This window comes from Oceanotoga sp. (assembly GCF_030445905.1).
GTDB classification, from domain to species: domain Bacteria; phylum Thermotogota; class Thermotogae; order Petrotogales; family Petrotogaceae; genus Oceanotoga; species Oceanotoga teriensis.
The window spans coordinates 1-45818 of the sequence record NZ_JASUSU010000020.1; the positions used below are offsets into that span (position 1 = coordinate 1).

The 45818-nt window shown below is 24.7% G+C and carries 40 protein-coding genes, 1 pseudogene and 1 CRISPR repeat array; of the genes and pseudogenes, 26 read left to right on the top strand and 15 right to left on the bottom strand.

The genetic code is table 11. The annotated features are described in order from the left end of the window. Nucleotides 1-3 precede the first annotated feature (3 nt). A CRISPR array of direct repeats spans nt 4-623; the repeat unit is 29 nt; unit sequence ATAATAATCAAACCATATTGGAATATAAA. A 28-nt stretch (nt 624-651) separates the two neighbouring features. Both PWP28_RS07340 and PWP28_RS07345 read left to right on the top strand, forming a co-directional pair. Continuing rightward, the gene (locus tag PWP28_RS07340; RefSeq protein ID WP_308644483.1) at nt 652-1497 is read left to right on the top strand and encodes an alpha/beta hydrolase; all 846 of its coding nucleotides are present in this window, start codon (nt 652-654) and stop codon (nt 1495-1497) included. Between the two features lie 152 nt (nt 1498-1649). Then, entirely contained in the window at nt 1650-2981 is a 1332-nt protein-coding gene (locus PWP28_RS07345) for an MATE family efflux transporter (protein ID WP_308644484.1), read from the top strand. Nucleotides 2982-3009: 28 nt separating this feature from the next. Here the strand turns inward: PWP28_RS07345 and PWP28_RS07350 are convergent, their stop codons facing one another. Further along, a complete protein-coding gene (locus PWP28_RS07350; protein WP_308644485.1) occupies nt 3010-3882 on the bottom strand; it encodes an aminoglycoside 6-adenylyltransferase in 873 nt (290 codons plus the stop codon). 163 nt (nt 3883-4045) lie between these two features. Here PWP28_RS07350 and PWP28_RS07355 point away from each other — a divergent pair, with 163 nt between their 5' ends. Together PWP28_RS07355 and PWP28_RS07360 are read left to right on the top strand one after the other, a co-directional pair. Beyond that, the gene (locus PWP28_RS07355; protein ID WP_308644486.1) at nt 4046-6772 is read left to right on the top strand and encodes a pullulanase; all 2727 of its coding nucleotides are present in this window, start codon (nt 4046-4048) and stop codon (nt 6770-6772) included. 89 nt (nt 6773-6861) lie between these two features. Then, nucleotides 6862-7245, top strand: a complete 384-nt coding sequence (locus PWP28_RS07360; RefSeq protein ID WP_308644487.1) for a nitroreductase family protein — start codon at nt 6862-6864, stop codon at nt 7243-7245. Between the two features lie 113 nt (nt 7246-7358). Here the strand turns inward: PWP28_RS07360 and PWP28_RS07365 are convergent, their stop codons facing one another. Further along, a complete protein-coding gene (locus PWP28_RS07365; protein WP_308644488.1) occupies nt 7359-7970 on the bottom strand; it encodes a class I SAM-dependent methyltransferase in 612 nt (203 codons plus the stop codon). Between the two features lie 195 nt (nt 7971-8165). On the opposite strand from PWP28_RS07365, the gene PWP28_RS07370 reads away from it, so the two are divergent. The 8 genes and pseudogenes from PWP28_RS07370 to PWP28_RS07405 all read left to right on the top strand — a co-directional run bounded on the left by PWP28_RS07370 (nt 8166) and on the right by PWP28_RS07405 (nt 13720). Next, nucleotides 8166-8585, top strand: coding sequence for a DUF3795 domain-containing protein (locus PWP28_RS07370; RefSeq protein ID WP_308644489.1), 420 nt, complete (start codon nt 8166-8168; stop codon nt 8583-8585). A 15-nt stretch (nt 8586-8600) separates the two neighbouring features. Then, the gene (locus PWP28_RS13825) at nt 8601-8750 is read left to right on the top strand and encodes a sugar-binding domain-containing protein (RefSeq protein WP_374045486.1); all 150 of its coding nucleotides are present in this window, start codon (nt 8601-8603) and stop codon (nt 8748-8750) included. A 92-nt stretch (nt 8751-8842) separates the two neighbouring features. After that, complete coding sequence (locus tag PWP28_RS07375; RefSeq protein ID WP_109604822.1) at nt 8843-9340, top strand: GyrI-like domain-containing protein; 498 nt, start codon at nt 8843-8845, stop codon at nt 9338-9340. A gap of 109 nt (nt 9341-9449) precedes the next feature. Continuing rightward, nucleotides 9450-10478 (top strand): ABC transporter substrate-binding protein, encoded by a 1029-nt coding sequence (locus PWP28_RS07380; RefSeq protein ID WP_264150743.1) that lies wholly within the window; start codon nt 9450-9452, stop codon nt 10476-10478. A gap of 75 nt (nt 10479-10553) precedes the next feature. Further along, a pseudogene (locus PWP28_RS07385) lies at nt 10554-11484 on the top strand (FecCD family ABC transporter permease). Further along, entirely contained in the window at nt 11481-12245 is a 765-nt protein-coding gene (locus PWP28_RS07395) for an ABC transporter ATP-binding protein (RefSeq protein WP_308644492.1), read from the top strand. The pseudogene PWP28_RS07385 and the gene PWP28_RS07395 overlap by 4 nt, the downstream one beginning before the upstream one ends. A 4-nt stretch (nt 12246-12249) precedes the next feature. Beyond that, nucleotides 12250-13233 (top strand): class I SAM-dependent methyltransferase, encoded by a 984-nt coding sequence (locus PWP28_RS07400; RefSeq protein ID WP_308644493.1) that lies wholly within the window; start codon nt 12250-12252, stop codon nt 13231-13233. 73 nt (nt 13234-13306) lie between these two features. Further along, nucleotides 13307-13720, top strand: a complete 414-nt coding sequence (locus tag PWP28_RS07405; RefSeq protein ID WP_264150740.1) for a MarR family winged helix-turn-helix transcriptional regulator — start codon at nt 13307-13309, stop codon at nt 13718-13720. A gap of 36 nt (nt 13721-13756) precedes the next feature. Here the strand turns inward: PWP28_RS07405 and PWP28_RS07410 are convergent, their stop codons facing one another. Together PWP28_RS07410 and PWP28_RS07415 are read right to left on the bottom strand one after the other, a co-directional pair. Next, nucleotides 13757-14956, bottom strand: coding sequence for a hypothetical protein (locus PWP28_RS07410; protein ID WP_308644494.1), 1200 nt, complete (start codon nt 14954-14956; stop codon nt 13757-13759). 237 nt (nt 14957-15193) lie between these two features. Next, nucleotides 15194-16942 carry an HD-GYP domain-containing protein gene (locus PWP28_RS07415; protein ID WP_305081602.1) on the bottom strand — a complete coding sequence of 583 codons (1749 nt, stop codon included), beginning with the start codon at nt 16940-16942 and terminating at the stop codon, nt 15194-15196. Between the two features lie 389 nt (nt 16943-17331). Here PWP28_RS07415 and PWP28_RS07420 point away from each other — a divergent pair, with 389 nt between their 5' ends. From PWP28_RS07420 to menA, 5 genes are all read left to right on the top strand, one after another. Next, complete coding sequence (locus PWP28_RS07420) at nt 17332-19050, top strand: flavocytochrome c (protein WP_308644495.1); 1719 nt, start codon at nt 17332-17334, stop codon at nt 19048-19050. 7 nt (nt 19051-19057) lie between these two features. After that, entirely contained in the window at nt 19058-19399 is a 342-nt protein-coding gene (locus PWP28_RS07425; RefSeq protein ID WP_109604814.1) for a NusG domain II-containing protein, read from the top strand. Between the two features lie 578 nt (nt 19400-19977). Continuing rightward, nucleotides 19978-21861: an NAD(P)/FAD-dependent oxidoreductase gene (locus PWP28_RS07430; RefSeq protein ID WP_109604813.1), complete on the top strand. Its 1884-nt coding sequence runs from the start codon at nt 19978-19980 to the stop codon at nt 21859-21861. Between the two features lie 47 nt (nt 21862-21908). After that, nucleotides 21909-22937 (top strand): polyprenyl synthetase family protein, encoded by a 1029-nt coding sequence (locus PWP28_RS07435; protein WP_308644496.1) that lies wholly within the window; start codon nt 21909-21911, stop codon nt 22935-22937. Between the two features lie 63 nt (nt 22938-23000). Next, on the top strand, nt 23001-23954 hold the full coding sequence (menA, locus tag PWP28_RS07440; RefSeq protein WP_308644497.1) for a 1,4-dihydroxy-2-naphthoate polyprenyltransferase: 954 nt from the start codon (nt 23001-23003) through the stop codon (nt 23952-23954). Nucleotides 23955-23985: 31 nt separating this feature from the next. Here menA and PWP28_RS07445 read toward each other — a convergent pair whose 3' ends face one another. Further along, entirely contained in the window at nt 23986-24744 is a 759-nt protein-coding gene (locus PWP28_RS07445; RefSeq protein WP_109604810.1) for an N-acetyltransferase, read from the bottom strand. 190 nt (nt 24745-24934) lie between these two features. Here PWP28_RS07445 and PWP28_RS07450 point away from each other — a divergent pair, with 190 nt between their 5' ends. Further along, nucleotides 24935-26953, top strand: coding sequence for a methyl-accepting chemotaxis protein (locus tag PWP28_RS07450; protein ID WP_308644498.1), 2019 nt, complete (start codon nt 24935-24937; stop codon nt 26951-26953). A gap of 24 nt (nt 26954-26977) precedes the next feature. Here the strand turns inward: PWP28_RS07450 and PWP28_RS07455 are convergent, their stop codons facing one another. Continuing rightward, nucleotides 26978-27505: a hypothetical protein gene (locus PWP28_RS07455; RefSeq protein ID WP_305081579.1), complete on the bottom strand. Its 528-nt coding sequence runs from the start codon at nt 27503-27505 to the stop codon at nt 26978-26980. 135 nt (nt 27506-27640) lie between these two features. Between PWP28_RS07455 and PWP28_RS07460 the strand changes: the two genes are divergently transcribed. The 5 genes from PWP28_RS07460 to PWP28_RS07480 are packed head-to-tail and all read left to right on the top strand — an operon-like array spanning nt 27641 to nt 31805. Next, complete coding sequence (locus PWP28_RS07460) at nt 27641-29278, top strand: homocysteine S-methyltransferase family protein (protein WP_308644499.1); 1638 nt, start codon at nt 27641-27643, stop codon at nt 29276-29278. A 4-nt stretch (nt 29279-29282) separates the two neighbouring features. Beyond that, a complete protein-coding gene (locus PWP28_RS07465) occupies nt 29283-30245 on the top strand; it encodes a hypothetical protein (RefSeq protein ID WP_308644500.1) in 963 nt (320 codons plus the stop codon). Between the two features lie 55 nt (nt 30246-30300). Next, nucleotides 30301-30822 carry a hypothetical protein gene (locus tag PWP28_RS07470; protein ID WP_308644501.1) on the top strand — a complete coding sequence of 174 codons (522 nt, stop codon included), beginning with the start codon at nt 30301-30303 and terminating at the stop codon, nt 30820-30822. Further along, nucleotides 30819-31616, top strand: a complete 798-nt coding sequence (locus PWP28_RS07475) for an ABC transporter permease (protein WP_308644502.1) — start codon at nt 30819-30821, stop codon at nt 31614-31616. The genes PWP28_RS07470 and PWP28_RS07475 overlap by 4 nt, the downstream gene beginning before the upstream one ends. 18 nt (nt 31617-31634) lie before the next feature. Beyond that, nucleotides 31635-31805, top strand: a complete 171-nt coding sequence (locus PWP28_RS07480) for a hypothetical protein (protein ID WP_308644503.1) — start codon at nt 31635-31637, stop codon at nt 31803-31805. Nucleotides 31806-31832: 27 nt separating this feature from the next. On the opposite strand, the gene PWP28_RS07485 is transcribed toward PWP28_RS07480, so the two are convergent. Then, on the bottom strand, nt 31833-33434 hold the full coding sequence (locus PWP28_RS07485; protein WP_308644504.1) for a hypothetical protein: 1602 nt from the start codon (nt 33432-33434) through the stop codon (nt 31833-31835). A 283-nt stretch (nt 33435-33717) separates the two neighbouring features. Between PWP28_RS07485 and PWP28_RS07490 the strand changes: the two genes are divergently transcribed. Genes PWP28_RS07490 through PWP28_RS07500 form a run of 3 tightly spaced genes read left to right on the top strand, consistent with a single transcriptional unit; the run spans nt 33718 to nt 37294 of the window. Then, the gene (locus PWP28_RS07490; RefSeq protein WP_308644505.1) at nt 33718-34827 is read left to right on the top strand and encodes a hypothetical protein; all 1110 of its coding nucleotides are present in this window, start codon (nt 33718-33720) and stop codon (nt 34825-34827) included. Nucleotides 34828-34854: 27 nt separating this feature from the next. Further along, the gene (locus tag PWP28_RS07495; RefSeq protein WP_109604800.1) at nt 34855-35757 is read left to right on the top strand and encodes an ATP-binding cassette domain-containing protein; all 903 of its coding nucleotides are present in this window, start codon (nt 34855-34857) and stop codon (nt 35755-35757) included. A 1-nt stretch (nt 35758) separates the two neighbouring features. After that, nucleotides 35759-37294: a hypothetical protein gene (locus PWP28_RS07500; RefSeq protein ID WP_308644506.1), complete on the top strand. Its 1536-nt coding sequence runs from the start codon at nt 35759-35761 to the stop codon at nt 37292-37294. 58 nt (nt 37295-37352) lie between these two features. Here PWP28_RS07500 and cmr6 read toward each other — a convergent pair whose 3' ends face one another. The 8 genes from cmr6 to cas2 all read right to left on the bottom strand — a co-directional run bounded on the left by cmr6 (nt 37353) and on the right by cas2 (nt 45517). After that, on the bottom strand, nt 37353-38360 hold the full coding sequence (gene cmr6, locus PWP28_RS07505) for a type III-B CRISPR module RAMP protein Cmr6 (protein ID WP_308644507.1): 1008 nt from the start codon (nt 38358-38360) through the stop codon (nt 37353-37355). Nucleotides 38361-38366: 6 nt separating this feature from the next. Next, complete coding sequence (gene cmr5 / locus PWP28_RS07510; RefSeq protein WP_308644508.1) at nt 38367-38753, bottom strand: type III-B CRISPR module-associated protein Cmr5; 387 nt, start codon at nt 38751-38753, stop codon at nt 38367-38369. Between the two features lie 13 nt (nt 38754-38766). Further along, nucleotides 38767-39606, bottom strand: a complete 840-nt coding sequence (gene cmr4 / locus PWP28_RS07515; RefSeq protein WP_308644509.1) for a type III-B CRISPR module RAMP protein Cmr4 — start codon at nt 39604-39606, stop codon at nt 38767-38769. A 13-nt stretch (nt 39607-39619) separates the two neighbouring features. Continuing rightward, complete coding sequence (gene cmr3 / locus PWP28_RS07520) at nt 39620-40651, bottom strand: type III-B CRISPR module-associated protein Cmr3 (protein ID WP_308644510.1); 1032 nt, start codon at nt 40649-40651, stop codon at nt 39620-39622. Next, a complete protein-coding gene (cas10, locus tag PWP28_RS07525) occupies nt 40652-43057 on the bottom strand; it encodes a type III-B CRISPR-associated protein Cas10/Cmr2 (protein WP_308644511.1) in 2406 nt (801 codons plus the stop codon). Next, the gene (gene cmr1, locus PWP28_RS07530; RefSeq protein ID WP_308644512.1) at nt 43057-44406 is read right to left on the bottom strand and encodes a type III-B CRISPR module RAMP protein Cmr1; all 1350 of its coding nucleotides are present in this window, start codon (nt 44404-44406) and stop codon (nt 43057-43059) included. Before cmr1 ends, cas10 begins: the two co-directional genes overlap by 1 nt. 18 nt (nt 44407-44424) lie before the next feature. Then, nucleotides 44425-45141, bottom strand: a complete 717-nt coding sequence (gene cas6, locus PWP28_RS07535; protein ID WP_308644513.1) for a CRISPR-associated endoribonuclease Cas6 — start codon at nt 45139-45141, stop codon at nt 44425-44427. Nucleotides 45142-45253: 112 nt separating this feature from the next. Then, the gene (cas2, locus tag PWP28_RS07540) at nt 45254-45517 is read right to left on the bottom strand and encodes a CRISPR-associated endonuclease Cas2 (protein ID WP_308644514.1); all 264 of its coding nucleotides are present in this window, start codon (nt 45515-45517) and stop codon (nt 45254-45256) included. Nucleotides 45518-45818: the final 301 nt, after the last annotated feature.

Below are 45818 nucleotides of genomic sequence, written 5' to 3' on the forward strand. Positions count from 1 at the left end.
AAAATAATAATCAAACCATATTGGAATATAAAGTAGAACAATTAAAAAATATATTGATCAGTTAGTAAAATAATAATCAAACCATATTGGAATATAAAGAATGAAATTAATAATTCTTTTTATTCTACAAGAAATATAATAATCAAACCATATTGGAATATAAAGTGTCATATTTCTTATAATAAGAATCTCTATATAAAATAATAATCAAACCATATTGGAATATAAAGATACTAGTACCGAGCGAGTGGTTTGCCGCTCATAAATAATAATCAAACCATATTGGAATATAAATTTTCTTGCTTCATATCTATAATTAAGAGTTTCATAAATAATAATCAATCCATATTGGAATATAAATACATCTTTTAAAAGCGTTTTTAAAGCGTCTGCTTTATAATAATCAATCCATATTGGAATATAAATACATTCATAAGAGTATAACCTAAAGCGTTTGATATAATAATAATCAATCCATATTGGAATATAAATCTTGTATTATATAGTTTTGCAAATACTTTTGGGTTTATAATAATCAAACCATATTGGAATATAAATCAAGAAAATATTGAAAAATTGAAAAATGAAAAAAAAATAATAATCAATCCATATTGGAATATATTTTAAAAATTAAAAGGGGAGACTTTTCTTATGGATTTCGTTACAAGTGATGGTATAAAATTATATTATGAAAGAAAAGGCAATGGAATTCCATGCCTTTATCTTCATGGCGGACCAGGTTATTGGAGTAAATCATTTCAATATTATGCAGGTAAATATTTAGAGAAAAATTTTGATATGATATATTTAGATCAAAGAGGTTGTGGGCGTTCGGAATATAGTTTAAGTAAAGAATATTCTTTAGAGAAAATTATCAATGATATTGAAGAGTTAAGAATATTTTTAGGAATTAAAGAATGGTATATAATTGGCCATTCATTTGGAGGCATACTTGCGGTAAATTATGCTTATTATTTTCCAAACAGGACTATAGGATTAATATTATCTAATGTTACATTATGTATGTACTATTCTTTTATGCATCAGATAAATAAAGGTTCAGAAATTTTAGGAATTGAAAAACCAGTAATAAAGAAAGATGATTTCAAGTCATTTGTTGATACATTTTATTTTATTCTTAAAGAATTACTAATAAAAGGGGATTATTTCAAATTACAATTTTTAGAAAAAGAAAATAAAAAACAATTAGATTTAATAGATCAGTCATTACAATCTGATCCGAATTTTCAACAATATGTATTTTCATCTAAAGAATATTTTCAGGATTTTACACTATTAACAAAAAATATAAAAAAGCCAGTATTAGTTATTACAGGTGAATTTGATGATGCTATTGGGCCGGAACATTATCTTTCATTTAAGTTTGAAAATATTGTTATTCATAAAATAAAAAGTAGTCATCATCCTTATATAGAAAATCAAATAGAATTTAAAAATATTATAGAAGATTTTATTCATAAAGATTATCAAAAATAAAAATATATAGATATTATCTCCAAAGTAATTTTATAATTAATGAAATTTATAAAATTATTTTGGAGATATTTTTGTATTAGATCTGAAATTTTAAAAATAAATGGTATATAATATTATGGTATATAAACGAATACATAAAAGGAAGTGTTAAAGTGGGGAAACAATTGGATGTGACTAAAGACAATGTTGTTAAAGTTTTTTTTAAGTATACAATCCCTACGATGTTGGGAATGTGGTCTATTTCATTAGCTTCTATAGTGGATGGGATATTTGTTGGAAAATTTATAGACTCTAATGCACTTGCAGTTATAAATTTAGTTGTTCCATATGTTTCATTATTATTGGGATTAATAACGATGCTCGGAGCTGGAGGTTGTGTTTTAAGCGGAAAATTATTAGGTGAAAATAAAAAATTTCAAGCTTCATCTATTTTTTCGAGAGTAATTCAAATAATGTTTGGAATAGGTGTTATATTTTCTATTTTGGTTATAATATTTCCAGAAAATGCTGCTAGATTATTAGGTGCAAATCAAGTCATTTTAGAATATACGGTAACATATATAAAAATTTATTCGTATTTTTTACCCATACAATTATTAGGAATAGGAATAAGTTTTTTTGCAAGAGTAAATGGTAAACCAGGATTAACTTCTTTTGCTTTATTATTTAGTGCTATTATGAATGTATTTCTTGATTGGGTATTTGTTGTTATTATGAATAAAGGAATGGCAGGAGCTTCTTTAGCAACAGGAATTTCTCAATCTATGACATTTTTTATTTTACTACCATCATTTTTTTCTAAAAATAGTAATTTAAGATTTGTGATTCCTAAAGGAATAAAAAAAGAGATATTTTATTCCATGTATAATGGACTATCTGAATTATTAAATGAAACATCAAGTGGTATAGTTGCTTTTGTATTTAATCATGTTTTGATTCAACAATCTGGAGTAAAAGGTGTTGCTGCATTTACAATAGTCAATTATTTTTTATACAGTGGAGGACTTATTGCCTATAGTGTTGTTGCAGCTATTCATGGGCCGGTGAGTATTAATTATGGAGCAAAAAATACTAAACGTATGCATGATTTTTTAAAAGTTTCTATATTATTTAATATAGTGTTAGGTTCTTTAATAGCTTTTATTTTGAAAGGCTTTGATATACATTTGGTAAATTTCTTTTTAAAGTCAAGTGGAGTTGAAGTATCAAAAATGGCCACAATATATATAAGTATTATTTGGTATACTTTTTTTATAAATGGTATTAATATTGTAGTTTCAGGTTATTTTACAAGTATACATAAACCCATATCTTCATTTGCTTTTTCAGCTTTGAGATCTCTTATACTTCCAGTTAGTCTAATATTGATTTTTAATACTATTTTTAAAAATGAATATATATTTTATGCAGTTCCTTTATCTGAATTATTAACTTTAATAGGAATCATTATATATACAAGATTTGGAAAAAAGAATTTGGGATAATAAATAAACCGGCATTTATATGCCGGTTTTAATATATTTCATTTGCATCTTTAGGTAACTTATATACATCTTTTAAGAATTTAAGACTATTTTTTGCTTCTAATTTATTATAATTCATATTAAGTCCTTTCGATAATTCTAAAGCAACTTTATCAAATAAATCACACATTATAAAAACAGAATGCCAAATGTCTTCTGATTTTGCATTTGAATAAGTTTTTAGAAGACTTTCCCACATATTATTATTTAAATATTTTTTAATAAATTTTCCTGATTTTCCACAAGAAACTTTGAAATCATTTTCAAAACCTATTTTCCATTCTAATAATTTTATCAATTGTGGCCTTATAACATTATTTATCATATTTAAAGTATATATAGTTTCTTCACGCCATAATCCTTTAGCAACATTATTTAAACACCACCAAAATTCATTACAAGTATCAATAAACTCTTTTTCAACAGGTTTTTTTACCCAATATTTACTATCTGAAGATTTTTCAATATTTGGAAGAACATTATTTTTATCTAAAAGTATTTTGCAAAGAGTTTCATTTTTAATATCTTTCAAGGCATAAGATAAAGTGACTACATGTAAATCTAATCGATTACCATCTTTAAATTGAATAAGCCAACCGTAGCATTCTTCAATATTATTTTCATAATAGTAAGAATCTTCTGGATATTGCATATAAAGTCTTTCTCCAAATAAGTCTATCCAATTTTTATCTGTAATAAAAGAATCTGTCTCATTTACAACATAGATAATGTCATAATCTTGAAAAATATCCTTTTTTATATTTGGATTAGTTCTCGATCCAGTCATATAAACAGCTTTTATTCTATCATCTACTTTGGCAATATTTAATATTAAATCAAACATTTCAGATTCAGACCTCATAAAATCCCCCCCTTGTTTATTAAATTATACATAAAATAATATAAATTAAATAGTATAAATTAATAAAATAACATGATATAATATATGAAAAAGCTTCATTTAATATGAAGTATTTTTATTAGCTTTTCAGAAAACGTTTTCAAAAAAGTGAAGGGGGAGAATTATGGTTCATTTAAAAAACATCAAAAGTATTTTATTGGTTCTTTTAATCGGGATATTTTCAATAAGCTTATTTGCTTCTGAAATTCCTGAAAACGTTTTACGTATTCATTATCAAAGAACAGATGAAAATTATGATAATATTGTATTATGGATATGGAATGATACTACATGGACATCTCCATCAGGATGGCCAGATGGACTGATTCAATCAGGGAAAGATGATTTTGGTGTTTATTGGGATGTACCATTAAAAGAAAGTGCTAACAATCTTGGTTTTCTTATGGTTAATAAAGAAACACAAGAAAAAGATGGAGGAGACAAAGGATTTACCATGTTAAATGATTATAATGAAGTTTATACATTTATGGGAGAGGATAAAGTGTATGTAAACAAAGATAAATCCGTGCCTCATGCTATACTAAAGGGTGAAATTTTATCTGATGAAAAAATACTTTTAAATTTCACTAAAATCATTGGGGTGAGAAAATCACAGATAAAACTTGAAGATAAAGATGGAAATGAAATTCCTATAAAAACTACAAAACCATTGAGTAAAACATCTTTAGAATTAAATGCTGACTTAGATTTAGAAAAAGCTCCATTTAAAATAACATTTAATAATAAAACAATACAAGCAAAAGCTGGTTGGAGACTTATAGATTCTTTATATTCATATGATGGAAATGACCTTGGGGTTACATATAAGGATGGAGCAGCGACTTTTAAAATATGGAGTCCTAAAGCTTCAAAAGTATCCATTTATATATACGATAAAAACAATCAAAGTGTTGAGATAGCTAAAAAGAATTTGAATTTAAATGAAGAAAATGGAGTTTGGACTATTCATATAAACCCAGAAGAAATAAATGTAAAAGATTTAAAAGGTTATTATTATCAATATGAAATAATCAATGATGGAGTTTCAAAAAGAGTCTTAGATCCATATGCAAAATCTATGGCTGCTTTTAAGGTAAAAACTGGTGGTTCAGGTGGAGATAAATATACAGTAAATTCTGAAGAAACTGAAGATAAAGTGGGAAAAGGTGCGATTTTAAACCCATCTGAAATAGGTCCAAATTTAGATTATGCCAAAATAGATAATTTTGAAAAAAGAGAAGATGCAATAATATGGGAAATTCATATAAGAGATTTTACATCTGATCCATCGATAGAAAAAGATTTAAATTCAAGATGGGGAACATATAAAGCATTTATAGATAAATTAGATTATATTAAAAGCCTTGGAGTAACACATGTACAATTATTACCTGTAATGGCTTGGTATTATGGTGATGAAACGAGTATGGAAAAAAGAGAATTAAACTATTCATCACAAAATAATTCATATAATTGGGGATATGATCCTCATAACTATTTTTCACCAGATGGAGCATATTCTATGAATGCAGAAGATCCTCAATTAAGGATAAATGAATTAAAAGAATTGATAAAAGCAATACATGATGCTGGAATGGGTGTAATATTAGATGTTGTTTATACTCATATGGCACAAGCAAGTTTATTAAATGATATAGTTCCAGATTATTATTTCTTCATGGATGATAATGGTAATTTTGTTGGAGGTTTTGGAAATAATCTCGCAACATCTCATAAAATGGCTGAAAAACTCATGGTAGATTCAGTAAAATATTGGTTTGATGAATATAAAATAGATGGTATGAGATGGGATATGATGGGAGATGCAACTGCTGACTCAGTACAAAAAGCTTATGATGAAGCAAAAAAATTAAATCCTAATGCTCTTTTTATAGGAGAGGGTTGGAGAACTTTTAGCGGTAAAGTAGAAGATCCATCATTAGTACCAGCAGATCAAGATTGGATGATGAATACAGATGATGTAGCAGTATTTTCAGATGAAATAAGAAATGAATTAAAATCAGGATTTGGAAGTGAAGGGCAACCAAGATTCATAACTGGTGGACCAAGAGATATAAAAACTATATTCTCAAATATAATAGGAAAGCCTTCAAATGTAAAATCAGATGATCCTGGAGATATAGTACAATATATTGCTGCACATGATAACTTGCCATTACATGATGTAATAGCTCAATCAATAAAAAAAGATCCTGCAACAGATGAAGAAGAAATTCAAAAAAGAATAAGGCTTGGAAATACTATAATACTTACAAGTCAAGGTATATCTTTTTTACATGCAGGTCAAGAATATGGAAGAACAAAGCAATGGAAATCAGATCAAAAACCAGAACAAAAATATCATTATTTGACAGATGAAAAAGGAAATCCATTTAAAAATCCTTATTTTATACATGATTCATATGATTCATCTGATGCAATAAACATGTTTGAATGGAATAAAGTTATGAATGATGGTGTTTATAAAACTACTGTAGATTATACTAAGGGACTTATAGCTTTGAGAAAATCTACAGATGCATTTAGATTGGGAGATCATCAAAAAATAGAAAAAAATGTAAAACTGTTAAATAGCAAAGATATAAAAGATGTAGATCTTGTAATAGCATTCACAGCTGAATCAACAGATGGAGAAATTTATTATGTTATTATAAATGCTGATTCTAAAGTCAGAAAAATTCAATTGAATGGAGATATAAAAAATGCAAAAATTCTTGTGGATGCTGAAAAAGCTGGAATTGATGAAATAAAAGATCCTATTGGAGTTCAAATAGGTGAAAATTCAATAATATTAAATCCTCTTACAGCAACTGTATTAAAATTAAAATGATATAAATTAAATACTAATAAATACTTGATTTCTTGAACATGAAGAAATCAAGTATTTTTTTGGTATTATTTAAATAAGGGGGGATTATCATGGAATTAATTGAAGTCATGAAAAATCGTCGTTCTGTGCGAAAATTTAAAGATCAGAAAATAGATGAAAAAATTATACAAAAAATATTAGAAAGTGCAAAACTTGCACCAGAGACCGATACATGTAATTATTATTTTGGAGTTATAAAAAATGAAGAAATAAAAAAAGGAATAGGAAAGGAAACTTTATTTGCAAATTGGGTTGAAAAAGCACCTGTAATATTTGTATGTTGTTGTGATATAAGTTGGGATATAGCTGAACAAAAAGAAGATGATTATGGAGTTATTGGAAATAAAATGAGATATGGAGAAAATAAACAAAATTTTAAATTTACCAGAAAATATAACTTGCCAATTACTTTTACCAATTGGATATCCAGATGAAATACCTCAAGTAAAAAAAGAAAAAAATTTTAAAGAAAAAGTATTTTATGAAAAATGGGAAAATTAAAAAATATCTGGCAATGAACTACACCATGCCAGGTATTTTTTATTATTTATTTTTTAGCGATTAACATGAACAACTTATAAGGGACCTCTTTAGTTTCTGGATTTTTATAACTTTCAAATATAATTTTATAATCAATATTTTTAAATCCAGACTTTTTAACCCATTCTTTCATAACTTCAGGATCAAATCCATTATGTCCTTTAAAATTTGGAAAAGATTTGTGAAAATCTCCATTCTCTTCACAAAGCTCAATTATACATAATTTACCATTATCTTTTAGAACTTTATGCAATTCTTTTAAAGTTTTTTTAACATCAATAATATGATGTAAAGCCATGGAAGTATATATCAAATCGAAATTCATGTTTTTTAATCCTTCTGCATTAATATCAGTTTTAAATGCTTTCATATTATTTGTATTGTAAACTGATATCTTCTCATTTACTTTATCTATCATTCCTTGAGAGAGATCTACAAGAGTTATAGATTTAAAATAATCTTTTAAATTAAAGCTTATGAGACCTGTACCGCATCCAAAATCTAAAACTTCAAAATCTTTATTTGTTTCAATAGAACTTATTAATTCATCAGATATAATTTTTGCTCTTTCTATATTATATTCAGTATCCCATTTATCAGCTTTAGAATCAAAACTCATAATATATACACCTCCAAAAATATAAATGTAACTTAAAAAAATTATAGCATATAATTTTAAAATAGATAAAAAAAATCATATTTGCACAAAAAAATAAAAAAAAGAAGTTAAATAGAATTATGAATTAAATACTGGGATAATAGTATCAAAATATTGATCATTGGACTATAATATATCTAAGGGAGGTAAAGTCTAATGAAAATGCCTATGAAAATTGAAACGAAAATGTTTGCACCATGTGGGATGAATTGCATGGTATGCTATAAACATTGTCATACTAAGAAAATAAAACAGCATTGTGGTGGTTGCATGGTAGAGAGTAAAGGAAAACTAGAGCATTGTCGTAAATGCAAAATTAAAGATTGTGTTCAATCAAAAGGATTGACCTATTGCTATGAATGTATTGATTTTCCTTGCAAGCTAATAAAGAATCTTGAAAAACGTTATAATAAACGTTATAATGAAAGCCTTATTGAAAATAGCAGAATTGTAATGCAAAAGGGAATACCTCATATTATGAAAGCTCATATTCAGAAGTATACTTGCCTACAATGTGGGGGTATAGTTTCCTTACATGATAAAGTTTGTACTGAATGTGGAAAAGAAACAAATTAAAATAAAATTCCAAATATAATACTTGTTGCTGGAGGAGAAGAAAAAGCTCTTGCCTTACTTGCAATGTTAAAAGGAGGATATATAAATACCCTCATATCTGATCAAAAAACTTTAGAATTGATACTAAACTCAAAAAATATTTATACTTTGTTCAATAATAATTAATAATATTGAATAAAATTTAAAAAAAGTATATAATTAATGTATATAAAGGTATAACAAAAAAGATATATAACAATATCGGGAGGTATTAAAAAATGGGGGATATTTATAGCGAAATTAAAATAGTTACTATTCCAAAGATGAAGGTTGCAAGGTATGTTATAATAAGTCCAAATCCTGAGAGAGATGTTATGAATTATATGAATAAATGGGCTAAAGAAAGCGGATTATTAGATATAAAAGATTTTTCTCCGAGAAAAATAGGCTGGGATTTTCCTTTTGTAACCAAAGAACAATCCGAAAAATTTGGATTGAGAGGATATGTTTTTGCCTATTCTATACCAGAAAATTTTGAACCTAAAATAAATGGAGCACAATTAGATTATATAGAACAAGATACTTACGCAACCCTTAGAGTAACTGACCCTCATAGCAATTCATTTAAAAATATTCCAGAAGGGTATCATAGATTATTTAATTTTGTAAATTCTGGAGAATATAAAACTCTAACTTGGGAAAACAGAATAGCTTTTGAAGAAGAATTTGATATCGATGGAATTCATTATATGGATATATATATTCCCGTAAAATAATTAGGCTTTACAAACTTTTTTAAATATGATAAAATTTTAAAGGTGATATGAAATATCACCTTTATTTTTTATTTATATTGTATGCTTGGCATACAAAAAGGAGGGAAATATGAAAAAAATTTATTTATGTATTATTTTTTTAATTTTATTTGTAATGGGTTTTGCTTCTAATTCTGGTAAACAAATAATTGATTGTAGTGGTAATAAGGTGAAAATTCCGGAATCAAAAGATATAAAAAGAATAGTAGTAGTTTCTCCACCTATATTTCCAATGATTCTTTCTATGGTAGATGACTATGAAAAAGTTGTTGCTGTACACCCTTTAGGATTAAAAAATGCAAATGAAGAAATTTTAATCAAAAGATATCCAAAAATAAAAAAAATGAATACAACATTTGTAAAAGGATTCAATGTTAATGTTGAAAGTGTTTTAGCTTTAAATCCAGATATAATATTTTGTTATGGTGTTCAACAGAAAAAAAATCTTGATGGATTAAATATTCCAATTGTAGATTTTTTAATACCTGAAAATAATGATCCTATTTATACATTAAATAAATGGACAGATTTATTGAATGAAATTTTTGATTTAAAAAAATCATCTTTTATAATGGAAGAGCTGAAAAAAATTAAAAAGATTGAAACTGAAAATAATAATAAAACAAAAGTTCTCGTAATAATAAATAATGTTAATAATAAAATAACTATTTCAGCTTCTAATTCCTATGAAGATTATTGGTTGAATTATGCTGGGATGGAAAATGTTGCAGGTAATAGAGGTGGATGGCAAGGTTGGCAAGAAGTGAATATAGAAGAAATTTATAATTGGCAACCAGATAAAATTTTGATTTTTATGGGCCCTAAAGCTGAAGAGTATTTAAATGGGAATATGGGAAAAGAATGGGAAAGATTAAAAGCAATTAAAAATAAAGAAGTATATAATATTCCAAAAGGTTATTTTAATTGGAATGTACCTAATCCAGATAGTCCATTGATGTATAGTTGGTTGATATCACTTATGAGGAATGATCAAAAATCTTTTTATGAAGAAATTAAAAGATATTATGAAAAAAATTATGATATAAAACTTGATGAAAAGGATATCGATTCAATATTGAATCCAAAAGAAGGTAAGTAGTAAATGTTCAAAATTAATTTAAAATTTTATATATTATCTTTTATTAGTTTAGTTTTTTTAATAATCATATCTTTAATGATAGGTAGATACAATATAAGTTTTTTAGATATAAAAGATAGTTTTATGTATATTTTCAATAAGAATATAAAAATGACAAATGCAATGTTTATAATACTCGAAATAAGACTTCCTAGAATATTGATGGCTTTGTTGGTTGGTAGCAGTCTTGCAGTTTCAGGTACATGTATACAAGCTGTTTTTAAAAATCCACTTACAAGTCCTAAAATACTTGGAGTATCTTCAGGTGCAGCATTTGGAGTAGCTTTTGGAATAATGTTTTTTAAAAATTATATTATGGTTTATATAACTTCATTTTTATTTGGAATATTTGCAGTTTTTCTAACTTATTTATTTGCTAAGAAGAATGGAAAAACTACAATACTATCATTGATCTTATCTGGAATTATAGTAGATTCTCTTTTTACATCTTTTTTAACGATAATACAGTTTAATGCAGATGTTGAATCTGAACTGCCTTCAATAATATATTGGCTTATGGGGAGTTTATCAGCAGTTAGAATGAAAGATTTAAAAACTGTTTTTTTTCCGATTATTCTATGTATAATATTAATTTTTATGCTTAGATGGAAATTAAATATATTATCCTTATCTGATGAAGAAGCTGAATCACTTGGATTTAATGTAAAAATATATAAAATCATTATCTTATTTCTTGTAACTATATTATCCGCTATAACAGTTTCTATATGTGGCATTATAGGATGGATAGGATTGGTTACACCGCATTTTGTAAGATTGTTTTATGGGACATCATATTAATTTAATACCAGGAACTATTTTTTTTGGAGGATTTTATTTATTAATAATAGATAATTTAAGTAGATCTATAACGGGATCAGAAATTCCACTCTCAATAATGACGGCAATAATAGGTGCTCCTTTACTTGGATTTTTTATAAAGAAAAAAGGAATGATTAACTTATGAACATAAAAGTTAAAAAAGCTACATTTTTTTACGGGAAAAGATGTATATTTAATAATATAAATTTTGAATTAAATGAAGGTGAAATGTTAACCATACTCGGACCAAATGGAGTTGGAAAAACAACACTTATAAAATGTTTGTTGGGTTTTAGTCAATTAAATCAAGGAAATATTTTTTTTGATAATAAATTATACAAAGATATAAATAAAAAAATATTTTGGAAAAAGATTAGCTATGTACCTCAAATAAAAGAGTTTAATTTCTCGTATGATGTAAAATCTATGATAATGCTTGGTAGAAATCCTTATATAGGGTTTATGAAAATGCCTGAAAAAAATGATTATTATGAAGTGGAGAAAATAATAGAACTATTTAATTTGGAAAAAATAAAAAATAAATCTATGAATAATTTAAGTGGTGGAGAAAAACAAATGGTATTAATAGCCAGAGCTATGGTTTCTAATCCAGAAATGATGATAATAGATGAACCAGAACTCAATCTTGATATATCTAATCAAGATAAAATATTTAAGATTTTAAATAAATTGATAAAAAATAAAAAAGTGAGCTGTATAATAAACACTCATAATCCCATCAATGTAATAAAATATAGTGATCTTTCTATTCTAATGAAAAAAGATTTAAGTTATTATTATGGAAAAACAAATGAAGTTTTAAATATAGATAATATAACAGATGTTTTTGAATTATCAAAAGATTATTTTAAAAAAATAAAAGATAAAATATTTTTGGAGGTTTAAAGATATGAAAGAATATATGAAATTAATTTTAGATTATAATAGAAGCAAGATTTTCATAACAGCTTTAAAATTAGACATTTTTTCTCATTTAGAAGATGAAATAGATTCAGATTATATAGCAGATAAATTATCTTTAGATAGAAGAAACACAAAATTCTTTTTAAATGCACTTTCCTCGAGTGAATTTATAATTAAAAAAAATAATAAATATAAAAACACATATAAATCGGATAAATATTTAAATAAATCAAAAAAAGATTATATGGGAGACTATATATTATTTAGAGAACAAATGTCATCATTAGAATCATTAGATAAAAAACTTTTAAAAAAACAATACAAAAAAATAAATGATGGTTGTGATATGTATGATTTTTATGAATTAGCTAAAGTTACAAGAAAAGAAATGTTTTTTGGAAAAGTTCAAAATATTTTAAATTTAATAGGAAAAATTTTTAATAAAGATCAAAAATTCAAAGTTTTAGATCTCGGTGGAGGATCGGGAACATTTGCAATAGAGATCGCAAAAAAATATAAAAATTCTCAAACGTTTATATTTGAAAGAGATAATGTAACTCCAATTGCAAAAGAAATAATAAAAAATGAAAATGATTCAGATTTAGAAAAAAGGACTCATATTCTCGAGGGTGATTTCAATTCAGATGAAATAGGAAAAAACTATGATTTTATAATAGCTTCGGGAATAATGGACTTTGCAGGTGAAAATATTCAAAACTTATCAGACAAAATATATAATTCTATGAATAAAAAATCATATGTTTATCTTGTAACTCATGGTGTGAATGAAAACTATACAAAACCAGAACCAGCAATAATTGGTTGGTTATCCGGTCAAATAAATGGTCTTGATATATTAACTTGTGAAAGAAAAATTATAGATAGCTTTTTTGAAGCTGGATTTAATAAAATAGAAAAACTCGATGAAAAAGAGGGATTCTTAAACTCTTATCTGATACACAAAGATTAAATATTGAAAAAACTTTATTTTATTATATAATAAAAATATGAGAAAAAAAATATTTGAAACTATGAGTTTATTCATGAAATTAGTAGAAAATGCCGCTAATGGTAAGAAAAAAATCTTAGACTTCGGCGATGATATGAAATTTTACAGAGGAGAAATACATCTAATAAAAGTTATAGGTGAAAATCCAGGAATGTATATTTCACAAGTTGCGAGATATCTCAAAGTTACAAGAGCTGTAGTATCAAAAACACTTTTAAAACTTGAGAAAGATGGATTTATAATCAAGGAGGAAGATGAAGAAAATAAAAAAAAATTACGTCTTTTCCTTACGAAAAAAGGAAATCTTGCATATGTAAACCATCAAAAATATCATCTTGAAAATGATAAAGAAGTTTATGATTACTTAAATGAGCTCGATGATGAACAAATAAAAATTATAGAACAATTCCTAAAAAAAGCAGGAAAAATGCTTGAAAATCATTATTAAAAAGGAGTGAAGCTGTATAAGCTCACTCCTTTAAATTTAAATATCTTTTATTTCAGTATATGTATTTAAACCATAAGAACCAACAAAATCACCTTTTAATCTAACAAAAACAGCATTTTTTTCCTTATGACCTGAATCTATTTCAGCAGTAGAACCGCTATTCTTAAGTATATCAATCAATTCTTCTGTGCTCAATTGTTTTGTTCCTTGATAACCAGTTACTTTTGTTAAAAGATAAAAAGGTATTCTAAAATCATCGATTATATCGATATACCAAAATGCTTGTATGGATGTTTCAGGATTCACAGTTATATCTTGACTGAACAAATATTCTTCAGTTACTGTTTTAGACCATTTCTGTTGACTTTCTAATGTTAAATCAATAGATAATGATGATTCTGTAGATCCAAGAAGTGGAATACTTGCTTTAAAAGTACTTGTCATACCAGTATGAAGAGTTTCTGTCAATGTAAATTCAAAAGTATTAGAAAGAGAAATCTTTTTTTCTATATGATGAGTTATTTGAGTGTTACTAGGGTTTTTAATAGTTTGTGTACCAACTAAATCTTTATTTGCACCAGATTCAGGATAAGTAACTTCATCAAAAATACAATCTAATACAGTAGAAGACAAAAGTGCAAAAAATGTACATGAATAAAAAAGTCCTGTATTATTTTCTGATTTATGAGTTTGCACAATATAATCATTATTACAACATATAGAAGGATCTACACCATTTTCAAACTTATATGAAGGACCAAAATCGATTTCTTTTGAATAATCATCTAAACTACCAATATGATACCAAAGAATATCATGATTATTTGATTTATGAAATTCCACAACAGAATTCAATTCATTAATAGAGATATCAGGTTCTGAACCAGTATCATAATTATAACTCTTACTCCAATCAACTGTTTTAGAAGATTTATTTAAAGTTCCAATATGATACCATAAATTCCCACTACTTTGAGACTGATGAACTTCAACTATGAAATTAGAGTTCATTGATACTTTTGGCAATTTACCAGTATCATATTTATGACTTTCACCCCAATCAATAGTTTTATTATTAACATTAACAGTTCCTACATGATACCATAAATCTTCCATATTCGATGAATTATGTACTTCAACAACAGAGTTTTCAAAAATAGCTATGGAAGGTTCTTTTCCAGTGTCATACTTAACACTCTTTTTAAGTTTTAACTGAGTACTTTCATTTACCAACATTTTGATTCCTCCTTTTTTTATAAAAGTTAAAATGCAGGAATCATACATTTTTATATTTAAAGATATACAATAAAATAAAAAAGTTAAAATCTTAATATAAAAATGAAATGTTTTTAGTATTTTTAAATAAATGTATGAACTTATATTTTACATAATATAAATCTTTTATTATTATTATATAATTAAAAATTATAAAAATCAAGCATTTTATGTTAAGAAATAAAAAAATATATAAATTTAAGATAATTTTTTAAAAATATAATCAATTTCTTCATAATTTTCTTTAAAAACTTCTAAAATGATAGGATTGAAATGCTCAGGCTTAACTCTATCATCACCTTTAACTATAATTTTATAAGTTTCTTGAAGCGAAAATCCTTTTTTATAAGAACGAGGAGATCTCAAAGCATCAAAAATATCAGCGAGTTGAACTATTTGAGCCTCTAAAGGAATATTATCTCCTTTAATACCATATGGATAACCAGAACCATCCCATTTTTCATGATGATATAAAGCTATATTTTGAGCCATATGAAAAAATTCTTCATCGAGTAGTTCTTTTGCACTAATTGTATGATTTTTCATAATTTTCCACTCATTTTCTGTAAGACTACCCTTTTTATTTATTATTTCAGTTGGAACAAATATTTTACCTATATCATGTAAAGGAGCAAATTTTTTAATATCTTCAACAAAACCCTTATCCATACCGAGTTTATCGGCAATTAAAGCTGAAATTTCTCCAACTCTATAAACATGTTGGCCAGTATTTTCATCATGACCTTCTGCAATTATGGAGAGTTTATGAGCAAAATTGAGATAAGCTTTTCTCAATTCTTGATTTTTTTCCTCTATTGTTCCATAGGCGTTTTCAAGCTCATCATAACTTTCTTTAAGATCTTTAAAATAATTTTTTAATGAAATCTGAAAATTCAAAGTTTTATTCTTCAATATATTTATTTCTTCAATTTTATACATATCTTTTATAGATAATAAAGCGGATTTTTCAGGATTATTAATATCGAATTGATTATAATTTGATATTATCTTTTCTAGAGGAGAAACTAAAAGTATTTTGGATTTTTTATTTATAGCTTTTATAAAGCCGAAAAATACTATCATAAAAACTATAAAAAATACTATTGAAAATAAAATGTTTTTTAAAGTATATATATTATCTACAGAAATTTCTAATACATATCTAATTGGTTTAAAACCAGTATCTTTTAACTTATATATATAATATAATTTTCTATTATAAAAATTATTATATGTGATATGATCATCTTTTGTATGAAAAATATCATCTATTATTGTGCTTATAAAATCTGTAGGCTCATTGTTTAAATTATTATCAGATTGAATCATCTTTATATTTTTATCAGAATCAATTATATATAAATTACTGAACTTAATATCTGCAGAATCTGAAATTAAAGAGGTTGAAATTCTTTGAAAAATATTATTTATGAAATTTTCTGATATTATTAATTCTAATATTATAAAATAATTTTCATTTTTTGTTATGAAAAATTTTTTTAAATTATTATTTTTGAAATCAAGCACAAAATCACTTATAAGAGATTCATCGAAAAATAAATTTCCAGAATTAAATATAAAATTATTCTTATAATAATTACCTTTTAAGTCCTCAATATTAGAATCTATTATATACCCCTTTTTAGTTGTCTTATAATAATTTATAGAATAGATATAGTTTTTAAAAGTTTTTGGGGGCATTTTTAATTCATCTTCAGTTCTTAACATATTAAAATAATCATTTAAAATATTGTTGAAATCTTCATTTATCATCGCCAAATTATCTTCAAAAGTGTGAAGTGTTTCATTAAATATTTTAGTTATTATAGATATTTTTTCTTGTTCTTGCTGAGTATTTTCATATATATTTATAGAAAAAATAACAAAAAAAGATATACTCACAAAAGTAAATATTTTAAATATAATTTCTCTTTGAATAAACCTCACTAATTTCAATTAGATCACCAACCAAAATTTTTTTTATTTATATATAGATTAACAGAAATTCTTTAAAAATTTGTACTTTATATAGTTTTGATTGTAAATAATTATTTTAACATTTTACATATTAATTCGATAAAATTAAACTAAAGAAATAATAAAATCTGAATTATAGAGATTTAACAAAATTATAATTAAAAAATTTATTGTAAAGAATATTAAAAAAATATTTACCATTAGAAATTCTAAATTTGACTTTTTAAAGGTATTATATAATTAGTTTCAATATAATTAAACGGTTGATAAGTAAAAATGTTAATCAATTAATAATTAATTATGTATTTATAGTTTTATAGTTAAAATTTTCACTTATGTGATTTTTGTAGGAGGCAAGTATGAAGATTTTTAAGCAGGTAGTTGTATTTTTATTATTAACTTTTTTAATGATTTCATTAGTTTCATGTAAAGACTCAAAAGATTCAAATGTATTTACAGGTGAAGGAAAAGGTAAAAATGGTACTATAAAGGTTGAAGTTACTATTGAAAATAACGAAATAAAAAAGATCGATGTAGTTGAAAATCATGAATCTGAATTTACAAAAGATGTATTTACAAAAGTTATTAATTCTATAGTTGCTCAAAACAACCCAGATATAGATGTATTATCAGGTGCAACATGGACTTCAGAAGGAATAATAACAGCAGTAAAAAATGCTGTAGATAAATCAGGCATAAAATTAACACCTAAAGTAGTTGCAGATGATGCTAAGTTTGAAGATGTAACAACAGATATTGTAGTAGTTGGTGCAGGTGGAGCTGGATTATCAGCTTCTATAGCTGCAAAAAATTCTGGTGTCAATGTTATATTAGTAGAAAAAACAGCTGTTGTAGGTGGAAACACAAATTATGCAACAGGTGGATTAAATGCTGCAGAAACAAAAATTCAAAAAGAAAAAGGTATAGAAGATAGTGTAGAACTTTTTGTTGAAGATACTATGAAAGGTGGAAAATACCTTAATAATGAAGAATTAGTAAAAGTATTGGCAGAAAAATCGGCAGAAACTGTAGATTGGTTAATAGAAATGGGTGCTGATTTGACAGATGTGGGAAGACTCGGTGGTGCAAGTGTTGATAGAGCACATAGACCTACAGGTGGAGCTGCAGTAGGATCAAATGTTGCAAAAGCATTAGAAAAAAAAGCGAGAGAAGTTGGAGTAGATATAAGAGTAGATAATAAAGCGGTAGAATTATTAAAAAATGATGATAGAATCACTGGTATAAAAGTTAGAGATTCAAAAGGTCATGAATATAGTATAAATGCTAAAGTTGTTATATTAACAACAGGTGGTTTTGGTGCAAATCAAGATTTAGTTGTTAAATATAAACCTGAATTAAAAGGATTTGGTACAACTAATCAACCAGGGGCAACAGGAGATGCAATTGGTTTAGGCGAATCTGTAAATGCAGATTTTGTTGATTTAGAACAAATTCAAATCCATCCTACAGCATCAAGTGTTAATGGAGAACTCATAACAGAAGCAGTAAGAGGTAATGGAGCAATATTAGTTAATATAAATGGTGAAAGATTCATAAATGAACTACAGACAAGAGATGTAGTATCAGCTGCTGAATTAAAACAACCAGAAGAAAGAGTTTATCTTGTTTTCGACCAAAATGTAAGAGATAGTTTAAAAGCTATTGAAAAATATTCAAAAGCAGGATTATTAATAGAAAGTGAAACATTAGAAGATTTGGCAAAAAAAATAAATGTTAATGAAGAAAATCTTGTAAAAACAGTTGCAAAATATAATGGATTTGTTTCAAATAAAAATGATGTTGATTTTGGTAGAACATCTATGACAACAGAATTAAATAAAGCACCTTATTATGCTTTAGGTGTATGGCCAGCAGTTCACCATACAATGGGTGGAATAAAAATAAATACAAATGCACAAGTTATAAATAAAGATGGAAATGTTATAAAAGGTCTTTATGCTGCTGGAGAAGTAACTGGTGGAGTTCATGGTGCTAATAGACTTGGTGGAAATGCCATGGCAGATATAACTATATTTGGTAGAATTGCAGGATTAAACGCTGCGAAAGAAGTAAAATAATTAATTAATGAAAAAAAGTGATATTACTATAATAATATTAATAGTTTTAACGGCAATAGTATTTATAGCATATCAAAAATTAAATTCTCAAAAAGAAGGCAAACTTATTGCTGAAATATATGTTGCAGATGAATTATTTGGTACTTATGAGCTCACTGATGAAGAACAAAAAATCTTAATAGATACAATTTATGGTACGAATATTCTTATAATACATAATAAAACCATAGAAATGTATGAATCTGATTGTGATAACCAATTATGTGTACATATGGGAGCTAAAAGTAAAAATGGTGAGATGATTGTCTGCCTCCCAAATAAAGTCTTTGTTGAGATAAAAACAAAATAATTTCATATCCTCCTATTTAAAATAGGAGGATATTTTGAATAATATTAAAATTTAAAAATATGGATAAGTAAATTTTTGGTAAATAAATTTTTTTATGTTAGAAAATATTTTTTAAGAATGAATCTCTTTAAAATACTTATTAAGAGTGCATAATAACTAAGATTTATATCTAATGATATATATATTTAATTGATATATACGATAAATTAATATATTAATCACAAAACATTTATAAATGCAGGTTTTAGAATTTTTATATAAAAATACTATTTTTTTCAGATTGAAATAAAGTTTAAAGTATTAAAATAAATGATTTGAAAAATTCAACTATACGTTTGATTAATTAGTGATTTTTCTGATATAATAAAATATGTAAGGTTTGCACACCTAATAAATTCTCTATACTTTTAAAGTATCTTTTTTCACAAGGTGATTATTTTTTGTTTTTAAATTCAGATAATATTTATCTAAATTTAAAGAAAAAATACATATTTTTAACTATTTTTATTTTTGAGGAATTTTTCCATCAAAAGCCATTTGGCTAGGGTAAGAAATATTTTTATATGAAAGGTGATATTATGAGTGATGTAAAGAAAATTGTTTTACTTGGTGCAGGGTATGGCGGAGTTTTAACAGCCAAAAAACTGGCAAAAAAATTTAAAAAAAGAGACGATGTTACAATAACTCTCATAGATAAAAATCCGTATCATACAATGCTTACAGAACTTCATGAAGTTGCGGCAAATCGTGTACCAGAAGATGCGGTAAGGATAAGTCTTGAGAAGATTTTCGCTGGAAGAAAAGTTAATATTGTTTTAGATTATATTCAAGAAATTGATTTTGAAGGTAAAAAACTTGTAGGTGATGTGAACACTTATGATTATGATTATTTAGTTCTTGGTTCAGGATCTAAACCAGCTTTCTTTGGATGTAAAGGTGCTCAAGAAAATGCATTCACATTATGGTCATTTGAAGATGCTTTAAGAATAAAGCAACATATAATGGATAATTTTACGAAAGCAGTTTCAGAAAGAGATGCAAAGAAAAGACAAAAACTATTAACTTTTGTAACTATTGGTTGTGGATTTACAGGAGTTGAAATGGCTGGCGAACTTGGAGAATGGGTTAAAAGACTATGTCAAGATTTTGATATAGACAGAAGTGAAGTTAAACTTTATATAATGGATTTACTTCCTAAACTTTTACCTATGCTCGATGATAAACTCATCAAAAAAACAGAAAATCGCTTGAATAAATTAGGTGTTGAAATACTTTTAAATTCTAATATAACTGAAGTTAAAAAAGATGGTGTAATAATAAATAATGAAAGATTTATAGAATCTGAAACAGTTATATGGGCAGCAGGTATTGAAGGCAGTGATATAGCTTCAAAACTGGATATAGAAAAGATAGGAAGGAATCGTGTTCAAACAGATGAAAATTTGAGAGCAAAAGGAAAAGAAAATGTATTTGTTGTTGGAGATAATATCTTTTTTATACCAGAAGGAGAAGAAAGACCAGTACCTCAAATGGTTGAAAATGCAGAACACTCTTCAGCTCTTGTTGCAAAAAATATAGTTGCCACAATAAACGGTGGAGAATTACTTAAATATAAACCGAAATTTCATGGTATGATGGTTTCAATCGGTGGACAATATGCGGTTGCACAGGTTGGAAGTGCTCAAAAACCTATGAAATTCACTGGCTGGATTGCAATGTTTATAAAACATTTTATAAATGTAATTTATTTCTTACAAGTAGCAGGATTTCATAAAGTATGGAATTATGTTATACATGAATTTTTCTCAGTTCCAGATAGACGTAGCTTTCTTGGAGGATATTTTGCTAAAAGATCGCCTAATTTTTGGTTATTCCCATTAAGGTTATTTGTTGGATATAAATGGCTTGAAGAAGGGATAGCAAAATTACCAAGAGTTCTTGAAAATCCAAGCGATATATTCCTCATACCTGCAAAAGTTGCGGCTACTTCAGGTGCTTCATGGGCAGATACGGCTACAGCAGCTTCACAAGTAGCAGAAGCGGCTACTTCAGGTGGAGCAGAAGCAGCAACATCAGCATGGGGAGCGGCATTACCAGTTCCAGAATGGATTCAAGGTATAGTTGATTGGTCTATGAATTTGATATTTTATTCCTCAGATGGAAGTTTTACATTTATGGCAACATTTTTCCAGACCGCTATGGTTTTTGCAGAAATAGTCTTTGGTATATTACTTATTGCAGGATTATTTACAGCAATTTCTTCACTTGCGACAGTTGCAATGGGAATTATGATATGGTCATCTGGAATGGCTCCATTTGAAATGTTATGGTATATATTCGGTGCTATAGCGCTTGTTGGTGGATCAGGAAGTACTTTTGGCCTTGATTATTATGTGTTACCTTGGTTAAAGAAAAAATGGAAAAAAGTTAAATGGGCTAAAAAATGGTATTTGTATACCTGATTTAGATAAAATAATAAAAGCGTGTTCATTATTAAAAGCACAAGAAAGTGAACACGCTTGTTTTTAATTCAAAAGATATAGAAATTGGTGATGAGATGAGTAAATTTTGGAAGGATTACCCTGATATTGAAAGGGAATTAGAATATGTTAAAGAAACTATGCTAAAAGTCAGTAAAAGTAGTGAACAATATCTAAACAATTCTTTTGATTATCTGTATTCAACAGGTGGAAAAATGTTGAGACCAGCTTTTTTAATAATTGGAAGCTTGTTTGGAACTAAAAATGTTGAAAATGCAGAAAATATACGTCAACTTGCAGCGGCTATAGAAATGTTACATTCAGCAACATTGGTACATGATGACATAATAGATGAATCATATCTTAGACGTGGTAAGGAATCCATACACTCTAAATATTCTAAAGAATATGCAGTATATATGGGAGACTATCTTTTCAGTCAATGCTTTTTAATGCTTTCAGAATTTGATATATCTCACACTTTACTAAAAGAACTTGCTAAAGGGATTTCAATGATTTGTAAGGGTGAAATGATACAAAATCAATATAGATACAATTTAGATATATCTGTTAGAAAGTATTTAAAAATAATTAGTGGCAAAACTGCTGCTTTATTTGCAGCAAGTCTTTCAGCTGGGGCAAATGAAACAGATTTAGATTCAAAACAAATAAAAAAAATTGCAAAAGCTGGACATCATATTGGAATGGCTTTTCAACTTACAGATGATCTTTTAGATTATAAGAGTGATGAAAAAACTCTTGGAAAAGAAGTACAATCGGATATTTTGAGAGGATATTATACTTTACCCATAATACTTTCATTGAATTCAGAGTATTCATCGGATATAAAAAAAATATTATTAAAAGATACTTTAAAAAAAGAAGATATTTCGCTTTTAATTGAATTAACTCAAAAAAGTGGTGCTATAGACAAAACAGAAGAAATGGCTGAAAGATATACTAAAAAAGCTATAGAGGATATACAAGGACTTCCAGATTCGAAAGGGAAAAATATTCTTCTTGAAATAATTCCAAAACTATTAAAAAGAAACTATTAAAATTGGTGATACCATTAAGGTATTACCTTTTTTAATATAATAAATCTTATGAGGTGTTTTTAAATGACTATAGAATCATTTTTTAAGGTTGTAGAAATACAGACAAAACTTGCAAGTGTTTTTCCTTTTATAATAGGAATATTATATTCTTATTATATGTATGGAATTGTAAAACCATTGAATATAATTATTATGTTTATATCTTTGATATGTTTTGATATGGCAACTACAGCAATAAATAATTATATGGATTACAAAAAAGCAATAAAAAAAGAAGGATATGGATTTGAACATCATAATGGTATAGTGAAATATAATCTAAAAAAAAGTGAAGTAATTACAACTATACTTGTTTTAATTATAATAGCTGTTTGTGCTGGAATATACTTAACCTATCTCACGGGTTGGATAACTTTATTCATAGGTGTAATATCTTTTATAACGGGAATATTATACTCTTTTGGGCCTATTCCAATATCAAGAATGCCTTTAGGAGAGATTTTTTCTGGATTTTTTATGGGATTTATAATATTATTTTTATCTGTGTATATAAACATCTATGATATGAGTCATATAAGTATGAGGATAGAAAACTGGAATATAGTTTTAAACTTAAATATTATAGAAATAATAAAAATTTTTTTAATATCTATGCCACTATTTTTTTCTATATCAAATATAATGCTTGCAAATAACATATCAGATCTAGAAGAAGATATAGCTAATAAAAGATATACACTTCCGTATTACTTAGGAAAGAAAAATGCTTTAAATTTATGGAGAAATCTTTATTATATATCCTATGCAGATCTTTTAATATTAATGATTTTAGGATGGATGCCTTGGACTACAGTCATAGGACTTGCAACCATAATACCTGTAACCAAACATATAGGATATTTTATGAAAAAACAAACTAAAAAAGATACATTTATATATGCAGTCAAAAACCTTGGATTAATAAGTATATCTTATATAATAAGTTTAATACTTGGAATATTTTTCAAATCAATATAAAAAGACGACTGAGATAGGATAAAATCCAATCTCAGTCATTTTTTACCATATAATAATAATTATAAACAGTTTTATAACCAAGTTTTTCATATAGTTTAAAAGCCGATTCATTATCAGATAAAACTTGCAGATAACTCTTTCTATAACCTCTTTCTGAAGAATAATTGAGAATGAAATTCATAATATATTCTCCATGTCCCAATCTTCTAAAATCTTCATTTATAATTAAATCAAAAACACCAACAAATTCGCTTTCAAATACAGCCATTGCAATTCCAATGATATTTTCATTTCTTTTCAATATTATATATAATGATTCATTCAGCATTTTTTCAAACATTTTCTTTGCAGTAGATCTTTGCTCTAAATTTAAATTTTTCATATTGCAGAAGATTTCAAACCATTCTTCATTAAACTCTTCAAAATAAACAAGTTCAGAATCACTTTTTTCTTCAAAAGAAATATCATCATGACTTATATGAAGCAACTGTACATCTGACTTTCCAATAGGAGTATAATCATGAGATTCAAGAAATTCTTTTATATAATGAGTGCTGTCTGTCAATTTGAATATAGGTCTTAGATTCATTTTTTCATAAATACCTTCGCATTTTTTTAATTTATACTCTAAGTCATCGTTGCTATCATATAGAATATTTACTGAGTTTGCTCTTTTTGTAAAACCATTGGAAAATCTAAGAAGCCATCCATCCATATAGTACTCATTCAATGCCGGCCAGGCATTAAGTGTTACCTGCTCAAACTGTTGAATAAAGTTTTCTTTTAACATAAATCCTCCTTAGAATAATCATTAATATACATAAACAATTATAACACTATTAACATAGATTTTAATTCTCAAAAATAATTAATAAACCTTGAGTATACATAAATACAAAAAGAAATTAATGATTTATATCTTTTTAAGTAATTTATAGTATAATATATTTAAATTATATTTGGATGGGGAGGAATATAAAATGGGTATAAACTTTAAAACACTCAATAAAAGAATCCTTTTTTTAATACTTGTTTCAGTAATTTCATCATTCGCTATTTTGGGGATCGAAATATCTATAAATGCTAAAAGAGAACTGACTCCATTGATAGAGGGATTTGTGAGTGAAGTTGTAAATGCAAGAGAAGATGAACTTGAGAACTTTGTATTGGCAAGAGTAGATGATTTAAAACTTCTTGCAAATTCAGATGAATTTATTTTAGAAGATAAACTTGGTATGATTAAAGAAATGAACAATTTAAATAAATACAGAGATAATATATACAATGATTTATTTTTTGTGAATAAAAATGGTAGGGGATTTACTGCAACGAATAAAGATATAAACTTAAGCAATATGAATTCATATACAACATATATGAAAAGCAAAAAAATGAATATAAGTAATGCTTATAAATCTTCATTCAACTCAAAAAATGTATTTGCAATTTTTCAAGAAGTAAGAAATGAAGATGGTGAAATTGCTGGTACATTGGGAGTAGAAATATCACTTGAAAAATTAAAAGATTTTACGCAAGGAATAAAATTAGGCGATGCAGGATTTCCTATGATTATAGATGGAACGGGAAAAGTTATGTATCATAAAGAAGAAAAATACATAATGAGCTTAAATTTAATGCAATCTCAAGAAAAAGGATTTTCTGGTTTGGAATCCATAGTATCAGATGTAATAAGTAAAAATTCTGGACTTAATTTATTTGAAGATGAAAATGGAAATAAATACTTTGCTGCTTATAAAAAAGTAGATAATACTCCTAATTGGGTTTTTGCATTTTATATGCCAATAAGCCAGTTCAATGAAGTTGTCAGAGAATTATATAAAGGAAATACCTTTATAACTCTCATAATACTTGGTATTATAGTAGGAGTTTCATTCATAATAAGTAATTCAGTTTCAAAACCAATAAAAAAATTATCAAATATAGTTGATAATCTATCCGAAAAAAACTTCAAAGAAATAAATAAAACAGAAATAGATGAATATTTAAAGAGAAGAGATGAAATAGGATCTATATCAAAATCAGTAAATAAATTGGTTGATACTTACACAAATTTAATAAATGAATTAAGAGACTCTGCAATGACATTAAATGATTCATCTAAGAGCTTAAAAAAGAGTTCAGATATAAATCTAAACATGTCTAAAAAATCACTTGAAAAATCAGAACATATAAATGATAATATAGAAAATTCTTCATCTTCAATAGAAGAAGTTAGTTCAAGTGTTGAAGAAGTTGCAGCTTCAGCACAAACCGTGTCTTTATCGGCTCAAGATTTGAGCGATTATTCAAAAGATGTATATGAATCCACAAAAAATGGTGAAATAAGCATAAAAGAAATAGTTAAATTCATAAGAGATGCAGATAATCAATCAAAAGATACATCAAATATAGTAAATATAGTCTGGGAAAAATCACAAAATATAGGTGAAATAGTTGAAAAGATAGACAGTATAGCCGATCAAACCAACCTTTTGGCTTTGAATGCTGCAATAGAAGCAGCTCGTGCAGGTGAAGCTGGTAAAGGATTCTCAGTTGTTGCAGAAGAAATAAGAAAACTTGCAGAAGAAAGTAGTAAAACTACAGTTGAAATAGAAGGTATATTAAAAGATATAAAAGATGGAGTAAAATCTGCAGATGTTGCAACACAAAAAACTGTTGGAATAGTTGAAAATATATCAGAAAAAGCAGATTCAGTGGAATCACAATTTGCTTTAATAAGAGAAAAAATAATGCAAATAGATAATATGATAGAAAATCTCACAGCAACCAGTGAAGAACAAAGTGCAAGTACTGAAGAAATTTCAAGTGCAGTTGACACATCTTCAAAATCTATATACAGCATAAAAGAAGATATGGCAGAACTTCTAAAAACAATAGAAGAATCAGCTGAATCATCTGATGAACTCGAACAAAACAGCTCATATCTAAAAGAAATATCTGAAAAATTAAAAAACATAGTCGACACATTTAAAATATAAAAAAGAGGCTTAAAGCCTCTTTTTTTAATGTAATAAAGCTTTTATGACAATAATTCCAGAACCAATTGCAATATTTATAAACCCGACCTTTAAAGCCCTTTTCTTATCATTATACATATTCTTTCCAGTCAAATAACCATATAAAAACAAAGCAAATATACCACCTAATTTAGTCAATAAAAAAACATTCTTTCTACTAAAATCGAATATATGAGCCAATATAAATACTAAAGTTGGGATTTGAGATCCTATGATTACAGGAATTGTTTCTTTAAAAATCTCTTTAACTTCATCAAATATTAAACGTCTTTTTTTTACAAATAATGCGGCTATTATTTCCGAATAAAACTCTGCAATAACTATTGCAAAAGATGTAAAAATAATAGATAAGACAACTTGTAAAAAAGATGAATTAGTATTTTCTTCCACTATTATAAGTGCATATATAAGGATAGTACCATAAATAGATTTTGAAATAAAATTTTGATTATTAAGCTTCTCAGAAGATTGAATCTTATCTTCTAATTTCTTCTCTATAACCTTTTTTTTCATAAAACCCTCCTCCATAATAGTTAAAACTATTATAACATTAAATAATAATATTTACTTAAATCAAAAAATATATAAAAATTTGTTAAAATATTTATATAGATCTTAAAAATGAGATTCAAGGAGAAGTGAAAAATAATGTTTTTAGAAGATAAAATATATACATTAGAAGGATCAAATAAAATTATTCAAAATTCAGAAATATTAAACATTGAAAATCCAGAAAAAATAATTCAAGCCCATAAAAATAGTATAAAAAATGGTGTAGATATAATAAAGACAAATACATTTCAAGCTAATAGATTAAAAATTTCAAAAACAAAATATACAGTAGAACAAATAATAAAATCAGCTATTGAAAATGCCAAAAAAGCTAATGCAAAACATATAGCCATTAATATAGGACCTATAGAAAAAACAAAAGAATCATTTGAAGATTTTGAAATAATATATAATTTATATAAAGAACAAATATTATGTGCAGAAAAGTATGGCGTAGATATGATATATATAGAACAAATGTCTTCTTTAATACAAGCTAAAGCAGCTATAATAGCCTCAAAAGAAAATTCAAACTTGCCAATATTATGTAGTATGCAATTAAACGAAAATTTAAAAACTTCTAAAGGAACAGATATAATAACAATATCAAATGTATTGAGTTCATTAAAAATAAATGCTATTGGATTCAATTATTTATCAAAATCTGATCAGATTATAAAAATAATAAAAGAATTTTTAAAATATACAAATACACCTTTAATAATAAATCCAAGTATTGAAAATAATATAAATTTGAATAAATATGAAGAAATAATAAAAAAAGGAATTAAATTTATTGATAGTACTCATTTTATATCAAAAAATAAAACAAAAGAATTATGTCAATATATAAAAGACAAAAAATATAAACCAAATAATGCAGAAGAATATACTGCTACATCCTCTAATTCAAAAACAGTATTTCTTGGACAAGGTTTAAAATTGATAGGAGAAAGAATAAATCCTGCGGGAAAGAATAAATTACAAAATAGTATAAAAAATAAAAATTATGATGAAATAATAAAACTTGCTTTAAAACAAAAAAATGAAGGTGCTGATATACTCGATATAAACGTATCTGTCAAATCAACAAATGAAAAAGAAAATATGGTAAACATAATAAAATCAATACAAAGCACAGTAGATATACCATTACAAATAGACTCTATGAACTCTGAAGTTATAGAAAATGCTGTAAGAATATACAATGGTAAACCAATAATAAACTCTGTGAATGGAAAACAAAGCTCTATGGATAAAATATTTCCAATAGCTAAAAAATATGGTGCATTAATAATTGCCTTAACTTTCGATGATGATGGAATACCAAAAACCATTCAAAAAAGAGTTGATATAGCTGAAAAAATAATAAAAGAAGCTCAAAAATATCAAATAAATAAAAAAGATTTAATATTCGATACTCTCGCATTAACAGCTTTATCCCATCCAGAACAAACACAAAAAACATTAAAAGCATTAAAAATAATAAAAGAAAAATTCAAAGTATGTACAACACTTGGAATAAGCAATATATCATTTGGACTTCCATATAGAAAAGTCATAAATTCAACATTTCTTGCTTTTGCATTGACAAATGGAGTAGATGTTCCCATATTAAATACAAAAGATGAAAAAATAATAGAAACGATAAACGCCTATAAAGTACTGTATAATCAAGATAAAAATTCAAAAGAATTTATAAAAAAATATTCACAAAAAAATAATTGGAGTTGAAAATATGATACTAAGATTTATCGGATATCTTTTACTCACAATAATACCAATAGTTCTAATGATTGTAGAAATAGTACTTTCAAAACAAAGTAATATATTTATAAACATATCTGCAATTATAATGATAATAGGTATATTAATAAATATGATAGATGAGATAAATCATATATTATACAATTATTTTAGAAGTTTCTTTAAAGGTTATATAATGACATTCTTTTCTGTAATATTTGGAACACTCATAGCATATTTCATAGAAAAAACAACTGGTATGGGAATAGTTACTTCTGCGGCACTCAGCGCTATAATAGGTAGTTTCATATTTCCAACTTACTCTGTTGCTTTTTATTCAGGATCTTTTATAAGTCTTATATCTCCTACATTACAATACGATTTTTATCATCTCTTATTTGCGAGTATATTAACCTCAGCTGTATTTATACTGACTTATGGAGTTTATGATGGATATGGAGGAAAACTTGGAGCAAAAGCATTTGCCGGGTGGTTTATTCTATCTGTAATATTTAAAATAGATATATATAACAATAAAGTACAAACAAATATATCCCCAATATTAATATTCATAATAGCTTTTCTCTCCTCATACATAATATATAAAATACATGGAAGATATGATAATAGAACTGTGCTTTATTCAGGTATAATGAGTTTTATTGGAAGTATAATATTTTCAATAATATTTAAAGATAATACTTCAATAATACTATCAAAGGTACTCATGGCAGCTTCTTTTGCTGGAATGTCAAAAACTGAAAGAGTATATAATAACTATTATCAATTATTTATATCATTTTTTGTAGCATTACTTTTCTCATTTACAGCATCAAACTATGTTGGTGCTGGTGGAAAACTTGGAGCATTGGCATTTGGCTGTGTAATAGGAACTATGGGTATTATAAAAGCGGTAGCAAAAATACAATATATACTAAAAAATAAAGAGTCTTAAGACTCTTTATTTTTTTACCCTTGACTTTTACCTTGTTGGAAAGTGTATAGTTGAAATGAAACAAAAACTATCTCTTGCAACAACCTTAATTGGAAATCCAAATATTATACTTATGGATGAACCATTTCTTGGATTAGATTTAGAAAGCAAAGATATAATGATAAAAACTATAAAAAATTTATTAAAAGAAAAAAAATCTATAATCATAACGAGTCATGATATGGATATTATGGAAAAACTATGTCAAAGAGTTATCATACTCCACAAAGGAGAAATTCTAATAGATGAAACTGTAAATACATTAAAACAAGATTTACTAAATTCTAAAAGTTATACCATAGAATATAAATTTAATAATTATAATTTAATAAAAAATGAAATCCAAAAAAATAAAAACATAATAATAGAAAATTTTGATAAAAACAATTTCAGTTTTTCTGGGTATAAAGATAAAAATTTATTTTATGATGTAATAAATATTCTAAAAGATTTAAATGTAGAAATAATATCCTCCAAACAAAAACTTCCAGATCTAAAAGAAATATATTTAAATATTACTAAGGGGTATGAATTATGAAATATATAAATTTTTTAATTCAAGAAATAAAAAACATTTTTAAAATTAATTTTATAAGATATAAAATGTATACATTTACAAACTTTGCAATAACTTATCTAATATTTGCGGGTATATTTAATGGAATAAATGGACTAAATAATAGACCATTAAATAACATAGAACAAACATTGTATATAATGGGATATATGATGTGGATGTATACAATGTCAGGCATAAATCATCCTGCCAATGAAATACTTTATATGAGACAATCCGGAATACTTGAGAGATTATATTTAGGAAATTTTTCATTCATAACTGTTCTAAACACAAACATAATAGCAAATATAATAAATCAATCAATAAAAGTTTTTACAATAGGATTAATAGGCTTTTTAAGTTTAAAACCAAACATAAGTGTAGAAATAATACTAAAAAGTATTTTGATATTCATACCTACAATAATGGGAGTATACGGAATAGGAATAATGTCTTCAGCTTTAGTGTTAAAATTTAAAAGAATAGGACAATTAAATCAACTATTGAGTTATGCTTTATTGTTTATAAGTGGAATATTTATTCCTTTCTCAAAATTGCCATTAACCATTCAAATCATTTCAAAGTCTTTTACACTTGGACAAGGAGTAGAATTAATACAAAGTTTAATAATTAATGATAAAACAAATGTTTTTTTAAGTCAAGACTATCTCCTTTTGTGGATAATAGCTATATTTTGGATTTTTTTTGGAATTATAACATTTTTAATAATAGAAAAATCAGCTAAAAAGAAAGGCTCTTTAGTTGGATATTAAATAAATGGGGGGATTTAGATGAACACTTTAAATATAATTCTTATAATATTCTTCATTGCTATAGCCATATTTTTTATATACAGAGGAATAATAGCTATTAAACAAAAAAGAATAACAAAAAAAGATTTCATAATTAAATTATTGATGTTTATAGCGATATTTTTAATCATTTTCTTTTTAACTAATTAAAATAGATAGGTGTATTTTATAATACACCTATCTATTCAATAAATTTAAAATGTTAAAAAAAGACTCTCTTTCAAAATCTTCGAAACACCAAAAAGATATATAACAAAAGATTCTATTCAGTTCAAGAAAATCAGCCATAACTTCTATAGCCTCTTTCCAATTATTTTCATCATAATTGTTAAATAAATCTATCAAATTAAAATGAAATTTTATATTTTTATATCTTGAATAATTCCTTATAAAACCATCCATTAAAGATCTTTCGGTATTAGAAATATTCAAATATAAATAATAAAAATTATCTATGTTTAATTCATTGAATGTTAATTTTATCAAATCTTTTCGAGCTTTAAAAAATGGAATAGGCTCAAAAACAGCAATAAAAAAATCCATAAATATATAATTTGAACTAAAAAAATTAATTAAATTTGAATAATTATCTCTCATTTTATATATATCAGAGATATTAAAAAATTTTTCATCCAAAGACATATAAGTAAACAATATATTATTCCATAAATCAACTAAATTGTATTTTTTTAAAGAATAAATTGAAAATTTATCTTCTATATCAATTTTTATTAATTCACAATTTATACAGTTAGGATTAGAAGTCTTAAATTTTATATCATAAGACTTAATAATTCTTTTTAATGTATACGATTTTATAAAAGAAACTTCTTGATTAATAATCCTTTTTAAAGTATTTTTTGGAAAAGAACCATTGATTTTTAGAAATTTATTTAAAAAAGAAGATAAATGTTTTGTTGTTTTATAAGATTTTTTTTCTTTAGAAAAATATAATTTTTGAATATTATAAATTTTCTTATCAAAATAATCAGAACTTTTAATTTTATCTTTATTTCTAAGTATTAAAGAAGAAATCTTATGAATATTTAAATTATTGTACTTTTTATAAACTTCAAATATAGTAAATAAATTATCAAAAATAATAGATATATTTTCATAATAAAAACTTGAATAAAACTCAAGATCTTCTGATAAATCAAAAATTCTCTCATTAGAAATATTCAATGAATACTGACAAGCTAAATCTAAACCTATTAATATAGCGGTTGGGTGAGGGTACTTTTTACCTTCTTCCGAGCCTTTTATATATAATGAAATTGCTTTTTTATAATTTTTTAAATTCACTTGCTTTCTTGCTTCGGCAAAAAGCTTAAAAGCCTTACTTGAAGACCTATTTTCATACTCTTTACTCCAACTTCTCAATTCTTTAACTTCATAAGTATTCAAAATACTATAAAAATTTTTCATTCCCGTATTTATAAAAGGTCTCAAATACCTTGGAAGTAAACAAAAATTTTGTCTTATTTCATTATACATATCCATCATTTGTTCATCTTCATTAAAAGTATTGTAAATATGGGCTTTTGTAAACAAAGCAATAGTTCTTAAACTTTTGTTTTTATTAATATTTTTAGAAGTTTCATTTAGAACTTTATTAATCTCTATTAATGAATTCTTTTCATCCAAAACCCACTTATACTTCAAACTCTTAAGAAAACTTTTAATTAAATCATCATCTTCATAGAAAATAAAAAAATTTAAAAAAGGAAAAGAAATAGAATCATAATTTAGAACTTCAAAAAGTTTTTTCAAATTCATTTAGCCACCTCTTAATATATAAGTAATTAATTTACAAAAAATTTACTTACATAAAAAATAAAAAAATAAAAAGTCTTAAACACCTTAATAAAAGATAATTTCAAAATAATAAAAAAAAATAATAATTAAGTTAGTTAAAAATAGTTTTAATTTTTTAAAATTAAACAACTTTAAAATAAGATTAGATGATTATTTAAAAAAAATAAATTAACTTGCAAACCATATGATAAATGATAACATATTATTATAATAAAGTAAATATATTATTTTTGGAGGCGAAAAAATGAAAAAAACATTAATATTAATATTTTTGACAACGATTGCAACTATTTATGCTCAAAGTCTTGATATATTGATGTATGATTTTGATTTTCAAAATCTTTTAAAAAATAGTTCAAAAGAAGTTCAATACTTTGGTGATTTAATAAAAAGATGGAAGATGGGTACACAAGTACGATCTTTAGAAAATCTAAACTACACCGATGAAGAACAAAAAATAATAAATATTCTTGAAACTGCTAATCCAAAAGAATTTTTAAGTTTAATAAAGAGTACTAAAAGTATATTAAATGAAGACTCCAAAATAATAAATAGTTTTTATTTATACATAAATGGAGAATATTATAAAAATACCAAAGACTATATTCTAGCCAAAGACATATTATCCATATCTGAAAAATTAAATAATATAAATAATAAATTAACCCCAATAACTATATATTATAAAAACTATTCTGGGATTTATTCAGAAATTGTAGATAAAGAAACTATAAAAAATGAATTATTATATGGAATAAATGAATATCCAGAAAATAAAGAAATAGTAGAATTATTTGTATATTATTCTCATAAATATGATGATTTTGAGAATATAGAAAAGTTGTACAATATATATTCAAATTTTGAAAAGAAAGATGAATTAACTCTTTTATATATAGCAGATATATTTAAAGATATTTCTCAAAAAGAAAAAAGTAAAGAAATATCCTTAAATCTTATAAAAGATGAAAATGAAAATATAAAAAGAAATGCTTATACAATTTTAGGAGACATAGAAGATGATTTAAATATAAAAATAGAATATTATAAAAAAGCATCTGAATATTCTACCGATGATTGGGAACTTTTTAGAAAGTTGGGATTGGCCTATTATGAAAAAGATAAAAAAGAATATTCTAATATGATTAGGGTTCTACTTCTTCAATCTCTCGATATTAAACCAGATCAAGAAGATATAATTCCAATAGTTAATGAATTAAGAAAAGAGTTAGTGATGGAAAACTTTATAAAATATTTTTTACCTCTGATTTTAATTACTTTTATAGGCTTATGGTTGATATTTAAATATGAAAAAAAGAAAAAAGAGAAAGAAAAATATATAGATAAAGATTAATTATTAATAAAAATTTGGAGTGGTAAAATGAGACTTGAGACTATAAATTTAGAAAAAAATTATGGATTTAAAACAGCACTTAAAGAAACAAATATAACTTTTGAAAAAAATGGAATATATGGATTGTTAGGACCTAATGGAGCTGGTAAATCAACTTTGATGAAAATAATATGTGACATTATAAAACCAAGTTTTGGAGAAATATTGTTTGAAAATGATAATAAAAAAGGAAGAAAAGAATTAAAGAAAATTTTGGGTTATTTGCCACAAGACTTTGGATTATTAGATGAATTAAGTGGTTATGAATTTCTTGAATATCTTTCTGTATTAAAGGGAATAAAAAAAAGTGTATATAAAAAAAGAATAAATGATCTTTTAGTATATATGAATATATTTAATGTAAGAAATAAACCTCTTATAAGTTATTCTGGAGGAATGAAACAAAGAATAGGAATAATACAATCATTGTTGAATAATCCTAAAATTTTAATACTTGATGAACCAACTGTAGGTCTTGATCCTTCTGAAAGAAATAATTTTAAAAATCTTTTATCTGAAATTTCTTCAGAAAGAATAATAATTTTATCAACTCATATAGTAAGCGATATAGAAAATATTGCAGATGACATAATAATGATGGATGAAGGAAGTATTATAAAAGAAGATAATTATTCTAATTTTATAAAAAGTATAAAAGGGAAAATTTGGAAAAAGCAAATAAAAAAAGAAGATGAAAAAGAAAGAAGTATTATTGAAGATAATTATATTATAATTCAAGAAGTTAATAGAGGTGATTTTTTAGAGTTCAGAATAATTTCTAATAATGAAGTTAAAGATGCAGAAAAAATTTCTGATATTACTTTAGAAGATGCATATTTTTATTATGTGAAAAGTAAAAGTAAAATTTTTAAATTTATGAGGAATGATTGATATGAATAAAATAAATCAGATCCTCACTCTTACAAGATTAGAAGTCTTACAATTTTTAAGAAGTAAAAAATTTGTATATATAACTTTATTAACAATATTTTTTGGAATGTTGACTATAGCTCCAGATGATTCTCCAATACATATATTAAATTCTCATAAAAGAGGAATATATAATTCTGCATGGATAGGTTTAAAAATGGCATTATTTATAAATTCTTTTTTTTATTTGATTGCTTTTTTCTTTATAAGAAATACTATTTATCAAGATAAGATAAATAATTTAGATGTTTTTATTTCATCTTCAAGTATAGGCAAAGGTTCTTACCTTGTTTATAAACAATTATCAAAATTTTTTATAATGTTTATTATAACATTTATACTGATAATATCAGCAGGATTTATGCAATTATATAGAGGTGAAGACTTAAATATAAATGTCATTAATTTATTTAAAGTTTGGTTTTTTACTTCTCTTCCAGCATTATTTTTTATAGCTTCTTTATCAGTATTATTTGAATCTGTTAAATTTCTTAGAAATATATTTGGCGGAATTGTTTTTATAATTTTGGGACATTATTTATTGTACTATAGTCTAATGCAAGTAAATAATGTAAATATAATAAATATGGATGTTTTTGGTGTTGGATATTTTATCGATTATATGGGAGGATTCATACTATTAACAGATAGAGTTTATGGTACTTTTTTAATTGATAATGTAGTTATAGAACCATGCTATATGTATAGTAGATTGTTTATAATTTTTTTAGGAATTATCATATTAACAATATCTATTTTTTTGTTTAAAGGGATTAAAGATTTTAAACCATATAAGAAAAAGAAATTTGATTTTTTTAAAAATAAAATGACTCTTTTAAGAGATAGAGATTATGTGTTAAAAGATTATGATATAAAGAAATTTATAAATGATCAAGAGACAAAATATAAATTCAATTTTTTTCAATTGGTTTCAAAAGAAATTAATATAATTATTAATAATAAATATGCTTTGACAGTTTTAAATTTAATTTTCATTTTTTTTATTTTTATTTTTCAAAAAAGTGAAACTTATTTTTTTGTATATAATTTTAGTTTTTTCTTAAGCTATTTATATGTTTCAAATATAATTTCTAAAGAATATAAGACGAGGGTTCAAAATATAACCTTTTATATTAATAATTTTTCAAATAAACAATTTTTTGGATCTATATTAGCCGGTTTCATAGTTTTAAATTTAAGTTTATCTGGAATAATAATAAAAAGTCTTTTAGAAGCTAAATACATAGAAATTATATATATTATGATTATAGAATTTATGATTATAATTACAGCATATTTTTTTGGACTAACTTTTAAAAGTACTAATATTTTAGATATAATAGTGTTTTTCTTGGCTTATTCAGCATTTCAGCAAAAAACAGAAATAATATATATTTTGGAAAATAATAATTTTATATATTATTTATTATTTACCATAATTCTTATGTTTATCTCATATTTAATCAGAAATTTACAGATAAGGTATTTTAAGGGATGATCATTTTTTATAGATATTTTGAGTAAGCGATAGTAATAAAATTACTATCGCTTATAAATTAATTTTTAACTTCTTCAAATCTTCCATATCCATTAGATGTTTTTGCACCTAATCCATATATTTCTAAAAATTCTAAAAATAATCCTCTTATTCTTTCAATTGTTTTATCATCAATAGTTTTACTGTTTACTATTAAATCAAATCTAAATTCACAGTTTTCTTCTACACTTAAATAGGACAATGGCGTTGGATTTTTTACATCATTAGGTGGATTATTATTAGAATAATAATCATCAAAATGAGGGGTTTGAATTTCTTCAAATATTTTTGGATTATTTTTTGGTATTGCTTCTAAAAATTCTATTTGTCCACGTTCATCTTGTTTTCCGAAAATTATGGGTATTAATTTTTTTATTTCTTCATTTTCTTCAAATTTATTCATTGTTTCTAAATAATGTCTAAATGCACCTTTTATTACGCTTCCTGGAATTGTAGGTACGGCATAATTTCTATTCCAATAAAATCCTATTTCATCCATAGAAGGTATTCCTGCTCCAATTAAAAAAGGTGTATAATTTTTTGCTATTATTGTTATTGATTTTTTCTTTTGCACATTATTTAATGATTTCAACATATCTTCTCTCAATGGTATTAATTTTTCGAATATTTCATCAACTTCGAGGGCTTTAATATTTTCTTTGTATATTCTTTTGCTGAATTTTTTTTCATCTAATTTTTTTGCTTCATATACACTTTTTAATATATTTAAAGTTAATTTTTCTTCTTTTTTTATTTGTAAATTTAAATTTTTTTGATTACTAACTACTTCAGGTCTTATTTTTGTTATTTGAATTTCTTTTAGTTTTGGATTTACTTTATCTGCTATTTTTTGACTAATTTTTTGTCTTTCCACTTCTTCAAAGCTATTTCTTTTACCTAATTTTTCTAGTTCTTTTTCTATTATTTTAAAGTCATTTTTTAAGTTTTTTTGTATTCTAAAAGATAGTTTATCATAATATAAAGAGGCATTTTTTATTTCTTTGATTGTATCATTATAAAACTTCAAATTATTTCACCCCCTATTTTTTTCCTCTGTTTTTTCATCTTTTTCTATGAATATATCTGCATATCTTCTATACCAATTTGTAAATTCTAACATTCTATCTTGATATTCATTTAATTTTTCTTTTTCTAAAAATTCTAATAGAGATAAAAAGTTATCTTTTTTATCTTTATAATCATAAAATTTTTCAAAAAATTTTGACATATCTTCTAATATATATTTGTAATGATTATCTTTTTTTGCTCTATAAAATACTACTGTTCCATATAATCCGTTTTGTATTATCATTGATCCTAAACTTTTTATTGATGATTTATAATTTGATTTTTCTAGTGTATTACAATGAGATATTACACATTTTTTTGCTAGTTTTTGTATAGATAAATCTCTATTCATATAGCTATCCTCCTTATAAATATTTGATATAAGTAAATCCTTTACCTGTTGTAGATTTACCGCCTATATTTACAAATTGTTTATCTGTTGTATTTGTTAATTTATCAAGTCCATGATCATTTAATAATGTTTTTGCTATAAAGTACATTACTGTATCTTGTGGTAAGTATTCTTCATACCATAAAGCACCTTTTTCTGTTACGCCTTTTTCATTGTTTATTTTTATTCTTGCCATTACTTCTGTAGATCCTTTTATAAAAAATCTAAAATCTTCATCTGATACTATTAATACTTTTTCTTTTAATTTATTTTGTAATATTTCATTTGGTGATATTTCCTTTATTGAATCTAAAAATTCTACTAATTCTTTTGAATATTCTGGAGTTACTTTATATTCTTCTATGTTTATAGATGGTTTATTTGATGAGTAATATTCTTTATCTGATTTTATAGTTTTTAATAAATTACTAACTTTTGCTTCTAAAGCTTCGTTTCCAAGCATTTTAAATAATATGTTTAATCTACTTAATATCATAGGGCATGTAATCCATACAAATCCTTCTGTAATACTTCTTACTGGAAATAAAAATATTTTTGCTTCTGAAAATGATACACTTCCTGATTGATCTTCTGTTCCGTTTTCTTTTGGGCTTCCGAATATTTTTATATCTTCATTTTTTCCAAATGCATCTTCAAATTCATTTCTAAAAGCACCTTTTATTCCTGATATTATAGGAAAGTCTGTATGTACTTCTCTTTGTATTGGTAAATCTACTACTCCTGAATCGAATCCTTTTCCAGCATGTAATTGAGAAATTGCATATAAAAAACCAACTTTACCATTTTTGCTCATTTATAATCCTCCCTTATCTTTTTAATTCTATATATTTTCCAAATCCGTAATAATCATATTCATCTGTTAATGAATCAATTTCACCTTTTGTATAATAACATGATCCTACTGGTACTACTTTTATTAATTCACCTGGTTTGTTTTCAACACCGTTCCAAAAACCTATTGTTTCTGATTTATAATTTGCTATTGCCTGTATATTTTCTGAGTTTTTAGGCAATATTCCACTTTCCATAAAACTAGGAGTTAAGGTATACAATATTTTTTCTACATCATTAACTTTATCGAATATTGTTGTATCTATTTCTATTACTTCAATAGTAGCCAATTTTCCTTTTGTTCCTAATTTTATTGTATTGTATTTTTCTAATAATTTTAAATCATCTTTTTCTACAAAGAAACAAAATCCTGCATTATCTTCAAATCTAAAGTAATTTAATGAATAAAGTCCGCCTTTTTTTGTTCTTCTTTTTCCTTTTTCAAGTTCTATACCTATTTTTCTTTCTATTTTATAAGGTATATTTGTTGGAGAATTTTTTTCTATATCTTTTATGTTTAAGTTTCCAGCTTTTAAATCTTCTAATTCTTTTAAATTAATAAAGTTTTTATTTAAATCATCTAAATTATCCATTTTTTTATATCTTAATCCATTTAATTCTTTTTTACCTATATTAAACTTAATGTTTTTATCTATATAAGCTTTATATATTTGACCTGAACATTTATCATCATATATTTGATCTGAACATTCATTATCATTATCTTTTTCTTTTTTTAATATAGCTGGTTTTTTAAAGAATATATCTATATCATCATTTTCATTTTGTTTGTATAAAAATGGTCCTGTTATGTCTAAAGCTTTTTCTTTCATTAATTGAGATATTTCTTTAGCTGATTTTCCTTCAAAGTTATATAAATTACCGTATAATGCACCTAAAAATGTTTTTATATTTGGAAAATGTGAATCTTCACTTGTAGAAAATGATTTGGCTGCTCTAAAAGCAACCCAATCAAGAGGTTTGATTAATAGTAATTTCTTTTTCATTTATTCACCACCTCTTTTTGGTTTTTTGTATGAATATTCTAATTCTTCTAATATATTTAATATATCTTCTAATTTTAATTCTTTATCGTTGAATAACTTTAATAATTTTTGAGTTGGTTTTATCAAAGTTTCTAAATGCATTCTATCTTTTAATATAAATGGTATTACTCTTTCTATAAATTCATAATCTTCTAAAACTCTTTCTTTATTTGAAAAACATAGAGTTTTATATTCTAATTTTAATCTACTTATAAAAGCTTGATTTGATTTATCTATTTTTTCTAAGTTTTCCATTAATTTATTTATATCAGTTATTATATCTTTTGAAGCATTTGCATGTTGTAAACTCCATTTAGATTTAGCTGATTTTATTTTCCCAGATCCTCTTATAGAAGCTATAGCAAATGAATCCCTCTTATTATTTTTAGCTATTTTTTCAAGTTCTCTTGCTTTGTTTAATGCTAATTTTAAATTATATTTAGGATTAAATGTCAATAATCCAGCACTCATAGTTGCTTTATAACCCATCATATTTGAAATCATTTTTCCATCTTTGTACATATACCCATTATTAAAAGTAAGATTTTCTAATTCTAAGTTGTCTATACCAGAGTATGCTTTTCTTATATCATTTGCTGCTTGAATTAATTTATTAGAAGGTAATATAGCAAGTACATCATCACCACCAGCATATATAAGCGTTCCATTATACTTTTTGATTATTTTTGGAACTAACTTTGAAAAATTATTCAATATTCTTGATATTGTTCTTTGATAAGATGGTATTGTAAACTTTATATCTTTTAATATTTCTAAATATTTTTTATCTACTCTATCAAGGCGTGGGATTGCTTTTTCATGTAATCTTTGATAAAGACATGGAGCTTTTTTACCAGAAATCCATTCTCCCATTTTGTCTCCATCCATTAATAATATTGCTGCATTGTAATCTTTAGAAATTTCTTTTATATCATCATCTTTAGTTGATTTTAAACCTTTTCCTGCTTCTTTATAACCTTGTTTACATAAATAATTTGGTAAGTATCTTTTTATCAATGTAATAGCCGATATGTTTTCTGTTTTTTCTTCTCCATCATGTAAAGATGTTTCTTTTATTAATGCTTTTTCATTACCTGATATAGCGTCTCCAGGATTAGAGTTTGATTCTATATGACCTATAAAGTCTCTTGTAGCTTTTCTAATACCTGACTTTATACCTAATAATTCTGTATTATATGAATAAAATTGATAGTCTTTAACGATATATGTGTCTTTAAGATTTTCAAATGTATTTTTTAATGGAGTTATATCTTTTCCTGTATAATCTTTGTATTGATTGTTTAAAGTATTAAAATCTTCTATATTTTGAATTGTTGATACAATAGTAGGAAATTGTTTTATTTGATTTTCAAATTCTCTTATTATTTCTTCTTTACTCATTCCATGCTCTGTAATTAATTCAAAACTAGCGTTTTCTTTTAATTCATCTAAGGTATTATTTTTTATTTTATCCAAGAAGAAGTTTATAATGCTATTTCTTTCAAGTAATATCCATTCTTCAATTTTATTAACAACTGCTGAAGCTTCTTTTTTGGGTATTAAAAAAGTAAATACATTTGGGAGAGATGCAACGGCTGGATCTACTTCCATTGAATCTGTATAAAAACCTAAGTCTTTTGCTAAGAAATAATTATCTCTCATTGAAGGAAAGATTATACTGTCATATCCATAATTTTGTCCAACATATTTAATTCCTTGATAGGTTAAATAGGAAAGTAAATAACTACCATTTCTAAGATCTGATAACTTTCTTCCTGCAGCAATAAATTCTTGTACAGGTCCAAGTGAAATCATAACTATCGAATAATTATCTGTAGTTACACTTGAAAATGCTGCTGTTGTATCTAAATGATCTATTATTGAAATATCTGGTACTCTTGTATCAGCAGGTAATAAATATGATTGTTCTACTGACTTTGGTAAGTTCCACCATATGTAATTGTATAATTTTTTTGAATCTCTATTATCATTTATATCTAGATCTTCTTTTTTTATATATTCTTTTATTTCTTCATAAAATTTGTCAGATTGATTGCATATATCTTTTTCATTTAATTGAGTAATTATTTCATCTCTACTTACTTTTTCTCCTGTTAAAGGATGAATTATATAAAATTCATCACTATTAACATAAATTCTTTGATTAGGTGAATTTGACTTTTCATTTGGAAGAGGTATTCTTTCTATAGAACTTGCAATTATATCTGAGCCAGGTTTTTGTGGCGTTATATTTAATTCTGAAATTCTTTTATTTTGTAATTGTTCATGAGTTTTTATTGTATATACTTTTTCTACTGGATCGTGTAATAAAGCATTTATTTTTCTATGCCAAAAGTTAGTATCCATTACTTACCTCCTTCTTCTATCATTTTTAAAGTTTTTAAAAGTTTCATGATTTTAAAAGCATTTTCATTTCCTTTAACATCAATTTCTGTTCTTTTTTGATTAAATTTAATATCATTTATTTTTTCACCATTTCTAAAAGTTTTACCATTAGTAATTTTACTTTTTATTAAAGTTATTCTATACTTATATTTACCATTTTCTATATATGTTTTTATAAACATTTGAGATGCTTTTCTTCCATCTGTATTAGATAAAGTATATTTATTTGAGTTAAGCCCATTAAAATGATCTTTACCAATTTTATAATTTATTGGTAAACCCAAAAATGATTGATCAAATTTAATGGATGGCTTTTTATGATCTTTTATAGCATATATAGCTTTTCGAAATGAATCTTGACTTAAATCTGTATTTAATTTTATTTTTTGATTTTCTAAAATATATTTACCTCTAAGAATTTTTTTCAATTTTATATACATTCCTATATTCAAATTTAATGAATTCTCATAATTTAAATTTTTGGCTTGTGGATCAGGTTTATATAGATAATCATATAGTTCGAGAAATGTATCGAATGAAAAATATGAATTTAAAGAACTATATTTATTGTTAATTAATGTTGGAAATGTTGGACTAAAAGTAAATTCTTGTATATCATAACTAATATTATTTAAATTGAAAAAATTATTTCTAATTTTTTCATCTTTAAAAATTCCAGTTTTCTCAATATAATTTATTTTCATATCTTCTATTAATTCTTTCAAATAAATTTCTAAACAATTTATTATACTTTTTATATGATTTTTTATTTCAAAGTTATCATGTTTTATAATTTCAAAACTTCCAAATCCTTTTCTTGTTTTAGCTCCAAATCCACCTAAGTAAGAAGTTAAGTTTAATAAATAAAACAAAACTTTATCTAAACCATTTATATTTCTTTTAATTATAAATTTAATATTGATTTTAGAATTTTCTTTTAAGTAATATCTATTTTCTTGTCCGTATAAAGCATATTCATTATATTTTCCATTAGTCAAAAACTTTCCTGTATTATCTGAAGTATCTTTTATATCGAATTTAACAATAACATCAAATGGTGATTTTATTTCTGTAGATCCAAATATATAGCTTTCAATATCTTTTAATAGTTTATAATTCCATTCACAGTCTTCACCTTTATTTTTTGGATTTCCTTTATTATCTACAATATTTACAGCTCTTGGTAATACAGCTCTAAACCAAAATCTAAGAACCCCTCTTACGCTTTGAGGAGTTAAAGAAAATGAGTTATCTCCTCTTCCTGAAAACATAGGTGATATAGTTCTAATATCTATATCTATCTTTTTCACTTAATGCACCTCCTTGAATTATATAGTTTCAATCATTCCAAATCCTTGTGAATTTCTTAAACCTAATCCCCAATCAAATGCTAACTTTAATACTTCTTTGTTGCCATATATCTTATAAGTCCCTTCCCACGCTTCAAATAAAGCTTTTTTGTATTTAACTACTCTTTTATTGCTAAGATTTATTCTTTGAGGAACTATATTAAAAGAATCAGTATTTAATCCTAATAACTTACCTTTTGTATTTATGTTATATTTTATTATTTCAATAAATTCTAAATCTTTTGGATTATATTTTATTATTTTCCAAGTTTTATTTTCATTTTGAAATTTTTCATATACTAATATTGGAGATAATGTTTTTATTAATGCATAATCACTAAAAGTATATTTTAATCTTCTAATACTTTTTATAGTTAAAAAGTTATTTCCTATTCTAATATTAGATAATTCTATTAATTGATCTAAAAATTCTTCCAATAAATTTTCGTTAGGCGAAGAAAAATATATCCAAATTTCATCACCAAAATAAATTTTTTTATTTTTTACTTCATATCTTTTACAAAAAATTTTAGAAAAAGAAAATGGTTTCATATTTTTTGAGTCTGTCATTTCTCCTTCATCATGAAATCTATCGTATTTTTTAGTAATTAAGTTATAAAATAGTCCTTGTAAACAATATTGATAAGATATAGGTAAAACAATATTTTTTCCTGATAAAATTATTTTTATTCTCAATTTAATCACCTGATATATTAAAATTTAATTTTATATATATATTTATTATATCTTTTTATGATCGAATAACAAAATGTTATATAATAACAATATTTAGTAACTTCAGGAATTATTAGATAATATTTTCATATTTGTTTTTTTCAATACCAAAAACATTAAAATCTATATTTTTTTTAGTATATGTTTCAAAACAAATTATGCTATCTTCATCTTTCTTTGTTATAGAGTTTATATTATTTTTCATTTCTTTTAATTTATTATTAGTTATATACCCTTCAAAAGCAGAATTTTGAATCCAATTCAAATATTTTTTTAAAAGTTTATGTACTTTACCAACTCTTTTTGTATTTACATCATATACAACGATTACGTACATATTTGATTCCCCCCTTTAGATTATTATTGATAATAAAAAAACAGGCTTTAAGCCTGTTTTTTTATTCAAATTATTAATAGACAAAATTATATAATTTTTTGATTTACAAATAATTTTAAATAAATTCATGAAGGATATATGAGGACCCTTCTTCATACAAAGTGCTTTTTTCACTCCTTAAACAGTAGAACATTCTCAAAGACATAGTAAAAGATTGATGGAAATGACTGTAAAAATAATAAGAATTATAGGAGAAAGAAATTTTTTACCTGAGGTAGAATTGGAAAAGGAATATGTTAAA

Coding starts and splice junctions, on each gene's coding strand:
- PWP28_RS07340 (WP_308644483.1), top strand. CDS start 652: ATGGATTTCGTTACAAGTGATGGTATAAAATTATATTATGAAAGAAAA.
- PWP28_RS07350 (WP_308644485.1), bottom strand. CDS start 3,882: ATGAGGTCTGAATCTGAAATGTTTGATTTAATATTAAATATTGCCAAA.
- PWP28_RS07355 (WP_308644486.1), top strand. CDS start 4,046: ATGGTTCATTTAAAAAACATCAAAAGTATTTTATTGGTTCTTTTAATC.
- PWP28_RS07360 (WP_308644487.1), top strand. CDS start 6,862: ATGGAATTAATTGAAGTCATGAAAAATCGTCGTTCTGTGCGAAAATTT.
- PWP28_RS07365 (WP_308644488.1), bottom strand. CDS start 7,970: ATGAGTTTTGATTCTAAAGCTGATAAATGGGATACTGAATATAATATA.
- PWP28_RS07370 (WP_308644489.1), top strand. CDS start 8,166: ATGAAAATGCCTATGAAAATTGAAACGAAAATGTTTGCACCATGTGGG.
- PWP28_RS07375 (WP_109604822.1), top strand. CDS start 8,843: ATGGGGGATATTTATAGCGAAATTAAAATAGTTACTATTCCAAAGATG.
- PWP28_RS07380 (WP_264150743.1), top strand. CDS start 9,450: ATGAAAAAAATTTATTTATGTATTATTTTTTTAATTTTATTTGTAATG.
- PWP28_RS07395 (WP_308644492.1), top strand. CDS start 11,481: ATGAACATAAAAGTTAAAAAAGCTACATTTTTTTACGGGAAAAGATGT.
- PWP28_RS07400 (WP_308644493.1), top strand. CDS start 12,250: ATGAAAGAATATATGAAATTAATTTTAGATTATAATAGAAGCAAGATT.
- PWP28_RS07405 (WP_264150740.1), top strand. CDS start 13,307: ATGAAATTAGTAGAAAATGCCGCTAATGGTAAGAAAAAAATCTTAGAC.
- PWP28_RS07410 (WP_308644494.1), bottom strand. CDS start 14,956: ATGTTGGTAAATGAAAGTACTCAGTTAAAACTTAAAAAGAGTGTTAAG.
- PWP28_RS07420 (WP_308644495.1), top strand. CDS start 17,332: ATGAAGATTTTTAAGCAGGTAGTTGTATTTTTATTATTAACTTTTTTA.
- PWP28_RS07425 (WP_109604814.1), top strand. CDS start 19,058: ATGAAAAAAAGTGATATTACTATAATAATATTAATAGTTTTAACGGCA.
- PWP28_RS07430 (WP_109604813.1), top strand. CDS start 19,978: ATGAGTGATGTAAAGAAAATTGTTTTACTTGGTGCAGGGTATGGCGGA.
- menA (WP_308644497.1), top strand. CDS start 23,001: ATGACTATAGAATCATTTTTTAAGGTTGTAGAAATACAGACAAAACTT.
- PWP28_RS07445 (WP_109604810.1), bottom strand. CDS start 24,744: ATGTTAAAAGAAAACTTTATTCAACAGTTTGAGCAGGTAACACTTAAT.
- PWP28_RS07450 (WP_308644498.1), top strand. CDS start 24,935: ATGGGTATAAACTTTAAAACACTCAATAAAAGAATCCTTTTTTTAATA.
- PWP28_RS07455 (WP_305081579.1), bottom strand. CDS start 27,505: ATGAAAAAAAAGGTTATAGAGAAGAAATTAGAAGATAAGATTCAATCT.
- PWP28_RS07460 (WP_308644499.1), top strand. CDS start 27,641: ATGTTTTTAGAAGATAAAATATATACATTAGAAGGATCAAATAAAATT.
- PWP28_RS07465 (WP_308644500.1), top strand. CDS start 29,283: ATGATACTAAGATTTATCGGATATCTTTTACTCACAATAATACCAATA.
- PWP28_RS07470 (WP_308644501.1), top strand. CDS start 30,301: ATGAAACAAAAACTATCTCTTGCAACAACCTTAATTGGAAATCCAAAT.
- PWP28_RS07475 (WP_308644502.1), top strand. CDS start 30,819: ATGAAATATATAAATTTTTTAATTCAAGAAATAAAAAACATTTTTAAA.
- PWP28_RS07480 (WP_308644503.1), top strand. CDS start 31,635: ATGAACACTTTAAATATAATTCTTATAATATTCTTCATTGCTATAGCC.
- PWP28_RS07485 (WP_308644504.1), bottom strand. CDS start 33,434: ATGAATTTGAAAAAACTTTTTGAAGTTCTAAATTATGATTCTATTTCT.
- PWP28_RS07490 (WP_308644505.1), top strand. CDS start 33,718: ATGAAAAAAACATTAATATTAATATTTTTGACAACGATTGCAACTATT.
- PWP28_RS07495 (WP_109604800.1), top strand. CDS start 34,855: ATGAGACTTGAGACTATAAATTTAGAAAAAAATTATGGATTTAAAACA.
- PWP28_RS07500 (WP_308644506.1), top strand. CDS start 35,759: ATGAATAAAATAAATCAGATCCTCACTCTTACAAGATTAGAAGTCTTA.
- cmr5 (WP_308644508.1), bottom strand. CDS start 38,753: ATGAATAGAGATTTATCTATACAAAAACTAGCAAAAAAATGTGTAATA.
- cmr4 (WP_308644509.1), bottom strand. CDS start 39,606: ATGAGCAAAAATGGTAAAGTTGGTTTTTTATATGCAATTTCTCAATTA.
- cmr3 (WP_308644510.1), bottom strand. CDS start 40,651: ATGAAAAAGAAATTACTATTAATCAAACCTCTTGATTGGGTTGCTTTT.
- cas10 (WP_308644511.1), bottom strand. CDS start 43,057: ATGGATACTAACTTTTGGCATAGAAAAATAAATGCTTTATTACACGAT.
- cas2 (WP_308644514.1), bottom strand. CDS start 45,517: ATGTACGTAATCGTTGTATATGATGTAAATACAAAAAGAGTTGGTAAA.